This window comes from Leuconostoc kimchii IMSNU 11154 (genome assembly GCF_000092505.1).
GTDB classification, from domain to species: domain Bacteria; phylum Bacillota; class Bacilli; order Lactobacillales; family Lactobacillaceae; genus Leuconostoc; species Leuconostoc kimchii.
The window spans coordinates 1,377,843-1,435,513 of record NC_014136.1; the positions used below are offsets into that span (position 1 = coordinate 1,377,843).

A 57,671-nucleotide genomic window follows, 5' to 3' on the forward strand; every position below is an offset into this window, starting at 1 on the left:
CGATGGCTATTATGTTAAAACCCGCAACATTCGATGTTGTGATTATACCAAACCTGTTTGGAGACATTTTAAGTGATGAAGCAGCTCAAATTACAGGTTCAATCGGGCAAATACCTTCAATGTCTGTTGGTGAAAGTGGTCCCAATTTGTATGAACCAATTCATGGTTCAGCACCTGATATAGCTGGGAAAGGCATAGCTAATCCCATCTCTATGGTGAATACGGTCGCCATGATGTTGACGGAAAGCTTTGATGAAAAAAGAATTGCAGATAAAATTTCTAAAGCAGTAGATTATATTATTGAAAATCATTTTGTGACACCAGACATGGGTGGCACAATGACAACGATTGAAGTGACAGAAAAAATAATTGAATGCATTGAGAATTATGACTTGGAGGCTGTAAAGTGACTCAAACATTATTTGATAAAATCTGGGAAAAACATGTGATTACAGGGAAAATTGGCGAAGCGCAGTTAATTTACGTAGATTTGCACCTCATTCATGAGGTGACTTCGCCACAACCTTTTGACGGATTAAGAAGTACAAATCGACGTGTTAGACGACCAGATTTAACTTTTGCAACTATGGATCATAATGTGCCAACGAAAGATATATTTAATGTGCAAGATCAAATGTCTCGATTGCAGATGGATACACTCGTTAAAAATACAAAAGAATTTGATGTGCCATTGGCATCAATTGGTGATGATAAGCAAGGAATCGTTCATGTCGTGGGACCAGAACGAGGGTTAACACAACCGGCTAAAGTGATTGTCTGTGGTGATTCCCATACAGCAACTCATGGTGCGTTTGGTGCAATCGCCTTTGGCATTGGGACTTCCGAAGTCGAGCACGTACTAGCGACCCAAACAATTTGGCAAGTTAAACCAAAAACGATGGGGATAAAAGTTACTGGAATGCTGCCTAAAAACACATACGCGAAAGACATTATTATGGGCATTATTGCGCAATATGGTGTGTCATTTGGCGTTGGTTACGCCATTGAATTTTACGGTGAAACGATTAAGCAACTCTCAATGGAAGCTCGTATGACCATATGCAATATGTCCATTGAAGCTGGTTCCAAAACAGGTATGGTAAAGCCAGATCAAACAACATTTGATTACATTGAGGGACGTGAGCAAGCACCCAAAGACTTTGCAGCAGCCAAAAAATATTGGTCACAATTCTACACAGATGATGAAAATGACTTTGATGAGACATTGACTTTTGATGTATCAAATTTGAAACCGATGGTGACATGGGGAACAAATCCTGGTATGGCGACACCGGTCGACCAATCTTTACCAGAAATCAAAGATGATAATGATGCAAACGCTTATGAATATATTGGCTTACATCCTAATATGAAGCCGGTTGACATTAAGTTGGATTATATTTTCATCGGGTCATGTACGAATAGCCGTTATGAGGATCTTGAAATTGCCGCAAATATGATGAAAGGACGTCATTTAGCGCCCAACGTCACTGCGTGGATCGTGCCAGGTAGTCGGGCCATTCGAAATCGTGCAATCAAATCGGGCATTGCTCAAATATTTGAAGATGCTGGTTGTGAATGGCGTGAGCCAGGATGTTCGGCGTGTTTGGCAATGAATCCTGACAAAATTCCAGCAGGCAAGCATGTTGCGTCAACATCAAATAGAAACTTCATTGGACGCCAAGGTGCAGGATCAAGAACGCATTTGGCTTCTCCAGCTATGGTTGCTGCAGCAGGGATTGCTGGTCACTTCGTTGATATTACGACAGATGAATTTGTATAGGGGAATGATATGGAAGCTTTTGTAAGAGAAACAGGCAGGGCGGTTGTTATTCCAAATGACAACATTAATACGGATATTATCTTGCCCAAACAATTTTTGAAAAACATCTTAAAGACAGGTTTTGGGAAAGATTTATTTTTTGATTGGCGATACAATCCTGACGGTTCACTAAATGAAACATTTGAATTGAACAAGCCAGAGCATCAGGAGGCTTCAATTTTAATTACAGGCAATGATTTTGGATCAGGCTCATCACGAGAACACGCGGTATGGGCGTTAACAGATTATGGATTCAGGGCAGTCATTGGCGGCGGATTTTCAGATATTTTTTACATGAATTCCACCAAAAACGGCTTGTTGCCAATTGTGTTGCCTGAAGAAAATCGGAAAATATTGCGGGGCATTCAAGCAGATGAAGATATTCAAATTGATTTACTCGAACAAACGGTGACTTATAAAAACCATACTTTCCATTTTGATATCAACTCACAATGGAAAGAAAAATTTATCAATGGTGAAGATGATATTGATAACACGATGAAATATAAAAAATTGATTTCAGCATTTGAAAAGCAACGACCAAATTTTGGATAAACGCGTAACGCATTTATAATCAGAAATAAAAAATAATATATTAAAAGGATGGTATTTTACCATGACAGAAGCAACAACAGCAAAGGTTCATTGGAACGGTGGTATTCAAGAAGAAGCCATTAATATCTTGAAAGAAGATGGGGGAATGATTGTTAGCCCAACAAAAGTGGGTTACATTATCATGACTTCAGACGATAAAGGGTTGGAACGCAAATTTGCTGCTAAGAATCGCAAGCGTAATAAACCAGGTGTCGTACTATGTGGTTCAGTAGAACAGGTTAAACAATTAGCACAAATGACACCTGAAATCGAACAAATGTATCAAACACATTGGGATGAGGACATTTTGTTGGGTTGTATCTTGCCATGGCAAGCAGAAGCTATCAGTAAGATACCAAATGATGGCACAAAAGATTTGATGATGGATCAACGTGAAACGAGTTGCTTTGTTATCAAGTTTGGGACACCAAGTGAAAATATCGCCAAAGAAATGTGGGAAAAGTATGGTAAGTTTTCATTTGCCAGTTCAGCTAATCCATCTGGTAAGGGAAATCGTGGTTTGGTAACTGGTATTGGTGACCAAATTGAAAATGCTGCTGACCTCATTATTGAAGCAGATGATTATGTGGCCTCAATTCAACCCGACAAGACGCTAGATACACGCTACGAACAAGGAGTGATGGTATCTATGGTTGATGAGACCGGTCAGCTCATTCCGGAACAAAATGGTGTTGTGGGTATGCAACCAGCGCCAATTGTTATTCGAAAAGGACTAGATGTGGATAAAATCATGAAAATTATGAGCGACATTTTCGCATCATGGGATTATCGTCACGGCTACTATTACTGAACAGACACCTAAGTGTGTCACTGATACAAGGAGAAAAGATATGTTAAATCCACCGAAAAGTACGATGTTAAGAACTGATGTGATACGATATGGCAGTTTTATTGTTTTAATTTTGATCGCTGGCATATTACTCTTAATGTCAGGCGTAACACAATATCCTGAAATTATTGGTATGGCATACCTATCGTTTACTTTTGGCTTACGTCATGCTTTTGATGTGGATCATATTGCAGCCATTGATAATATGACGCGTAAAATGTTAAATGATGGTAAAAATACGCGTGGTGTTGGTTTTAGTTTCTCTTTTGGACATTCAATGGTCGTTGTATTAATGGCACTCGTCACTGTGTTATTTGTTGAATGGGCTAAGGAATCGATGCCCGTGTTTGAACAAATTGGTGGTGTTTTAGGCACGATGATTGCAGCGATCATGTTACTCATGTTGACCATTGTCAACACATTTATTTTACGAAGCATTTGGATCAATTTTAAACATATGGGATCTGATGTACAACAATCAGATAAACGACACACTATGGAACAATCAAAAATTTATGTTCTATTTTTGAAATTATTGAAATTAATTAAACATAATTGGCAAGTGGCCATCGTTGGTTTCCTATTTGGTTTGGGATTTGATACGGCAACTCAAATTGCCGTTCTAGCCACCTCTGCTACTGCTGCAAACGCTGGCATAGCTTGGTATACGACGTTAGCCTTTCCATTATTGTTTACGGCGGGCATGTGTTTAATGGATACCATTGATGGTTTTTTTATGAGTACGACCTACACTTGGATTGTCTCGTCATCTTATCGTAAAGTTTATTATAATTTAATTTTAACAGGTATTTCAATCATGGCAGCAGGATTCATTAGTTTTGTTGACTTTGTCCAGTCAATGCGTGTGATATTTCATTGGCATAATGGTTTGTCAAACTGGGCAATCGGGTTAGATTTTAACCAACTGGGATTGATACTAGTTGCCATTTTCGCAGTGACTTGGATTATTGCATTGACAATGTGGCGTGTTTTGAACTTATCTGAAAGAGAGCCAACAAGTTGATGCTGACTTATTAAGTCATTTTGTGAACGCATAGTAAATGGCAGCGTCGATTTATTATGCGTTCTTTTGTGTTATTTATCAGAGAGATTTAATCTCCTATTAATCATAAAGTATTACACTTAGATCAATAAAACGTTACAATGGAGATATGAAAATGGCTAAAGCAATTAAAATTTTGTTAATTGAAGATGATGTGAACCTTGCAGATAATATTGTGGGTTTTTTACAAGATTTTGCAGATGTTAACGTTGTAGATAACGGCCTAGATGGTGAGTTTGAAGGTCAGGAGTCGCCATATGATCTCATTATTTCCGATTTAATGTTGCCTGGTGAAAATGGGTTTGAAGTCATTAAGTATTTGCGTAAAAATGATATTGAAACACCTGTGCTCATATTAACAGCTAAAAGCTCACTTGATGATAAAATTGAGGGCTTTAACGTTGGGGCAGATGATTATTTAACGAAGCCTTTTTATCGTGAAGAATTATTGGTACGCGTCAAGGCGTTACTGAGACGTGCAGGTGTTTATTCTGAAGATAATATGATTGCCGTAGGGGATGTGATGATTAATCTAGAAAACCGTGGTGTGCAAGTGCATGGGCAACAAGTAAAGCTGGTGGGGAAAGAGTTTGATATTTTGACGTACCTGGCTCAAAACAAAAACATCATTGTGACACGTGATCAGATTTTTGATCGTGTTTGGGGTATCGACTCTGACACAACGATTAATGTTGTGAATATTTACTTGAATAATTTACGACGAAAATTAGAGGCAGTTGGGCAAAACGATTTGATTAAAACATTACGGAATATTGGGTTCATTTTAGAGGTTAATGATGCCTAAAGTGATTAACAAACAACAGCAAATCCGAGGGTTCCTTTTGCTGATTGCGAGTTTTTTTGTGATATTTACTGTTCTTGGTGGTGTCATCTACTGGTCATATACGCGTACAATTTTTCGAAATTCGGATACGGCGTTAACACAGCAAATTAAACAGTTTGACTTGGCCGGTGCACTACAAAATTCCTCAGATTCTAATCGCAAGGCGCCCCTTTTGTTGCAGTCAAATATGTTGGCTGATGTTTGGGTTTACGATAAGGACAAAAAGTTAGTGCTTGACGACCGTATACCAGAATCAATGCAATCGCTTTACAAGAAACAATTTAAATATACCCAACAATTTGTTTCATATAGGCCAAAAACAATTGCAATTGGTGATAATTATTATCGTGGCATGCGTGTTGCCTTTGTGGACGGTACGCGGAATAATGATGGTAAGCCAGTTAAATACGGCATTATTACAGTTAATGTAACAGATACGATGTTTAACTTAAATCAGTTTAAAAAAGTGTTATTATGGTCATTTGGTACGTTTGGTTTGCTTGCTTTGATGGTTTCTTATTGGATTAGTTTGAAAAACATGAAACCCATCATTAGGGCATGGCAACAACAGCAAGATTTTGTCAACAATGCAGCGCATGAATTACGGACACCAATGGCTGTTATCCAAGGAAAATTAGAAAACATGCTAACGCGTCCAGAGTCAACAGTCCGTGAGCAATCAGACGCAATTATCTTGTCATTATCTGAAGTGCGTCGGTTAACTTCTCTAACTGACAATATGTTGACTTTGGCAAAATCTGGTTCTAATATGACTCGAGTCGAAAAAGAACCAACAAATATTGCTGATTTTCTAGCAACGATTGTGGCACCATACCAAGAAATGGCTGAATTCGAAGGGAAAAAGGTGTTGTTATCAACACGAGTAACACAACCGGTAATGATTGATCAAAAAAGAATTCATCAATTACTGGTCTTGTTAGTCGATAACGCAATGAAATATTCCGATGCGGGTGCTACTGTATCTATCTCGGCGACAATAGAAAAGCGTAAATTTATATTAAGTGTTGCGGATACTGGTCGTGGGATTAGTGATGCCGCCAAAAAACATGTGTTTGATCGCTTTTATCGTGAAGATAAAACGGGTAGTCGTGAGACTGGAGGCACTGGCTTGGGATTGTCTATTGCTGAGTGGATCGTACAAGCACATGGTGGCAAAATTGTTATTTTAGACAATCATCCCCAAGGGACCATTTTTAAAACAACGTTACCACTTTAAATTGAAATTGTTTTGCATAGGAGGGTTAGAGTCATATGAAATATTCTTTGTTAACTGTTGCTGTTGTTGCTGCAATTGTCGGTGGTGGCGTCGTCTATTCTGGGACACAGCCAAATTCGTGGTTTCAGCAACAACCTGTTTCTAAAAAAGTAGCGAATATCACGGGCCGAGCAAATGTTGCAGATGTTGCTTATGTTAGTAATGATCAGGCAACGACAGCTTACAATAAAGTAAAAAATACTGTTGTAACTGTTCAAAATTTACAAAAAGATCATAGTCAAGCAAGTGGTGATTTTTCAGCTTTGTTTGGTCGTTCATCCCAAGAAGAAGGAGAAACAACCACCGAACAAACAGCATCTGAGGGTTCAGGTGTTATTTATAAAGTTCAAAATGGTGATATTTACATGATTACTAATAATCATGTTGTTGCGGACTCTGACGCCTTACAAATTATAACTGCCTCCGGTGATAAAGTTAAGGCGACAATCGTTGGGACAGATGCCGAGAAGGACATTGCGGTAATTAAAGCAAAAACAAATACGATAAAGACAGCGGCAACTTTTGGGAAAGTGTCTGATTTACAATCTGGTCAACAGGTATTAGCAATTGGATCGCCATTGGGATCCGATTACGCGACATCTGTGACGAGTGGCATTATTTCTGCACCACGCCGTCATTTGTCATTGCAAGAAAATGGGAGCACTGCGACTGTTATTCAAACTGACGCTGCGATTAATCCAGGGAACTCAGGCGGTCCCTTAATTAATTTGTCAGGACAGATTATTGGTATTAATTCATCAAAAATTGCTTCATCAGATGATGGCACAAATGTTGAAGGCATGGGATTTGCTATCCCTTCAGATGTTGTTCAAGACTTTATTCATACGACTGAAAAATAGTGTTATTCATCATAAAACAGCGTATACTCAAACGAGTATACGCTGTTTTATGATGAACTGATATTAGATTGTTGTTTCATACCAATCAAGTACTTGGTTTGGTGTCAAACGTTCACCATGACCTATACGAGATAGTTCCTCACCATCTTGAAATAAAACAAACGAAGGAATGCCACGTAGATTATGATTGGTGGCTACTGCAATGTTTTCGTCACGGTCGGCATCAATCCAACTAGATGTTTTGGTGATGGTGTCTTTAATGTTTTGAACAAAGGGTTTAATAGCACGGCAATCACCACACCAATCAGCTGACAAAAATAAGATATGACGGCCTTTTGATTTTATATGCGTTTCGATAGTCACATCGGTATTATGATTTGGTTGATACATGATTATACCTCTTTAAAATTAATGATTGAATTATAGCACAATATTTTATCGCTTGCTGTCTTTATGCTCAATTATAATAAATATGAGAATAGTGACAAAAAAATTTGAGAATGTTGTTGACAACGAATTGATAAACAGTTATAGTAAATACAACATAAACATTGAAGAGATAAGTACAACTAGCGTCTTAGCAAGAGAGCTCGTGATTGGTGAAATCGAGTAAGATATTAAGTTGGAAAATGGTCTTGGAGTTTCATAGATACGAGCAAGCGAGTACTCATATGTATAGCGCAGTAAGTTGAAGTCGGTAGTGCTCGTTAACGCACAACGTATAACCTTGAGGCTTTCACAGATGTTCTCGACGATTTCTGATGGGCGTACGTTAAGGTGTGGGCGCGAGAGCCCTGCATGAACACCGGGTGGTAACACGTTATTGGAACGTCCCGTAGTCTATATTAAAGACTACGGGACGTTTTTTGTTTTCATAAAATATTGAACAATAAGATTAGGGAGGATAAAGGGAAAATGAGCGTTATATTACAAAACGGTCTATTAAAACGTGAACGGTTGACACTAGGTGATTTTAAATTATTACAACCCACTTTAAATGTTTTAGTGGTTAATCTCATGCCAAATCGTTTACAAACAGAAAGGCAATTTGCACAATTACTTACAAAATTGTCGGTCAATGTACGTGTAACGTTTGTTATTCCGGCGACTCACCATATCAAAAATAATGCCGAAGTCGTGAGGAAAAATTACGCGACGTTCGATGATATCTGGCAAAAATCTTATGATGGGCTCATTGTTACAGGGGCCCCAGTCGATCGTGTAAAGTTTGAAAATATTGACTATTGGCAAGAGTTCCAGCAACTACTCACATGGCGAAAGACGCACGTGAAAGAAAATTTGTTTACTTGTTGGGCCGCTTATGGTGCGGGATACGCTGAACGTAACTTTCCTGTGAGACGTAGTGTTAAAAAAATATATGGTGTTTACCATGTCGATCATATTTTAAATCAAAGAAGTCAATTAACAGCTGACTTAACACAGATTACCATGCCACATTCACGATATTTTACAATTCCAAACGCAGGTGTTGCACGGCGTTTAAAAGTAGCAGGTAATGATTCAGTTGGTGCCTTTATTTTACGCGATGAACGCATACATTCGACTTATATTACGGGACATTTGGAATATGATACAAATACTTTAGAAGATGAGTATCAACGTGATATTAAAAAAGATGCGCAAACACAAAAACCAGAAAATTATTATGTTCAGGATCAACCGAATAATAATTGGCAATTGAGTGCTGAAAAAATTTTTTCTAATTGGGGAAAATTATTAATAGCAGAGACACAACGTACTGAAATTGTGGACGTATTGCCGGCAATAAACCATGAGTACAAAGGGGAAAAAATAGTATGACTAACAAAATAGATACGATTCTAGCGCAAGGCGGTAATGGAACAGATGATGCAAAGACGGGAGCAATCGTTAGTCCACTATACTTTTCAACAGCATACCGCCACCCGGGGTTGGGGGAATCGACAGGATTTGATTATGCACGTTTGAGTACGCCGACTAGGCATATTTTAGAAGAACAATTAGCTGTATTGGAACATGGCGTACAGTCATTTGCAACGAGTTCAGGCATGTCAGCGATTGATTTAGTGTTTTCAACAGTGCTTAAGACAGGTGATCATTTTCTAACCAGTAATGATCTTTATGGTGGCACTTACCGCTACTTTGATAAGCTTGTGACACAATGGGGTGTGAACTACGATGCCTGTAGTAGTTTAGATGATTTTTTAACAAAAATACAAACTACAACGAAATTAATTTGGATAGAAACACCTTCAAATCCGATGATGAAATTATTTGATATTAAACGCATCAGCCAAACCATTAAAGCAAAGTATCCTGATATTTTAATTGCAGTTGATAATACCTTTTTAACACCTATTTTTCAACAGCCCTTGACACTAGGCGCAGATATTGTCGTACATTCGGCGACTAAGTATCTTGGTGGACATAATGACATCTTGGCAGGGGCTGTGATTGCGGGAAGCGACGAATTAGCTGAGCAATTAGAGAAGGCTTTGGTAACAAGTGGTCAAGTCTTAGATTCTTTTAGTTCTTGGCTATTGCTTCGTAGTTTGAAGACGTTACATTTACGTATGACACGGCACAATGAAAACGGTCATTATTTAGCAGACAAATTAAGGCAAGTTGATGGTGTATCACATCTTAATTATGCGGGTGTTGGTGGCATGATTAGTTTTTATTTAAAAGATGATTATGATGTTGACGCCTTCTTGAAAGGCTTACATATTGCATCATTTGCGGAAAGCTTGGGTGGACCAGAAACACTCATTACTATTCCAGCAGTACAAACACATCACGATATGACGCAAGAGCAACGTCTTAACTTGGGTATTACAGATCAATTGGTTCGAGTGAGTGCCGGTTTGGAAGATAAAGATGACTTGTTAGATGATTTAACACAGGCCATAAAAGGAGCAAAGCAATGAGCGATTGGACAGATGTTATTCAAGCTGCAACAACGCATGATCCATTATCTGGTGCTGTGAATACACCAATACAATTAAGTTCAACTTTTAATCAACCTGATTTTGATCATTTTGGTCGATTTGACTATGCCCGATCTGGCAATCCAACACGAGAATCGGGAGAGCAGGCTGTTGCAAAATTAGAGCATGGCAAATATGGGTATCTGTTTAGCACAGGGATGGCTGCAATCAGCAGTGTTTTGTTCACATTATCTGCTGGTGATCATATTGTTGTTAGCAAGCATGTCTACGGTGGTACTTTTCGAGTATTATCTGATGTGTTACCTCGATGGGGTATCACGCATGATTTTGTAGATTTCACTGATTTAGATGCTATTGAGTCAGCTATTCGACCAGAAACAAAGGCATTATATATTGAAACGCCGTCCAATCCGGTACTTAATATTACTGATATTCGATCCGTAGTAGCACTTGCAAAGTCGCATGGTTTAATCACAATTGCAGATAATACATTTTTGTCGCCATTCTTACAAAAGCCATTAGATTTAGGCGTGGATATCGTGGTACATTCAGCAACCAAGTTTTTATCAGGACACTCTGATATCTTAGCTGGTGTGGTCGTGACGAATAGTCGTGATTTAGCTGAAAAAATTTATTTTATGCAAAACGCAGTTGGGGCGACACTAGGTGTGTTTGATACATGGCTATTGCTACGAGGCATTAAAACATTAGGCGTGCGCATGACACAGTCCAGCCAATCAGCACAAAAGATAGCCAATTATCTGTCAACACATGATAAAGTAGAACGTGTGTTATATCCAGGATTGGCTAGTCACCCAGGGCACATCATTCATGCCAACCAGTCAAAGTCAGGTGGTGCAGTTTTGAGCTTTGATGTTGGATCAGAAGCTCATGCTAAAACAGTGGTCGAAGCATTAAAAATACCCGTTTTCTCAGTGAGTTTAGGGGCGGTGGAAACCATCATCAGTTATCCACCAAAGATGAGTCATGCAGAATTAAATGCAGATGAATTGCGTGATACTGGTATTACACCAGGGTTACTAAGATTCTCCGTTGGTTTGGAAGATGCGGATGATCTGATTGCTGATTTAACACAAGCGTTAGCTTTAATTTAAGAATATACTATAAAGGAAAGGAGAAACGTATGTTTGGTCGTGTGATCAAGCATGCAAAATAATCATGGTAGAAATAGCTCAAACAAAGTTACATTATCATTTTGACCACGTCGGCTCATATTTGCGTCCGGAACGTTTAAAATTGGCTCGGGAGGCGTTTGCAAAGGGAAATATAGATCATGACGCTTTGCTAGAAGTGCAACATAGCGAGATAAAAAAGGTTGTTGACGAACAAGTCAAAGTGGGACTGCTTGCGGTAACAGATGGTGAATTCAACCGATCATGGTGGCATTTAGATTTTTTAGGTCAACTTGGTGGTTTTGAATTTTATGAACAAGAGGATTCGTATCATTTTCAAGGTGCTAAGACACGAACGACAAATGTGCGTTTAAATGGTAAGGTACATGCCAATTTGAAACATCCGTTCTTTGATGACTTTACGTACCTGAAATCAATTGTACCCGACGGTGTCGAAGTTAAACAAACCATACCATCACCGTCTTTGATCATTAATCGTGATCATCGTTCTGATTTGTGGTCAAAGTATTACGAACAATGGTCTGATTTTTTAGATGATTTAGCACAAGCCTATCATGAGACGTTGCAGCATTTTTATGATTTAGGTGCACGGTATATTCAACTAGACGACACGACTTGGGCGTACTTAATTGCACAATTAAATAAAAACAAAGATAATCTAGTGGCGTATGCTGAATATGAAAAGACGGCCGCAGATGATGTTTATGTGATTAATAAAGCATTGGCTGGTTTACCAGATGATTTAAAAATTTCAACTCATATTTGCCGTGGTAATTTTAAATCAACGTATTTGTTTGAAGGCAGTTATGAACCAATTGCTAAATATTTGGGGCAATTGAACTATGACGGTTTTTTCCTAGAGTATGATGATGCGCGTTCTGGTGATTTTAAACCGTTGGCAGCTATTTGGAACAACCGTCAAAATGTCGAAATTGTGCTTGGCTTACTGACGTCAAAATCGGCTGATTTAGAAGATGAAGCGGATGTCGCTAACCGTATACATGATGCAGAGCAATATGTGCCAGCCCAAAATTTGGCACTCTCAACGCAGTGTGGCTTTTCTTCAACAGAAGAGGGTAATGTATTGACGATACCAGACCAGTGGCAAAAGCTAAGATTAGTTAAAAAAATTGCTGATAAGTATTTGGCTTAAAGCATAGTAGAACCAAAGATTGATAAAAATTTAGTGATTAACGAGGAGAAAAATCATGACAGAAACAGTTGTTGAAAGTTTTACATTGGACCATACAAAAGTTAAGGCACCTTATGTGCGTGTGATTGAGTCACAAAACGGTCCTCAGGGTGGCAGTATTACCAATTACGATCTACGTTTGACACAACCCAATGAAACAGCAATTGAAACAGGTGGTTTGCACACTTTGGAACATCTATTTGCAGGCTTAGTTCGTGATGAAATTGACGGTATTATTGATATTTCGCCATTTGGATGTCGTACAGGTTTCCATGTCATTTCATGGGTGAATTACGATGCCGAAACATTGGCCAAGGTATTTAAAAAAGTACTAGAAAAGATCGTGAGTGATGAGGTAACCGAAGTACCTGCTGCTGAAATTGAAAGTTGTGGTAACTTTAAAGATCACAGTCTACATTCTGCCAAAGAGTGGGCTAAAATTATTCTGGCCCAAGGTATTTCAAGTGATGCATTTGAAAGAAAAATTGTATAAAAAATAATGAATCGATGATACGACTAGCGCACAAGTAATGGTGTGCTGTACATAATTTTAAAAAAGGAGAACGTCGCAATGCAAAAAATAACCCCACAGCGTTTTTTTGACATTACACGCGCACTCAGTACACTTTTAGGTACAGGGTTGATCTGGTACCGAATGTGTCTGTATACTGTTTTGCCGTCTCATTAAGGAAGTATAAAAAGAATAGAAAATAGGTTAAATTATGACAAAATTAAATAAAGAGTACGCTTTTGAAACACGCCAACTACATGCAGGGCAGGAAGAACCAGATTCTGCTACTGGTGCTCGCGTCACGCCCATCTATCAAACAGCTGCTTATGTTTTTTCAGATACAAAGCAAGCAGCAGGACGTTTTGCATTAACAGATGCCGGTAACATATACGGTCGCTTGACCAATCCAACCAATACTGTTTTTGAAACACGTATTGCTGCATTAGAGGGTGGCGCAGCAGCTATTTCTTTAGCTTCTGGCGCTGCCGCCGTGACTGCTGCCATTTTAAATGTTGCTGGTAGTGGTGACCATATCGTTGCTGCTTCAACTTTGTATGGTGGGACGGTAGAACTCTTTTCAGAAACATTGAAGAAATTGGGTATTGAAACCACATTTGTTGACCCAGATGAACCAAAAAACTTTGAAGAAGCCATTCAAGAAAATACAAAAGTGATTTTCTTTGAAAGTTTAGGTAATCCCAAAATCAATATTATTGATTTTGAAGCTGTGGCTGCGATTGCTAAAAAGCATGGTATCATTTCGATTGTTGATTCAACTTTTGCGACACCATTTTTGACACAACCTTTGGCACATGGTATTGATGTCGTTGTACATTCTGCAACGAAATTTATTGGTGGCCATGGTACAACATTAGGTGGTGTTGTGATTGAAAAAGGCGATTTTGACTACGTTGCGTCTGGGCGATATCCTGATTTTGTTAATCCCACGGCATCGTATAATGGTCTAGTTTGGGCCGATCTTGGTGCTGGTGCGTTTGTAACAAAAATACGAGCAGAGTACTTACGAGACACTGGTGCAACACTATCACCACAGTCAGCCTTCTATCTTCTGCAAGGATTAGAAACGTTATCATTACGTATTGAGAGACACGTTGAAAATGCCCGTAAAATTGTAGACTTTCTCAATAATCATGAGAAGGTGGCCTGGGTCAGTTATCCAGAATTATCAGATTCACCTTACAAAGCATTGGCTGATAAGTATTTTGAAAAAGGGGTCGGCTCCATTTTTACATTCGGTTTGAAACAAGGCGAAGAGGGCGCTAAGACGTTAATTAACAATTTGGACATCTTTTCGCTATTGGCCAATGTTGGTGATGCTAAATCATTGATTATTCATCCAAAATCAACAACCCATGCACAATTGAGTGATGAACAATTGGCTGCTGCTGGTATTTCACCAGACTTGATTCGTGTTTCAATTGGTATTGAAAATGTTAATGATTTGATTGCTGCGTTATCATCAGCACTTGAGACAGTATAAACAATGACTAGTTTTGTGTTATTTTGACACGGTGAGAGGAAAATCAATGATTGTTAATTGTCAAAATATTTATTATTTGCATACTAATAAAATCGTGACAGCTGTCTTTTTAAAGGGTAGTGGTGCGGTTGATGAGGTCGGTTGAATTAATTTCGGCACTTTAATAGCTAAAATGGTTATTGTAATTAATATTGTATTGAAAAATAGGAGAACACACATGACAACAACACTTAAAAAAATAGGATTCCAACACGTTGGTTCATTCTTGCGTCCAGCTGAATTAAAGCAAGCACGTGCAGATTTTGAATCAGGAAAAATAACACATGATGCACTAGAAGAAGTTGAGAATCAAACAATTTCACGACTTGTGGATCAGCAAGTTGCTGCTGGATTAGATGTTGTGACTGATGGTGAATTCCGCCGTTCATATTGGCATTTGGATAACTTCTGGGGATTTGATGGCGTAGAACAATTTAACTATGGCGAAGGCTATCAATTCGCTCATGAAGAAACGCGTGATGATTCTGCACGTCTCAGTGGTCGTTTAGGCTTTAATGTAGAAACGCACCCATTTATCAAACATTTTAAGTTTTTGAAGGCGGTAGCTGATGAAAAAGGTGTCGAAGCCAAAATTACGATTCCGTCACCTTCACAGTTTTATGCTGAATTATTCCGAGGCGTGAATGCTGAAGGTATTTCTCGTTTTTATGATTCAGTAGATGATTTGTATCAGGACATCAAGCGCGTTTATCACGAAGAAATTTTGGCGTTATACGAAGCTGGTGCACGTATTGTGCAATTGGATGATTGTACTTGGGGCATGTTAGTAGATCCTAATTTCTGGGAAACAATGGCAGGTGCTGGTTTTGATGTTAATGAACTTAAAAAAATATATGTTGATTTAAATAATGGTGCAATAGAAAATTTGCCAGAAGACTTGACTATCAATACGCATGTTTGCCGTGGCAATTACCATTCCGACTGGGCTGCTGCTGGTGGTTATGAGAAAGTTGCTGACGAATTATTTGGACAAGAAAATGTATCAACGTATTTCTTGGAATATGATTCAGAACGCGCCGGTGGTTTTGAACCATTAGCCAAAGTGTCTGGGGACAAACGTGTCGTACTTGGACTCATCACAACAAAATCAGGTGTATTGGAAGATAAACAAGTTATTATTGATCGTATTCATGAAGCAGCCAAATATTTGCCACTTGATCGTTTGTGGTTGTCAACGCAATGTGGATTCGCTTCAACAGAAGAAGGCAATGTGATCACGGAAGCACAACAATGGGAGAAGTTAGCATTAGTTCGTGATATTCAGAATACAGTTTGGGGACAATAACAGTTGTTTGGGTGCTGTTCTGTCATATGATCGCATCATTTTTGATACGTGATAAAGGTTTTAAGATTATAAGTGTGTGTTGTTAATTTGATCTTTGTTTTAGTGATTGGATCGCTGATTTAATTTGAATTGATTACGCAATATCATCTATTTTAATGATGTGGTAAGCTTTTATAATCATACGAAGGCGCGAACAGCGTGAGCGAAAGGTTCAATAATAAAATGAATAAAAAATTAACTATCGGGGTAATTTTAGCAGCAGTTGTGCTGGTTGGTGGCTATAGTTTTTTAAACAATCAGCCAAAAAATACAACGGGTAAAACACTTAATGTGACAGTTCAAAATACAATTACGACGTTAGATCCTAATTTTGCTGATGATGTTGGTTCAAATTGGGCTGAGACTCAAACTTTGCAAGGGCTTTATACGATGGATGCAAAAGGTAGTATTGTAGCTGGTGTTGCAGATAAAGTCGTGAAACCAACTAAAAATAATACTGTCTACCGTATCAAGTTAAAATCAAATCAAAAATGGTCTGATGGCAGTCAGGTTACTGCCAATGACTTTGTAGCTTCTGCTAAACGACAGGTTGATCCGGCTTCTAAATCAACACGTTCGAATCATTTTAAAGATTTGGCGGGTTATGATGCCATTCGAAAGCAAGGTGCTAATATTAATACTTTAGGTATTAAAGCGCCGGATGCTAAAACAGTTGAAATCACGTTGTCACATCCAGTGCCATACTTCAATTTCATTTTGGCTAATCAGTTATATCCGATTAACACCGATAAAGTCAAAGAATATGGTAAAAAGTATGGACAGACGGCAGCAACAACGGTTTCTAATGGTGCTTATCAAATTAAAAAGTGGAATCAATCTGCCACGACTTGGCAGTTCGAGAAGAATCCGCATTATGCTGATGCGAAAGATGTACACTATCAAACGATCAAAACAACCGTTGTCACTGATGCGACATTAGCAAGTAAACAATATTTATCTGGTAAAGTTGATGAAGCTGAAATATCTGGTAGCGTTCTAACTGATTTGAAAAAGACGAATGCAGCTGATATCCAATCTAAACAAAAGGGGCGCGTTGTCTTTATTGTTTGGAATTCTACGGACAAAATAGCTAGTAATACTAACTTTAAGCGCGCTATTAGCTATGCTATTGATCGTGATGTGTTAGCAAAGCAAACACTGGCTGATGGTTCAACAGCTGCTAAATCTATTATTCCAAGTGGCGAGGTTAGCGTAGCAGGTCAAGATCTGAATCATGGACTGGATCTACCGTTTGATAAGAAAAAGGCGCAAGATTATTTGAAACAAGCACAAAGTGAGATCGGTGAAAAGAAACTGAAATTAACTTTGAATATGGCGGATACAGATGCGTATAAATCACTTGGTGTGTATTTGAAACAACGTATTGAGACTGTATTACCAGATGTGACAATTGAATTAAATAGAATGCCTTTAAATGCTGAAATATCTGCATTTAATAATCGTAATTTCCAAGCAGGAACATTGAGTTGGTCAACGGATTATAATGATCCTATCGACTTTTTAGATACGGCCTATTCAGGTGGCGCAATTAACTTTACAAAGTGGCATAATAAGGCGTATGATAATCTAATTGATCAAATTAACGCGCAAGGTGAAGCAAACGATAAGCGTTATAATTTAGAGAAAAAAGCAGCTGCGTTAAATAACGATCTTAATGGTGTCACACCGCTATATCAAGTTTCAAATGTTCACTTGTTAAATAAAAAAGTTCGTCATCTTAACTATCCGGTTGTTGGATACCAAAATTATAAATACGCCGAATAAAGCATAAGAGTCAAGGAGTTTACGATGAAAACAATAGGTGTCGCTGGTAATCATGCTGTGCATGCTAATCCTAAGTTTGGTACGAATTATGTCAATTATATTCAAAAAAACTATATGACTGGTATTACGGAAGCAGGCGCCTTACCTATTATTTTGCCAATCAGTCAACCAGAATTAGCAGTAGACTATGTAGCGACCGTTGATGCGTTAGTATTAGCAGGCGGGCAAGATGTCTCACCTGATTATTATGGTGAAGAACCAATACCAGCAATTGGTGAAATTGATCGGCATCGCGATGCGTTTGAACTGGCTTTAGTGAAAGAAGCGATTCGTGTGGGTAAGCCAATTTTTGGTATCTGCCGTGGTGCACAAGTGATCAATGTCGCATTAGGTGGGACCTTGTATCAAGATTTAGCTAGCCAGTATGAACCCTTAGCGGTTAAGCATAATCAGTATCCAACAAAATGGTCAACGCCAACGCATCAGTTGCAATGGCAACGTCCCAACTGGCTGAGTGATGTCATATCACCAAAGTCACTCGTGAACACTTTCCATCATCAAGCTATCAAGGATTTTGGCACTGGATTGGTTTTAGATGCAACAAGTTCAGATGGTGTGGTTGAGGCTTTTTCAGATGATAAACGTCAAATTTATGGTGTCCAGTGGCACCCGGAAATGCTATTAATGGCGGAACCAGAATCACAAAAGATATTTGATCGGTTTGTTGCATTAGTTTAGACATGATATTTGTCACAAAGTCGTTATATTGACGGCTTTTTTTACTGGTTAAAGTAGCGTACAATGTGATGAGTAATATAGAATATGTTTTTAGAAATGTGTGCGAGTGAACTTAAAATGGCATGACGTGTCAGGCAATTTTAAAAATTCAGATCTTAATCACTTTGGAGAATGAGATGTTTCAATATATTAAAAAAATATTGATTGGTAAACCACTTAAAACATTAGATGAGGGTGGTCAATCACTGACTAAGACAAAAGCCTTGGCGTTGCTATCTTCAGATGCATTATCATCTGTTGCGTATGGAACAGAATCAATTACAACGGCGCTGTTAGCTGCTGGTGCCGTAGCCTTATGGCTACAGCTGCCAATTGCAATTCTGGTTTTGGTTTTATTAGCTGCTATCGTTTTGAGTTATCGACAAATTATTCATGCTTATCCATCAGGTGGTGGTGCGTATGCTGTAGCCAGCGAAAATTGGGGTGCTAAGGCGGGCCTTGTAGCTGGTGGTTCGTTATTAGTTGACTATATGTTAACGGTTGCAGTATCGGCCTCAGCGGCATCTGACGCGATTACAGCTGCTGCACCGATGTTACAACGATTTGTTGTGCCACTATCCATTATCATTGTCATTTTGTTAACTGGCATGAACTTACGTGGGTTGCGTGAAAGTGCTAATTTTTTGATGTTTCCGGTCTACTTTTTTGTTGTTGTGCTAGCAGTTATGATTTTATGGGGTGTTTTCCAAGCATTAACCGGACAATTGCCTTATCATGCTGCTGCTAGAGTCGGCACAAGCTTTTCCGGTCTGTCATTTGTTTTATTCATGCGTGCTTTCTCAAGTGGTTCATCATCATTGACTGGTGTTGAAGCAATTTCTAATGCAGTGCCAAATTTCAAGGTCCCTAAAGAAAAACATGCTGCTGCAACCTTGTCAACAATGGCTATTATTTTGGCGACATTTTTTGGTGGTATTACTTTCTTGAGCTATTGGTATGGTATCACGCCAAATAGCCACTCAACAGTTTTATCACAAATTGCAGCCATTACTTTTGGCGGCCACGGTATTGGCTTTTATACGATTCAACTGGCGACCGCACTTATTTTGGCGGTCGCTGCCAACACTGGCTTCTCGGCTTTCCCAATGTTAGCGTTGAATTTAGCACGTGATAAATATTTACCGCATTTGTATATGGATAAAGGAGATCGTTTAGGGTACTCTAATGGTATTTTATCATTGGCTTTTGGGGCAATTGTATTATTGTTAATTTTTCATGGCTCAACAGATGCCCTCATCCCTTTGTATGCAGTAGGTGTTTTTGTGCCCTTCACATTATCACAGTCAGGGATGATTATTCACTGGTGGCGTAAGAAGCCTAAGCGATGGTTTATCAAGGCAGTCATTAATTTTGTGGGTGCTTTTATTTCGGCAGTGTTAGTGATAACATTATTTGCTACAAGAATTGAACACGTATGGCCCTATTTATTGATTATGCCAGTCGTGATGTACATGTTCCTCAAAATTAAGGGGCACTATACAAGTATTGCTAGACAGTTACGTTTAGCATATGCTAAGAATGATCACACAGTACGGCATCACTATGATGGATCAACGGTTATTGTATTGGTGTCCAATGTGACAAGGGTGACCACAGAAGCGGTTGACTATGCATTATCGATAGGTGATTATGTGGTCGCAATGCATGTCAGTTTCGATGTTAATCCTAAAAAAGAGTTGGAAACATCAACCCAATTTAAAATTGATTTTCCAGATGTTAGATATGTTGATATTCATTCATCCTATCGTTCCATTGTAAAACCTGCTTTGAGTTTTGTTGATGCTGTTGTTAAACAAGCTGAGAAACGTAATCATTCAGTTACAGTACTTGTGCCCCAGTTCGTACCGAAAAAGCCATGGCAAAATATTTTGCATAACCAAAATTCATTGCGCTTAAGGACAGCTTTTGCGGCACGTAAAGATATATCGGTTTCGACATATTATTATCACTTATCAGAATAAAATCTGTGAGGAGAGTACGATAATTTGGATATTTAATGTAAAGGAGAAGGCGTTGTGCATGATCAAATCGCACATACGTGTTAAAAATGATGTCACAAGATACAAAATTAATGTTATTTTTCATTTGGGTCGTGATTGCCATGCTGATTTCAACAATTGGTCTAGTTGCTATTATCCGTTGGTATCATCGCGAAGTAAATAAAGTTAAACAGAATCAGCGGAATGAACAATTAGAAAATAAAAAAAACAAGTAAGTGTTTTGCAGCGCTTGGTTTCGTTACCGATTACGCAAATAGAGGAAACAACTGTTGGGAAAAAAAGGAAAATAAATAGTGTAGTGCTAGAATTTGTCTTGCTGATTCACATGAGTTGACAGACTGAGGGATCGTATATATAATATAATGATATTTAATTCACACTTTGGAGGATAATTGTGGAAAATATTAAAAATTTAGTTTATATTGCTGTAAGATCTTTGTTTTCATTAATTTTGATTGTATCAGGTAGCACGATGTTGTATTTAGGAGGAAAGTCGCCAGTTTCATATACTGTCAAGGCAGCCCAAAATTTTAGTGATGCTTTTGAGAATACAGGATACTTCTTCTATTTTATTGGAATAGTAATGGTTATTATAGGATTATTAGTTATTCTGAACAAATATGTGGCGTTGGCACTGGTGATATTTATGCCGGTTTCAATAAATATGGTATTATTTCATCTGTTTTTAATGCCACAATCAGGAATACCAGCATATTTCGTCCTATTAATGAATGCTTATTTAATGTTTAAGAATCTAGATAAGTATCGTCCTTTATTGGCAGTTAATTGATGTGCTGTTTATGTTAAAATTTTTATTAAAAAGAAACCCAAAAAGTCAAAGTACTTTTTGGGTTTCTTTTTGTGTATACAATTATATTCAGGCGGAAATTTGATTGATTTATTAGTTAGATAGTCGTGTTGCGACGCTTTCACCTTTTTTTGTACGAATCTGAGTATAAGAGCTAGTAATGTTTGTTTGTTGAATTAATTGTTCAGTACCCTTAATACCCATTTCATAAAAGGATTGTTGAATACTTGTCAACTGGGGATAGATAATGTCACATAGGGCAGTGCCATCAATGCCGATAACTGATAATTCGGAGGGAATACGACGCTGCAATTGTCGTGCACGATTGATTACCCCAGCAGCAACTAGATCACTTCCAGCTACGACGGCAGTTAAATGAGGTAGTTTTTCGAGCATATTCATTGCCTGAATACCATCGTCATAAAGCCAATTACCAGGTATGACATAGTCGGCACGGTAGGCAATATGGTGATCTTTTAAAGCTTGCCGATAGCCATCAAGTCTTAATTGGCCGACACATGATGGGATATCTGCACCAACAAATGCAATTTCTCTATGACCGTGCATAATTAGATAATTCGTTGCCTGATAGCCAATATCAAAATCGTTTGATGCAATGAAATGTAAATCTGGTTCAGGTTGAGCAACAGATAAAAAAATATAGGGAATGTCTGTGGAACGCAAAAAGTGAGCATTCGTCGAACTGAGTGTGATACCTAATAAAAGTATACCTCGAACACTTCTTTCAGATATTGTTTTGAGTGCTTGCATTTGTAAAATTTCGCTATCTTCACCAGCATAGGCGATAATAATATCTATGTCATGTAAGGAAGCAACTTTTTGAATGCCAGCAATAATTTCTTGTGCGAAATTAGTTGGGCTGGCAGGTAAGATAATACCTAATACTTGGCTTGTTTTGGTAACCAATTCAATTGCTGAACGATTTTTTCGATAATTGAGATCTTTAGCAATTTGATTAATTTTAGAAATTGTTTCAGGAGCATATCCACTATATAGCGATGGTTTATCGGATAAAATACGTGAAACTGTCGATGGAGAAACGCCTGCAATGCGGGCAATATCTTTTATTGTCGTAGCCATAAATTTACCTAGATTATTTTAGATTCGTTACTTTAACTATAGAGTAAATCCACAAAATAGTAAAATAAAAATATTTTAAGCATTGCAAACGTTTGCATAAAAATGTTATAGTATTTTATGTAAACGTTTACACGATTTTGATATTCGAATATGTTTGTTGTTTAGGTAACAGTAAATATTGATTTACTGGATTAAATGTTGAGAAAGGCAAAAATCATGAAAAAAGCATTACCCGCAACGCATACAAGCATGATGCGTTATGCGGTATTGTCAATATCTCTAATTATTACGACTGGGCCGGCAGTGTCATCAGCTTTACCATTAATGGCAAAGAATTTTCCCAATATTTCATTGGCAATGATTGATATGATTGCCACTGTTCAACAATTTACAATTATGATATTTTTGTTGATCTCGGGTAGCATTGCTAAGAAAATCGGTATTAAACCGACTATTTCTATTGGTTTAATCATTACAGGTGTTGCAGGTATATTTCCTGTATTTAGTCAAAGTTTCGTAGCAATATTCATATCTCGATTGTTGTTAGGTGTTGGTATTGGATTATTTAATTCATTAGCAATTACTGTGATTGATTTATTGTTTACCGGCAACGATAAGGCACAAATGTTGGGGAATCGTTCTGCAATGGAGCAACTTGGTGTATGTATTTTGAATTTAGTGGTTGGTTTATTGTTATTAATTAACTGGCATATGGCATTTTTGATTTATGCTTTGGCGTTTCCAATTATGATATTTTTTTGGCGATATGTACCAGAACCTCGCGTTAATAAAGAAAGCAAAGAAACGCACCAAAAAATTAATATGCCAGTTGTTTGGCTGGCCTTGCTATTATTTTTCTTGGTTATGTGTTCAACAGCAATTATTGTGCAAATACCAAATATCATTGTGCGGGGGTCTTTAGGATCAGCAACAACGGCTAGCCTGATTATTTCTTTGAATACGTTAGCCGGGATGGCAATGGGATTTTTATTTGGACGTATATACAAAGTGGTTAGTGATATGACTTTACCTATTGGCACATTTCTAATGGCGATGGGTGCAATACTCATTGGTATGGGTGGAAATTTATATATTGTATCGCTAGGGACAATATTATGTGGCTTTTCTTATCCATTAGCCGGAACCTATGCATTCAACTTATTGTCTAAAATTGCACCCCAAGGTTCGGAAACACTAGGTAATTCTGTTTTACTGATTGGCTGTAATTTAGGATCGTTTATTAGTCCAATCGGGGTTCGTATACTAGCTAAAATCAGTGGTAATGCTTTTATCGGTATGTTTATTGTGTTATTGGTTGTGACTGGCGGCATTTTAGTTTTTCAATGGGCTAGTAAGCATGTTTCCAAAATGAAGAAAGTGTAGGCATTAAATAATGACAAAGAAAAATTGGTGGCAAGAAGCGGTTGTTTATCAAGTATATCCAATGAGTTTTCAGGATAGTGACGGTGATGGTATTGGTGATATTGGGGGTCTAACACAACGATTACCTTATATTAAACAATTGGGCGCAGATGTGATTTGGCTCAATCCAATTTATTGCTCACCTAACAAAGACAATGGTTATGATATAAGTGATTATCAAAATATCCAACCAACTTATGGCACCATGGCACAATATGATGAGATGCTAGCGATGGCGCACAAGTTGGGGTTGAAAATCATGATGGATCTTGTTGTTAACCATACATCTGATCAGCATCAATGGTTCATTGAAAGTAAAAAATCAAAAGACAATCCATATCGCGATTATTATATTTGGCATGATCCTGTTGATGGACATGAACCTAATAATTGGGGATCCTTCTTTAGTGGTTCAGCTTGGAAATTTGACGAAGCTACTGGACAATACTATTTGCATCTTTTTGCCGATGTTCAACCAGATTTAAATTGGGAAAATCCGGTTGTTCGTAATGACGTATGGCATTTAATGACGTTTTGGCTAGACAAAGGCATTGATGGATTCCGAATGGATGTGATCAATTTGATATCCAAGACAGCTGGATTGCCGGATATACCAAAACCAGATAATGCTATTTATTCAGATGCGACAGCGATTGCTAATGGTCCACGCTTGAATGAATTTTTGCAAGAAATGAACAGCAAGGTTTTATCTCATTATGATGTGATGACTGTGGGCGAAATGCCAGGTGTGACACCTGAAAAGGCACAAGAGTATACTAATTTGAAGGGTAATGAACTGAATATGGTTTTCCAGTTTGAACACATTGCCTTAACGCCCAATCCAGATGAAAGATTAACGAAGTGGAATGATGAAAAGGTTAAATTGACTGATCTGAAAGCATCACTATCTAAATGGCAAATTGGTCTAGATGGTAAAGGATGGAATAGCTTGTACTGGAATAACCATGATCAGCCACGTGCTGTGTCACGATTTGCAACAGATGATCCTAAATATCGTGTCAAAGCAGCTAAAATGTTAGCGACGACTTTACATATGTTGCAAGGTACACCATATATTTATCAAGGCGAAGAAATTGGTATGACGAATGTTAAACTTGATGATATTTCTCAATATGAAGATATTGAAACGCTAAATGCCTATCAACAATTTGTTGTAGAAGAAAAAATTGTCGATAAAGAGACGATGATGCGTTATTTTGCTACCATGTCGCGCGATCATGCACGCACACCGATGCAATGGTCAAGTGCAGAAAACGCTGGTTTTACAACTGGAAAACCTTGGTTTAATCTCAATTCAAATTATACCAATATCAATGTCGAGGCGGCTTTGGCAGATGACGATTCTGTCTTTTATTATTATCAAAAGCTCATTCAACTACGTCATGCGTCTGAATTGATTATTTATGGTAGTTATGAGGCCATTGATCCAGAAGACAATGAGGTATTTGCTTACCGTCGCCATTATAATGGTCAAACATTGCTAGTATTGAGTAATTTTACTAATCAAACTGTTATGCGTGATTATGGACAAAATGCTGCTGATCAAATATTGATTAGTAATTATACCGACAATAAAAACAATGTGCTCAGACCATACGAAACACAAGTATATTTATTCGAATAATCGTTTCAAAAGTCAATAAAGTGACATTATCCAAAGTGTCATATCGGTTAATGTACCGATATTGTCGTATTTAGGGTATCTTTTTGCTATAAAACACCCCTTAAGTTGGTCAACTTAAGGGGTGTTTTATGTATCGTCGTGTCGATTTTATATTGATAAACTGAGTATAAAAAAGTAGACCATATATTATTTTATATTAGAATGTTTCTGTGTCGATGCTTTCTAACCTATTATGCCAATCAACATCAGGATATTTACGAGATAATGATGTTGCTAATACACGCTTTGCTAAGTTGCCATTACGTGTGAATATTGGCCCATGAAAGTAAGAACCATAAACATTGCGATAAATAACGCCTTCAGTATTGTCCATGCCATTGTTGCCGTTGCCGGAAATGACAGTTCCTAGCGCACGTTCTCCTTGACCTAAAAATGTACGACCTTGATGATTTTCAAAACCATGGTAGGTTTCGCCAGTGTCGTTATTTTTGATGACAATATTACCAGTTAAACGTTTCCCTGGTAACACTGTGAGATTATCTTGATACATATTCGTGGTGTAATGGTCCATCACGCCAATGCCGTTAACTTTTGTACCATCAGCCATAATCATGTAATGTCCGAGTAATTGGAAGCCACCACAAATGGCAAGCAAAGGACCGCCAGTTTCAATATATTGTCGTAAATTTTCAGTTTTTGTGACTAAGTCCTGTGCAACAATTGTTTCTTCATAATCTTGTCCACCACCAAGTAAAGCGAAGTCAAATGCGGTATCATCAAAGTGATCGCCAAGTGATACGAGATGATAATTAACACGGACATTAATTTGCTTGGCATAGTAAGTCAGGGCAATGATATTACCATAATCACCATAAGTATTCATGAGGTCACCATAAAGATGGGCTACAGAAATGTTATAATCTGCCATTAGAATCCTCCTTTAATGTAGCCAGCTGAGCCTAATTGCTCGCGAAGTTGTAACATTGCTGTATAGGTAGCTGCAATATAGACTTTATCAGTTGGAAAAGATGTAATGGACTTGATAACTTGTGTTAAGTCTTCGTAAATGGCCTGATCTGAGAAGCCGGCCATTTTTAAGCGTACACGTAGATCTTGATAACGCTCACCACCAGTAGCAATCGCCTTGATATTTGTATCATGTAATTTTTCAAACTCAGCGTCCCAAATCCAACTGGTATCAATACCATCAGCGTAGTTAGCATTTAATAACGTTAGTAAGGAAAAATCATTTTCTTCAGTTAGCATCATATCAATGACAGAATTCGTACCAACAGGATTTTTAATCAGAACGATTGTGACATCTTTGCCGTCAACGTTGATTGTTTCCTGACGACCAAAAATTTGTGCATTAGATTCAAAAGCTTTTTTAATTTGTTCAGGCGAAACATTAAACTCACGTCCGACAGCAAAAGCAGTGAGCGCATTGTATATGTTATATAGTCCGCCAATTTCAATTCTAAAAGGGGTGTTGTCAATACTAAATATTGAGTATTTTGGTGTTAATTTATCGACACTGGTCACTTGATAACGTAGTGCCGGACGAGCAAATTTGTCAGTGGTGCTAAAATATTTACCCAAATTACCATAAGTCATGAAATCATAGTGAAGGACTGAATGGTCGGTTGGCGATAGAATGCCATCAGTGTTGATTGGTGCGGCACTAGGTTGATAGTCTGCAGGTAAAATGTGATTAAAACCGAAAAATTGTCGCTCATTGGGGAAGTCACCCCGCATGAAAATAGGTGAGTCACCATTGGCTAAGACAACCGCGTGAGGGGCATGTTTAATGCCTGCGATGATTTTATCATACGTTGTATAGATTTCACCATAACGGTCAAGTTGATCACGAAAAATATTGGTCAATACAAACATTTTAGGCGCAATGGCAGCTGTAATTTTTTCAACATTTGCCTCATCAACTTCCAGTACCGCAATTGGCTTTTTGCCGTTAGGAGATGGCTTGACTTTTGTAGTAACGAGCGTACCGGTAATACCTTGAATCATATTTGAACCGGACGGATTTGTGATGACAGTGTAGCCACCAGATGTTAAGACGCGTGTAATCAGTGCCGTTGTTAATGTTTTGCCATTAGTGCCAGTGACAATGATCAGGTCAAAATTTTTCTGAATACTTTGCAAAATATTTGGATCGATTGCAACTGCTATTTTTCCAGGCAGACTTGTGCCACCACGATGTAACACATCATGCAAAAGCCAATAGGTGCTTTTAGCTGCGATGTGTGCAAATGAACTTTTAAGTGTCATAATGTCCCCACTTTCATGTTTATAATTTTACCACGAGAGCACCGTTGTTGGTTAATTTTGATTAAATATTAAATTGATTCAATAACATAAGCACAGGTTTTAAAAGGGTGGCGTACCATAAAAAGGTCATGTTAAAAAGCAATAAAATTAATATTGGTACAAACTGGTTGTGTTAAGCTTAAGATAATCTTTTTGTCTGGAGAAAAAACAATGTTATCACGTCAAAGAAAACATCGCGCACGGAAAAAACATGTTAAAAATTATCAGCGTAAGAGTCTAGCAATTCTAATTATTGGCGGTGTCGCAGGTGTGTTAATTGTGACTAATCCACACCAATTATCGTATGTTATCGAACCCATACAAGCAATGACAATTAATACATCACAAACACTCACGACAACCACGGGTGAGAAAGTAACCTTTAAACGTGGGTTGACGAAGCGTTATTTAATCGTCAATGCAACACAAAAAAAGTTGATCGGCCTACAAACCATTGGCACAAAGACGTATTATTTTTCACCTAAAACTGGTGAAATGGTGTATGGTTTGCAGAAAATTAATGGCAGTAGCTATTATTTTGATCAAAATGGTGTGAGTGATACAAAGGTAGCGTATGAAAAAACAGCTTCATCAGTGGCCAGTCATAACAAAGTGATTGAAAAAGCAATTACAGGTGGCATGAAACTTGTTGGTAAAAGCCCATACGTATATGGTGGGGGAAGAACCCCGCAGTCTATTGCTCATAATGAATTTGATTGTTCATCATTTATTGCTTATTTTTACCGTCAAGCAGGACAACCATTGGTCGTCCAGTCAGCAGCTTCAACGACATTATTGAATCAAATTGGGACAGTAGTAGCATGGGGTGACATGAAACGTGGCGATATATTAGTGACGCCAGATACCTATACAGAAGAGCGACTGCATGCTGCTATTTATTTAGGAAATGGGTTTATCTTACACGATTCTGCGCCAACTCATGGTGTAGCCATTAGCCGGTTAACTGATTTGGTGAATGCTAAAACGTCAAAAACGTTAACGTGGTCGGATTTATTTAAACCTGGAACGGTTCGACAAGTTGTTGATGATTAACACAATGACTAACACGGTAATGTTAAAACATGTTGTTTTTTGTTGTGTTAAAAATTGTTATAATAGTAAGTAGCTGTTTCATTTTTATCGTTAAAGTAAGGGAGGGCAAGTGTTTTCGAAAATAACGGCGTCAGTAGGTTTTCAGCCATGACGTCACTATTTAACGTGGACACGTTAAACATATGGCACAATTATTTTTTGAGTATGGGGCAATGAGTTCCGGAAAATCAATTGAAATTTTAAAAGTAGCTCACAATTACGAATCGCAAGGTAGACAAGTCCTATTAATGACACCCATGATTGATACACGTGCTGGCGTCGGGGTCGTGTCCAGTCGAATTGGCTTGTCGCGCGAGGCTTTAGCTGTTAAACCGGAAGATGATCTGTTTGAATTGATTGCAGGCATGAAATCAGACAACTTAGCAGTTGTTTTAGTAGATGAAGCACAATTTTTGTCACCAAGCCAAGTGGATGAATTAGCTTATGTTGTTGATCACTTGCATATTCCAGTAATGGCGTTTGGTTTGAAACAAGATGCTTTTAATCATTTATTTGAAGGGTCACAGCGTTTAATTGAGTTAGCAGACAAGTTAGAAGAGATGAAAACCATTTGTTCATTTTGTGGCAAAAAAGCGACTACGCAGCTAAGAATTGTTGATGGGAAGCCACAACGTGCTGGTGAGCAAGTCTTTATCGGAGGCGACGAGGCTTATATTCCCACATGTCGGCGACACTGGTATCATCCTGATGCAGAAAAAATTGCTGCAATGTTTCCAATCAAAAAATAGGGTGATCGTTTGAAATTAATATAGAAAGCATACAATCAATGATATGATGCTTTTCGTACATAACAAGAATAAACATGTGAATGACTAGAGAATATGTTTATTGACATACTTTGGAGAATAAAAAATGGACCCAATATTTAAATCTTTACAAACAGTGGTTGATCGATATGATGAACTTAATGAACAATTAGCTGATCCAGAAGTAGCTGGTGATGGTCAAAAGTATATGGCTTTGTTAAAAGAAGCAGGTGAAATGCGCGACACGGTTGCTGCTTATACACGCTATAAGCAGGTTATACAAGAGATTCAAGATGCGGAAGATATGCTTGATGATGACGAATTAGCACCACTTGCAAAAGAGGATCTTAATACATTAAGACCAGAAAAATCAGACTTAGAGGCACAACTTAAAATTTTAATGTTACCAAAGGATCCAAATGATGATAAAAATATCATTATGGAAATTCGTGGTGCAGCGGGTGGAGATGAATCTTCCTTATTTGCTGCAGATTTACTGGATATGTATCGTCGTTATGCAGAAAAGCAACGTTGGGCATTGAGTATTATTGATGAAACAACAACAGAAGTTGGTGGCTACAAAGAAGTTGCGATCATGATTTCAGGTGACAATGTTTACTCCAAATTGAAATTCGAGTCCGGTGCGCACCGTGTACAACGCGTACCCTCAACAGAAACACAAGGTCGTGTGCATACGTCAACAGCGACCGTTGGTGTGATGCCAGAATTTGAAGAAATTGATTTTGAATTAGCTGAGTCTGATTTAGAAGAAGAATTTTTCCGTTCAGGTGGCGCGGGTGGTCAAAACGTTAACAAAGTTTCGACGGCAGTGCGTTTGGTGCATAAGCCAACGGGTATGATGGTTAAAATGCAAGAAGAACGTACGCAAATTAAAAACCGTGATAAAGCGCGTAAATTACTTGCCAGTCGCGTGTATGATTTTTATGCACAACAAAACGAAGCCGAATACGCAGAAAAACGTAAATCTGCTGTGGGTACGGGTGACCGTTCGGAACGTATTCGAACATATAATTATCCACAAAATCGTGTGACAGACCATCGTATTGGGTTGACATTAAATAAATTAGATCGCATCATGAATGGTGACTTGGGTGAAATTATTGATGCGTTTGTAATTGCCGATCAAACGGCTAAATTAGCTGAATTGAACAAAGCTTAAAGATGACAGAAAAACACTTTGAAACACCAAAACAATTTAAATCTGTCCAATCGGCACGCCACGTGACGTCTGATAAGTTGACGGCAACCAAGTGGTATGATTGGGATGACATTAGAAAACCAATCAAACCGGGAAATGTTAAAATATCCTTACTTGAAGGTCGAAAATGGGCGATTGAGGAGCTGACTGCTGTCGGGATGCCCAAAACAGATGCGCAAGATAATGTTGACTTTTTATTAAGTGGGGCATTAAATATTAATTATGCTTATTTACGTGCCAATATCACACGCACTATGCCTGCAGATTTGGCGACAGTGTGGCCCAAATGGATTGCCAAACTACTGGCTAATCAGCCAGTACAGTACATTTTAGGGCATGCGCCTTTTTATGGTCGTGAGTTTATAGTTGATGAACGTGTGTTAATTCCACGGCCTGAAACAGAGCAGCTCGTTGAATGGATTTTAAAAGATGTTAGTTCACAAATTGCGCAACCAATTTCAGTGTTAGATATTGGTACAGGTTCAGGTGCTATTATCGAAACATTAATGTTAGAAAATTCTGATATACGTGGATTTGCGGCTGACATTTCATCTGATGCGTTGGCAGTTGCTGAACTGAATGCACAACGTCTTGGCTTACACTATTTGCATGTGATTGAAAGTGATGTGTATAGTGCTGTAGCAGGACTTAAATTTGATGTTATTGTGAGTAACCCACCTTATATTGCGTCAACGGATGAAGACGAAATGGATATCAGTGTGTTGAATTTCGAGCCACGCACAGCCTTATTTGCAGAACACGATGGGTTAGCTATTTACGAGTTGTTAGCCGAAAAATTGGATGCTCACTTGACTGAACACGGTCGTGCTTATTTTGAGATTGGTTATAAACAAGGGCAACAAGTTGTTGATATCATGCAACAGGCGTTACCACAAGCAAAAATAACATTACGGCAAGACTTTGCAGGTCTGGATCGTATGATTCGAGTAGAAAAATGAAAACAACAATATTTACAACAGATCAACAAGCTTTGGCGAAAGCTAGCGCCTTATTAAAAGCAGGCGAAGTCGTTGCTTTTCCAACGGAAACAGTGTACGGACTTGGTGCTGATGCGACAAATGATTTGGCCGTTAAAAAAGTTTTTACTGCTAAAGGGCGTCCTGCAGATAATCCGTTGATTATGACGGTGGCAGATGTGTCACAATTAGAGGCTTATGTCACAATATCAGAAGCTGCTCAAAAATTGATGACACAATTTTGGCCGGGATCGTTGACTATTATATTACCTATCATTACTGGTCAGGTGTCAATGTTGGTGACAGGTGGTTTGCAAACTGTTGCTTTTCGTTTACCGGCCAATGACGTGACGCGCGAATTGATACGTATGACAGGTGTACCATTAGTTGGACCAAGTGCCAACTTGTCAGGAAAACCATCGCCAACAACAGCTCAGCATGTTTGGCACGATATGCAAGGTAAAATTTCAGGCATTGTTGATGATGGGCCAACTATGGTTGGTGTTGAGTCAACTGTGGTTGATATGTCTGCTGCTGTGCCGACAATTTTACGCCCAGGGGCTGTCACGCAAAATCAATTGCAAGAGGCACTTGGTGTAGCTGTGATTGATGCAACAAGCACGACATCAGTTGCAAGTGATGTGACACCTAAAGCACCAGGAATGAAGTATCGACATTATGCGCCAGATAAAAAAGTCGTCATGTTTGACCGACTAGATGCGTTAGACCTTAAATTAACATTGCAAAAAAATGATGTTGTGATGGCACAAGATGCAACAATTGCAGGGATGCAATTGCCTTTGTCACAAACTTGGTCACTCGGTGAAACGCTTGAAAATGCGACTGAACAGTTATTTGCTGGTTTGCGTTTTTATGACGATGACGATGAAGTTGCAATAATTTATGTTGAAAAAATGCCACCTGTAGGCATTGGTAAGGCGTTTAATAACCGATTGGCAAAAGCGGCAGGGAATCAAGAATTTAATGGGTAGCCTATGCGGTCAGTGATGACCGTTTTCATTTGCAGAAAACAACCTGTATTTTATATGTAAACGTTTACATTTGAAATGCCGTCAGATAGGCGTTTCTAGCGTTATTGCTTGATATAGCAAGGATTTGTGTAATGTTTTACTTGATATTTTGTAAGCGCTTTGATAAACTATATTCAGAAGCTGATTAACAGCTAAAAAGGAGAAATTAATTATGGCACAGTCAAAAGAATTTCATATCATAGCAGAAACAGGTATTCATGCGCGCCCAGCAACATTGTTGGTACAAGCTGCATCAAAGTTTACTTCAGATGTTACTTTGTCATACCAAGGTAAGGATGTTAACTTGAAGTCAATCATGGGTGTGATGTCACTTGGCGTTGGTCAAGGTGCTGATGTTACAATCAAGGCAGAAGGCGAAGATGAAACAGCAGCTATTGCAGCTATTGTTGAAGCCATGGAAACAGAAGGACTTGCAGAATAAAAATGTCTAATAACTTCAAAGGAATCGCGGCAAGTAATGGTATAGCAATTGCTAAAGCCTACTTGTTAGTCGATCCAGATTTGTCTTTTAGTAAGACAACAATTAAAGATGTGGCGGCTGAACAAGCACGTGTCGACGATGCTTTGAAGGCTGCTAGTGCTGATGTGGAAATCATTAAGGCGCGAGCAGAAAAAAACTTAGGTGCGGATGAAGCACAAGTTTTTGAAGCGCACTTAATGGTTTTGTCAGACCCAGAAATGTCGGGTGCCTTCAAACAGAAGATTGCTGATGACCAAGTGAACGCAGAACAGGCAGTCAAAGAAGTGACAGACATGTATATTGGCATGTTTGAAGCTATGACTGACAACGCTTATATGCAAGAGCGTGCGGCAGATATTCGCGACGTTACGAAGCGGATTTTGTCTCACCTCTTGAACGTGGCATTACCTAATCCAGCTTTGATTGATGAAGAAGTTGTCTTAGTATCAAAAGATTTAACACCTTCTGATACGTCACAACTTGATCGTCAATTTGTTAAGGGTATCTTAACTGATTTGGGTGGTCGTACAGCACATGCTTCAATTATGGCACGTACACTCGAAATTCCTGCAGTAGTGGGTTCTGAAGTGGCAACACAAGAAGTTGCTGCAGGTGTAACAGTCATTGTGGACGGCTTAACTGGTGACGTTATTGTAGATCCAGATGCTGACACATTAGCAGTTTATCAACAAAAAGCAGCGGACTATCTGGCACAACGTGCAGAGTGGGCTTTGTTAAAAGATCAACAATCTGTGAGTGCAGACGGTAAAAATTTTGTGTTAGGTGCTAATATTGGGTCACCTAAAGATATGGATGCTGTCCTAGAGAATGGTTCAGAAGGTGTTGGATTATATCGTACTGAATTCTTATACATGGAATCGGATCATTTACCAACAGAAGATGAGCAATTTGAAGCGTATAAAGCTGTTGTTGAAAAAATGGCTGGTAAGCCGGTAACTGTTCGTACAATGGATATTGGTGGCGATAAGAATTTGAGCTACTGGAAATTACCTGAAGAAGAAAACCCATTCTTGGGTTATCGTGCGATTCGTATTTCTTTGGATCAAACCGAAATTTTCAGAACACAATTACGTGCGTTGCTACGTGCATCTGCTTATGGCAATTTGTGGATTATGTTTCCAATGATCGCAACGTTGGCTGAATTCCGTAGTGCTAAAAAGGTTTACTCAGAAGAGCGTGCTAAGCTTGAAGAAGCTGGTGTAGCAATGGGTGACATTAAATTAGGTATTATGATTGAAATTCCAGCAGCAGCAGTCTTAGCAGATAAGTTTGCTAAGGAAGTTGATTTCTTCTCAATTGGCACTAACGATTTGATTGGTTATACGATGGCTGCAGACCGTGGCAATGACAAGGTTGCTTATTTGTACCAACCATACAATCCGTCAATTTTACGTTTGATTAATAACGTTATCGCTTCAGCACACAACGAAGGTAAGTTCGTTGCCATGTGTGGCGAAATGGCTGGTGATCCAATTGCTGTACCAATTTTAATGGGTATGGGATTAGATGAGTTTTCAATGAGCGCACCATCTGTTCTACAGACGCGATCATTGATGAAAAAGCTAAATACAGCTGACATGAAATTGTTAGCTGAAAAAGCTTTGGATGCCGAAACCAACGATGAAGTTGTTGCCTTGGTGGAATCAGCTACAAAGTAGCGCTTGATTATTTCAAAAATAAATTAATATTAATGAGCAAACTGTAAACATGACTGAAGTAATTCGGTCATGTTTGCAGTTTTTTATCGTCTTTTGTAACCAATCACTATCTTGTTCGTTATATCTATGAAAGGAGGGGTATATGGAAATTAATCGCTATGAAAAAATATTAGTCGATATTGCAAATGAAATTGTTGGTTTTTTAATTAATCAGGGTGTGGAAAAAAGTGATGCACAAGATATTATGCAGGATGTTTTTGTAAAATTACTTCAAACAGATATTATATTGACGCCAGATAAATTGCGGCCATGGTTGTATCGTGTTGCACTATCACGATTTTACGATATTTATCGTCGCCAAAAGCGTTACCGTGACATTCTACTAGAACAATATGGACAATATTCCGAAGTTGAACCAATATTGGCGGATTATAGTAGTTTGCAACGTGCATTGGGACAATTAAATGATTATCAACGGGCGTTGATCATTTTGCATTATGATGATCGAAAACGAATTAACGCTATTGCTGCGATTTATAACGTTAGTGAATCCAAAATAAAAGTAGATTTGTATCGAACAAGAAAGCAGTTAAAACACATGATGATGGGGTATGAAAATGAGTGACAATATTAATTTTGAAAAAATTGTTAAGATAGAAAAACGTAAAAAGATGTGGAAAACCATAGCAATTGCCTGTGCTGCGACGTTGGTAGTAGGTGGTGGTGGCGCATATGCTACTCATCAATTTGTAGGACATAAAATGCAAAAGGAAGCTGAAAAACAACAACGTCAGTTTAATATTGAGGATCTGATATATTCACCTAATATGATATCGACATCACAATATTTTTCAGTAACTAGAGCCACGCAAAGTACATTGAAAAGTGACCGTGAAAAAAACATTGATGGGTATCGTGTGTCTTACCCAGAAAAAAGTATCTCATTTAATATGAATGGCATTGAAAGTGCTTCTTCACAAACACCAAATGTTGTTTCTAAAAATGGTTCATCTAAAGAAGTGATTGCCACTAATCGGCAGTCTCAACAAAAAGAACCCTTATTTTTCAATGTGAAGTATGCCCATGCATATCAATCTGCCAAAGATCAAAAATCAATGTTAGCACCAAGCAAGCCAACACACGAGGCCAAAACTTTAGATCATTTATCAAATTCCTTAAGTGAAGTGGCAATCACATTCGATAAACGTTACAGCTATGATGACATTCGTCAAATGATGCCTGATAATGTCATGATCAATTATTATTGGCTGGGCATTAAGAGTGATAAACTAGATGCAACGCATGCCCCTTATATTGGTCTGAATGCTAGTGAAGATGGTACAGGAAAATTGACAGAAGGAACTGGAATTAAAGCAGGTCAAAATGAATTTTTCGGTTATCAAGGACTCAAACAAGCATTAAAAGATCAGTCTGGGCGACAGGTTATCGATAATATAGACATTGCAAAGGATGGTCAAAAACTGATTGCAAAAAATCTCAAATCAGCAACATTCGCTGGCGTAATTGTTACTGGGCGAACACAAAATTTAGCTAAACTAGATAGTCAGCATTATACGTTTGCGACAAATGTGGGTGTCACAACACCGATTATGCCGTATCAAGAGCCAATCAAATAACTTCTATCTCAACCACCGTTTGGTGGTTGTTTTTGTGTTAAAATATAAATTATGAAGATTCTAGCATTTGATACAAGTAACCAGCCACTGACAGTGAGTTTGGCGGAAGATAATAACGTTCTACGGGTTTTCTCGACTAACGAGGCACGTAATCATTCTATTCAATTGTTGCCAGCCATTCAAGCCACGTTGGCAGCACAACAATGGACATTATCCGATATTGATCGTATCGTCGTAGCGCAAGGGCCAGGCTCATTTACTGGGTTAAGAATCGGCGTGACGGTGGCTAAAATGCTAGCTGATACATTAAATATAGCCTTGGTTGGCGTTTCTAGTTTGGCCATTTTAGCGCAAAATGTGTCGAATGAAGGATTAGTTGTGCCGTTATTTAATGCGCGTAATGATAATGTTTTTTCAGGTGTTTATCAGAACGGTGAAAATGTTTTTCCTGATGCGCATCAACCCCTCATTAATTTGTTTGCTTGGCTAGCCGAACGTGACGAAACAGTGACGTTTTTGGGTGATACCGATATTTTTGCAGAAAAAATTGCAGAAAAATTTGGCACACAGGCTCATGTATTAACACCAAGTGAGAGTTTACCTGACGGGCAGGGTATTGTTTCTTTAGGCATAAAAGCCACGCCAATTGCAAGCATTGCTGACTTTAATCCACAATATTTGCGAAAGACACAAGCAGAGTTGAACTGGATTGCAGCACATCCGGGTGAGGATAACCCTGAAAATTATGTTTTTGAAGTTTAATCGGCATCATAAATTACCCGCGGCATTACCAAAATTTGAACAAAAATTAGTTGACACTAGAGGGTATTCGTTTATATTGAGACGAGCAACTGTTGAAGATATTGATAGTTTAGTACATATTGAGGAAGCTGTGTATGCTGGTAAGGCACCATGGTTATTGCGTGATTTCTTGAGTGAACTATCTAGACCGCGTTTACGCCTGTATTTAGTAATTCAACGAAACGATCAAGTGATTGGTTTTGCAGGCGCAGCTTATAATCGTGAGAAGCAGGATATACATATAACGAACATTGCGATTGTGCCTATTTGGCAAAAAAATGGGCTGGGGACGTTGATGATTGAGGAATTAGCGGCTTTTTCAAGGGCCGTTGGTGTGACAACAATGAGTTTAGAAGCACGTGCTTCTAATCATGGTGCCATGGCTTTATATCAGCGATTAGGTTTTTTGAAAACGGATGTAAAGAAGGGTTACTACTTTGGTGATCATGAAGATGCAATTACAATGGTAAATCATTTTGAACATAAAATTAGCGACAATTGAAGATAGTCAGCAGATATTTGAAATTGCCGAAGCTGCCTTTTCACCGTCTCCTTGGCCAAAATCACTATTTGAACATGAGTTAACAAGCCCTAGAAGCCACTATTTTATTGCCGATGGTGGTTTTGTAGGCGTGACGCAAATACTCGATGAAGTTGAAGTTGGTAGTATTGCTGTACACCCAAATAGCCAACGTCAGGGATTGGCCTTTCAACTCTTGACTCGGGTTTTTACGTTATCTCATGCACAACGTTTTTTGTTGGAAGTAGATGAATCGAATGAGGCAGCGATTCATTTGTACGAAAAATTGGGATTTAGTGCGTATTATCGTCGAGAAAAGTACTATAAAAATGGACATGCGGCCATAATGATGGAAAGGAAAGTGTGAATACTGAGGGCATGCCTCTGTTCACGTTGTGATATCATGACTAAAATTATATCATTTGAATCAAGTGCAGACGAAACAAGTGTGGCTATTGTTGAAGATGGCCATATTATTTTAAGTAACGCTGTGGCGACACAAATTAATTCACACCAAAGATTTGGCGGTATTGTACCAGAGGTTGCTAGCCGACATCATATTGAATGGATCACACGTGTATTAGATGATGCTTTACAAACAGCCAATGTGAAGCCAACAGATTTAGATGCCGTAGCTGTGACATATGGTCCAGGGCTGGTTGGCTCATTGCTTGTCGGATTAATGGGTGCTAAAGCCTTTGCTTTGGCACATAATCTACCAATTATACCGGTTAATCATTTGGCTGGGCACATTGCTGCCGCTAATTTTAATCAACCGATCGTCTATCCTGCGCTGGCGTTAATGGTGTCTGGTGGGCATACAGAATTGGTTTTAATGCATGAGGAAAATAGCTTTGCGGTACTTGGTGAAACACGTGATGATGCTGCAGGCGAAAGTTTTGATAAAGTTGGGCGATTACTGAAATTACCGTATCCAGCGGGTAAAACAATTGATGAAATGGCACATCGCGGGCAAGCAACAATTAAGTTCCCAACTGCCATGGCACATGAAGATAACTATGATTTTAGTTTTTCTGGCTTAAAAAGTGCCGTGATTAATTATGTCCATCATGCAGAGCAAAAGGGCGAAACCATTGATCATGATGATTTAGCCACAAGTTTTCAAAATGCAGTTGTTGCTGCACTCATAGGTCGCACACGACGCGCATTAAATGATTTCCCAGTAAAAAGTTTTATCTTAGCAGGTGGCGTGGCAGCTAACACCCAACTACGTCAAGAACTGTCGACGTTATTGGGAACAATACCAGAGACACAATTTATACCAGTACCACACCAATATACAGGTGATAATGCTGCCATGATTGGTGCAGCGGGATATTGGAATTATAAACAAAACAAGTTTGCAGGGCTGGATCTTAATACAGATCCAGGATTAGACTTTGACTTATTAAAGGGATGATTAGATTGTGAATGTATCACTATCTTTTGCGGATGAGCTTATGTTTATGGTATAATAGTTATGCAAAAGTTCACAAACTGAACAGAAAAATAGATTAATATATGTATAATGCCGTCAACCTGTGTTGATAGGTTTTATCATCACAAACTGGAGAAACTTATGACACAACAACCAAAAATTCCACGCGCGACAGCAAAGCGCTTACCTATTTACTATCGTTACCTCACATTTTTGAATGATGCGGGGACAGATCGTATTTCATCTGCAGAATTAAGTGATGCGATTAAATTTGATGCGGCTACAATTAGACGAGACTTTTCTTATTTTGGTGCTTTGGGTAAGCGTGGCTATGGTTACGATGTGAAAGCATTGCTTGATTTCTTTGCAAATGTTTTGGACCAAGGGAGCCTCATCAACGTGGCCCTAATCGGTGCGGGTAATTTGGGACAAGCTTTGATGAACTTTAACTTTCATCAATCTTCCAACATGCGTATTTCAGCGGCATTTGATGTAGATGAAACACGTGCTGGTACAATCATGGCTGGTGTACCCATTTACGCAATGACAGAGTTAAAAGAACAAATGACAGCACAACGTATCAACATTGCTATCTTAACAGTGCCTCAAAACGTGGCGCAAGATATCACGGATCAGTTGGTTGATGCTGGCGTGAAGGGTATTTTGAATTTCACGCCATTACGTGTCACAGTACCAAGTGGTGTGCGTGTACAGAACGTTGATTTAACAAATGAACTACAGACATTAGTTTATTTCATTGATAACTATGGTTCAATTACGACAGGATTATAAAAAGTATGGCCATTTTAGATTTAAATGATTCAAAAAAAGTTGCTGCCTATCAAAAATTTGTGCGTGAAGACCCACGAGGTCAGGTGACACAAGATCCTTTGTGGGGTGAGTTAAAAGCTAATTGGGGTCATGTCTATGTTTATCATGAAACAGATGGTAAAATTGACACTGTTTTAACTGTATTAACGGTTGAGGCTGTTCCGGGTAAGTTATTAGGCTATGCTGGACGTGGCCCAATCGGTGATGTGACAAATATACAGCTTATTCGATCCATGATTGATGAGGCATTAGAAGCATTACCTGATAATGTCTTCCTCATTCGCTTAGATCCCGAAGTATCCTACAGTGATGCCTTAAATACCGCATATCAAGAGGCAGGATTTACGACACGCAATCGTGCAGTTAAAAATATGCATGGCAATATTCAGCCACGAAAAAATGTGGTTCTATATTATGATGGTCGCGGTGAGGGTGCAAGCCCGATTACGAATGAAGTTGAGCTGATGACACACTTTAAACGGGACTATCGTAACCAAATCCGCCGTGCTGCTAAGGATGGTGTAACGGTCACGAGTGGAGATACGCAATCAGATATTGAAGCATTTTTTGATACTTATGTTATGATGGCTGCGGCACAAGGTATTACCCACCGGCCTATAAGTTATTTTCTAAAAATGCAAGAATTGTGGCAAGGAACTGGTTTATTTAAAGTATTTCTGGCGCATTATGAAGGTCAAGTGATTGCTAGTGGTATTGGTTTCAGTTATGGGGATGAAATTTGGTATATGTATGCTGGATCAAATCGCCAATATGCTAAGCACTATGGACCATATGCTGTGCAATGGGAAATGTTAAAATGGGGCTTATCTCTAGGTAAAATTGAATACGATTTTGGTGGTGTTGGTGACTTTGTCCCCGAAGATGGGCTATACAAGTTTAAACATGGATTTGCCTATCATGATCCACATGCTGAATATATTGGGGAATTAGATTGGGTTGTAGATGAATCTGGTTATCAACAATATATTGCACAATTCAATTAAGTATGTCGTCTGATGGCGGCATTTTTTAGTGCATTATGATATAATTAATAGATTATATTGGAGTGATTATGTTGAAGTTTAAAAATTTAGTCACCAAATATCAAGCCATCTTGTTGTATGTGATATTTGGTGTGTTAACGACAATTGTTAATATTATTGTCTTCTTTTTATTTTATAACCAATTACATATGGGCCATAATATTGCCTACGTCGTGGCGTGGCTTTGGGCGGTACTGTTTGCCTATTTAACTAATCGTGTTTGGGTGTTCCATTCAAAAAATACGACGCTTAAAAGTATCATCAAAGAAATTTGGCAATTTTATTTAGCACGTATTTTAACTGGTATTATCGGTTATTTTATTTTAAGTGTTGGCGTGGATATTCTAAAGCAAGATGCTAATATTTGGAATATTGTGCAAAATATATTTGTGATTGCTTCGAATTTTGTACTCAGTAAATTGATTATTTTTAAGAAGAGGGCAGAACAATGACAATTAAGATGATTGCATCCGACATGGATGGGACATTTCTAACAGCTAATGATATTTATAGTCAGGGCAGATTTGAACGTATTTTGGATCAACTAGCAGCACGTGATATGCATTTTATTGCCGCTTCTGGACGTCAGGTTAAAAATTTGCAAGAACTTTTTGAACCAACAATTTCAAAGGGTTATGAAATTGATTTTGTAGGTTCAAATGGTGCGATGGTGGCAACATCTCAAGAACAATTATATTCTGTTCATTTATCTGCTGAACAACTACATAAGGTGATTGATTGGAATGCGAGAAATCCTGAGTCAGCTGAAAATATTATCATTATGACGGGAGATCGTGCAACGTACGTTTCCAACCATGCAACTGGTCCTGTAGCGCAGATGGTGTTTCAGTTTTATCCAAATGTTAAACAAGTTGAGAAGTTAATGGCTGTTGATGATCATATCTTAGAGATCACTTTTGTTTGGCCAAATAATGAGGTACAGCAGCACGTAGCTGAATTACGAGAAATATTTGGGGATGAGTTACATGCAACAGGGTCAGGATTTGGTTCAGTTGACGTGTTAGGCAAAGGCGTGGATAAAGCTGCTGGATTGCAAGTTTTACAAGATTACTATGACGTTTTGGATAGTGAAGTCATGACCTTTGGTGATAATGGGAATGATTTAGAAATGTTACAAAAATATGAACATGGCTATGTGATGCCAAATGCTGACAGCTTTATGCTGGAGGCCATACAAAAACGAGCATTGAACACAAATGTTAATGATGGTGTGTTACAGACAATTGAAAATTATTTAGGCATATAAAAAAGATCGCAAGCAGCGATCTTTTTTATATGCCTAATTTTTAGGGTCTGGTGAGGCAAAACGATTAACACCGATTGCCACAATGACGCCAATAAAGGTATCTATAATACGGTCAATGACATATAATACCGTCGCACCAGCAGGTATATTCAAAGAAATCATTAGAAGTGCAGCTAGTGCACCAATAACACCGCTATTGAAATTAAAGCCATCCAAAAAAACAATGGCAATAATAACGAGAAATGGCAAAAAAATCATAGAAACCCATGTTGCGTTATGAGTATGAGCATGCACTAAAAAGTAGATTAAAGCCAATATACCACCGACTAGGTTTGACATGAGACGTATTTTTGCAAAGCTAAGTGTTTTATCCCAACTTTCACGTAAGGCAAAGACTGATGCAAGAGCCGCAACGAATGGGGGCCTGTTAAAAAAATAAAAAATAATAATGATAAGCATAACGGCCATCGCCGTTTTCATAGTACGTAACCCAATACGGAACCGACCAAACTGCATAACGACCTCCAGTAATATTCTTATTATTTTATCATAAAAATATGGTAAAATCTATGTAACAATAAAAGGAGATGTGACGTAGAGAAAATAATATACTAAAAAATCATCTGCGCAAATAATAGTCATGTCAAATACAACAATAGAATTACTCAATAACCATAAATCAATTCGTGCTTTTACAAATCAAAAAGTATCAGATGAGATTGTTGCTACTATTTTGACTGCTGCGAATGCTGGTCCTAATATTAATAATTTTCAGCCGGTCACATTTATTGAAATTACAGATCAAAAGTTTAAGGCCGAGATTACCAAACAAGTTGGCATGGCGTATATCGAAACCGCAGCCCGATATTTCGTCGTAACAGTTGATTTTAATAAGGACTTAATCGGTCTGACACCAGAACAACAGCAAGTTGCTGAAAAAAAGTTATCAACTTATAGTATGCTTGAGGGAGGAATCATTTCAGCTGGTGTGGCACTAGGTCGAGCTCAAGTTGCTGCTGAATCACTTGGATTGGGAAGTGTCACCATGGCGGGCGCATTACGTTCATTTGAATTATATGAAGAACGGTTAAATTTGCCTAAATTGGTCAAGGCGGTTATGGGCTTTTCAATTGGATATCCGGCACAAGAACCAGGAATTAAACCTAAATTACCTTTGTCAGGCATTTTGATGACTGATCGCTATAGTCAAGTACAAATGACACAGGCTGTCACTGCTTATGATCGTACGATGGTGGATTATTATGCAAAGCGGCATATGGACAATTCTTGGATAAAGAATAATATGACTTTAGTTGCGCGTCGTTTTGATACGACACAGTTAGATGAATACCCTAAGACAAAAGGGTTTAGATTATCATAGAATGATTGTGGTAATTATAAAGCAAAAACAGCATTATTCGTTGATATTGAATCATTGCCTAGATGACATAATATGATCTAGATTGGCATTCTGTATCAGCGTTTATGCTGTTTTTATGTTGCATTTAAAACTGTTTCGACCAAATGCGTTAAACGACCCAAACCAAAAGTTTCTATAAATTGGAAGCGCCGATCCCAACGTGCACGTTGGGATTGATCTTCAGAGAAATAGTAATCCGCTAAAAGTTTAATGCCATATAAATTTGCTTGACGTTCGGCAGATCCTCTGGAAAGTTGACTGTGATTATAGGTCACTTTTGGTGCATCAGATAGCAGATGAGCTAATTCATGTGCCATGCGAAAATGATAACTAAAGCTTGTGTGATAATTAAGATTCATAATGATCACTTTTTTCTTGGGGCTGACAACATCTGGCCCATACTGGTCACCAGTTATATGGATGAGTGTAATATGATTGTTCTTAATAATATTTTCTAAATAAGCATCAATGTCAGAATGTATCAACATGAGTCGTGATCCGTTAAGGCTCTTTCTTAGCATCTGGCAAAGTCTTTAAAATTGATAAAATGGCATGACGGTATTCGGGGGAAAGTTCTTTTCCTTCAAATGATAGCAGTAAATCATCGTCTTCGAGTTGTTGACCTAAATCGATTGGTCGGCTTTTTTGATCAGCTTTTAATGGTGCAATACCGGACATGTTTAGAATATCGCTTTTTGTGATACGTAATCCCTTAGCTATACGATATAATGTCTCAACCTTAGGAATGTTTTTATTGCCATTTTCTATTTGAGATAGATATGCAGGAGATAGGCCACCTTGTAGAGCTGTCTGCCGAACAGTAAAATGTTTATCCTCACGAACCTTTTTAATTGCTACACCAAATTGCTCTTTAGTTACCATATATACGTCATCTCCAATAATTGAAATATTTACTACATACAAATATAAAACAAATATATGACAAATGTAAAACAAATACACGAAAATGTGTTTGACGATGTGATACATAAAAGGTATAATAACATTATAATAATATAAAAAGGAAATTAACTATGGCATTAACATTAAAATTTCGTAATCCTGATAAAGTAAAGGAAAATATTGCCATGCATGGGGAAAGCATTGCAGGTTTTTCACGACGTATTGAGGTGAATTATTCGTTGATGATTGAGTATCTTAATGGTAAAAAATTTCCATCGCCACCAACGGCCAAAAAAATAGCAGACGGACTTGATGTCGAGATAGTGGATATTTTTTTTGCATGAGTGTTTGCTAAAGTGATACTAAAACAGCGCATTCGGTTATTAGATTCGTGAATAATTCGTGTTATTTAAAGTTACTAGGGAAGCGTATAAGAGGTAAAAATGACTTGCATTCCAATTGTTATTCCATCATTAAATCCAGATGAAAAGTTAATAGCATTAATCAGTCGTTTAATGATACATATGGGTAAAGTAGAACAACCAATTATTCTTGTAAATGATGGTAGTGCAAGAAAATACGATACAATTTTTTCAAAAATTCGAACACAATTTAAAGTGACCGTTTTGCAACATGATGTGAATTTAGGTAAAGGGCGAGCAATCAAAACGGCGATTAATTACATTATGAAACACATGCCTATGGCTATAGGCATGATTACAATTGATTCAGATGGTCAACATACTGTCGATGATATGATGAAATGTACCGATAAGTTTTTAGAAAAACCTAAAAACTTGATCTTAGGGACACGTCTGTTTGATAATAATGTCCCTTTTCGCAGTAAGTTCGGTAACATATTAACAGCAAAATGCACACAGATGACAATAGGCGTCAAAGTAACTGATACTCAGACAGGGTTACGTGTGATTCCAAAACAATACTTTGATATTTTGCTGAACATGATAGGTGAACGATTTGAATTTGAAATGAATATGATTTTGGAGGCCGCAACATATGGTATTGAGATTACAGAAGTACCAATAAAAACGATATATATAGCAGATAATCGGTCATCACATTTTAGGGTGATACATGATTCGATCAGTATTTATGCGCTATTTATTAAATATATTTTTGGTGCAATCGGTTCATTCTTGATAGATATCGTTGTTTTTGCAGTGATGATGGTGTTATTATCAACTGTTTCAACTTGGGCTGTCTTCATTGCCGCAATCATATCTAGATTAACCTCTTCAATTGCGAATTACTATATCAACAAAAGTATTGTTTTTAAAAATAATAATCGCTTGAGTTTTGTCAATTATTATTTACTTGTGGTCACGCAACTGATTGTGTCAACATTACTTGTTATTTTTTTACAGCACTACTTAGCCAAACTTAATGTGGTTATCATTAAGATCGCTGTAGACAGTTTATTATTCATTATTAGTTATCAAATTCAGAAGAATGTTGTCTTTAAAAGAGGGTAACTATGTGGAAACTTAAAAAAATTTACTATGTTGGGGCAATTGTATGTTCAATGATATACATTGTGTGGCGTGGACTGTTTACATTACCTTGGGAACAGTCATTTCTTGAATTGAGCTATGGCTTGTTGTTATGGTTGAGTGAAATTTTGTCAATTTTCACGGCTTTTGTGTTAATTTGGAATAAAAAAACGTGGAAACAACCTCAGCAACCTGATATTGTTTCCATAGGATATATTCCCAGATGTTGATATTTTAATAGCGACACATAATGAAAGTGCATCATTGCTGTACAAAACAATTAATGCGTGTACTTTTCTAGAATATCCAGATAAACATAAAATACATATTTATTTATGTGATGATAAGAATCGCCCTGAAATGAAAGAGCTAGCAGAGCAATTCAAAATTAATTATATTGGGTTACTAGAGAATAGGCATGCTAAAGCGGGTAATTTTAATTATGCGTTAAAGCATAGCCAATCACCTTTAGTTGCGACATTTGATGCTGATATGATACCCTATTCTAATTTTTTGATGGCAACTGTTCCTTACTTTTTTAAACGTTATGCCACGTTGACAAGGAAAAAAGTGGGTTTCGTTCAAACACCTCAGAGTTTTTACAATGAAGATATTTTCCAACATAACTTATACGCTAATCGTGCGATTCCCAATGAGCAAGATTTTTTTTCTAGGGAAGTCAACGTTTTAAACTCATATCATGATAGTGCGATTTATACAGGCTCGAACACATTATTTTTAAGGACGGCTATTGTCGCAGCTGGTGGGTTTCCTACAAACACATTGACAGAAGATTTTCAACTTGGTGCACAAATTAACAGTTGTGGTTATGATAGCATTTCCACTACTGATCCCATGGCGAGTGGCTTAACACCGACAGATGCTAAAAGTATCTTTAAACAACGCACAAGATGGGCGCGTGGCATGATTCAAAGCATTAAGAATTTGCATCTACTATCTAATAAAGGTTTATCTTGGTCGCAAAAAATCATTTATTTGAATGGCTATTTATATTGGTGGTCATTTCTAGGCCGATTACTATTCGTTTTTGCACCGATTTTATTTGCCTTGTTTGATTTTAGAGTGGTTAACACGAATTTTTGGTTATTATTAATATTTTGGATACCAGGATATGGCTTATTAACATTTGTCAAACATGATTTGTCTGGGAACATCACTAATCAGCGTTGGGGAGAAGTACAAGAACTTTTTTTTGCACCATACCTTATTTTGCCAGTGATTTTGGAAACAATTGGTATTAAAAATAATCAATTCAAAGTGACTCAAAAAAATGGTGACGATAGCAAAAAAGATATCTTATATGCTATACCACACATTGTTATTTTATTGTTAACAATCGTGAGTTTGATTAAATTTAATTATGGTAAGTTTGGGTCAGAGATACTTTATGGTAGTGTGATTACATTTTGGTTATTAAATAATCTGATTAATGCTTTTTTTGCTGTGTTACTGTTTGTTGGGAAGCCGAAGCAGGCGGTACAAACTTTTCATGTTTCAGGTATTGTTGAAATGAGTGTTTCAAAGAAATATCAGAAGATAGAACTTTGCTATTTAACTGAATCAACAGTACGTATTAAGTTGTCAGCTGATATGAGTCTGGTACCCGAAAAAAGTTACGAGATGACAATTATAACATCTTGCTATACAGCTCATGTTCATGCATACGTACAAGAACAGTATGGGACTAATGATTTTTTAATGGCTATCGAGTCAATTGATGAAGCAAATGAGCGGCAACTTTTGCAGATGCTGCATGATGGTTTTAATAAACAATTACCGCTAGAAAGAAATCAATGGCTGACAACGTTTGATTTGCTATTTGATAATATAAATCGTCGCTTGCGCATTCTTAATCGAATAGGAAAGGGTCGTGGAAAATAAAAATGGCAGTCATTGGTATAAAATTGACGTTACTCTTTTTTTCTAATTACGGATATGTTTGCTTATTAAGAAATCAATTAAAGGTTAACCGCTATATGGCTTGGATACTACAAGCCACAGCAATTATATTACTGCTATATATTGCTAGTTTGATGAATTTGTTATCTTTCTTTGGTCTCATTTTACCGAGAATAGGCGTCATTTTAGGTGTTTATTTTATAATAGATAATTGGCGAAGAAGACACTTTGTCTTTACAAAAATCAGTTTGGTAACATCATCCTTTCTTGGCTACTTTATCTTATTAGCAGGTACACTATATCATAGTAGATTGTTACATTATGATAACTTTTCACATTGGGCTTTGATTGTAAAGTATCTACTAACACAACAGGCGTTACCAGATATGCACAGTCATATTATTGGTTTCTCGTCGTACCCAATTGGTACATCACTCTGGTGTTATTATTTTGTTAATTTTGTAGGATTTAATGAAGGCGTGATGCTCGTTGCACAATTTTGTTTAATTATGTCCTGTTTATATGCAATGGTCGCGGTAATTAAAGACAAAAGTAATCTATTGACCGTTTCTGTTATGTTTCTTGTCATCGTACTATTCAATTACTTCAACATTGCCATTCGTATGAATAATTTATTAGTTGATTTTGTTTTACCACTGCTTACATTGGCAGCAATTGCTGGTATAGTCAATTATCAGAAAAATATTTACATGATGTCAGCAACAACAATAATCGTTACAAGTGTATTAGGTATTGTTAAAAATAATGGCACTTTTTTCGTGGTCATTGTGTTGTGCTACTATGTGTTTACGGTCATTAAAAATAAGACAGGTCAATTATCATTTGCCAAAAAGAGCGTATTTGTGCTTGGTACAGTTGGGTTGACTATGACACCGTATATTTTGTGGTTATGGCATATTAAGAACACATTTGGTCAACAATTATCAAAACATGAAGTAAACGTTACGGCGTATCAAAACATTTATGAAGCAAAAACACCAGCAGTAATTAATCGTGTGATGCAATCGTTTTTGTCGCATGTTTTCTCTCCTGCAACAGTACCAACGCAGGGTATTATAATGATTAATCTATTGTTCATTATAACAATTATAATTATAAGCATGAGGCTTCACCAAAAAAATCATTTGATCATTGGTTTGATCATGACGAATCTAATTATTGTAGGTTATTACCTAGGTATATTAATGATGTTTATTTTTTCTATGCCTAATTAAGAAGCGTTAGCGTTGGCAGGATTTGATCGCTATGCAGGCAGTATCGTCATATTTGGATTAGGTAGTTATAGTTTCTTTGCTGTAGATGCGATTGATAGTGCTTTTTATGAGCAGCGTTTTCATTTAAGAAACTATCAGTCATTTAAAAGTATACGGACTAAGTATCTATATCAATATTCGAGCATTGCAATGATGTTTGCAAGTACATTGATTATTTTGTCAGAAAATAACGGTATGCAGTATAATTTACGGCAATATCAAAGCAGTGTACCGTACAAAATTGAACATATCGTAGGCAATCAAATGACACTTAATCACCAAAATTATCTGATTATTAGTGCAGATAAAACACAAGTAGATAATTATTTCACACAATATGTTGGGAAATATTATTTATATTCTGATCATGTTGATGCAAGAGAAGACATTAGTCAATTAAGTCGAACCCAATTTATTGATCTAATCGGGAAATATGACGCGGTCGTTGTCATTGATAAGCACTACACGTTTCGGGTGATGGGACATCAGTATTTGAATAAAAATCTTAAGCAAGGTATATATTCGTCAAAATATTTGTTAAATAATGTTGTATCAGAGCATGAGGCAAAATAAAGTGAAACAACAGTTGAAGAAAGTAATTATTAAAGTAGTAGTCACTATAGTTTGTGTTATTATGGTTGTGTACACAATCGTTCAAGCTAAAAATAAGAATTTAAGCGTGGCTGAAGAAGCTAAGAAGACTAATGTTGAAACAAGTCAGAGAAATATAAACGATGATGTTGATCGCAGTATTGGTAATAAAAAATACATCCGACAAGTCTATCGATATTTACATGAAAATTATGGATTATCGGCTATTAGTATCGCAGGTATTTTGGGAAATTGGACGCAAGAATCGGGAATTGATCCAATAGCAGTACAAGGTGATTGGGCTTACCGATCTTTAAAAAATTCAAAAAATAGTACGCATGATCTTCATAAAGATATTGGTTTTGCACAATGGTCTACTCAAAGGCGTCAAGCGTTGATTTCATTTTCTGACCAAAAATATCATGGTGAATGGTGGTTAGCCACCACGCAATTAGAATTTATGACACAATACGATGGCAGTTTTGTGACAATTTTAAAGAATTATGCGTTAAATGATCACGGTAATGTTGTTGAAAATGCGATTAACTTTAATGATAATTGGGAAGTTTCACCTGATGAAAAAGGTATTGTTGAAAAAACAAGAGGCGCAAATGCCAAACGTGTCTATGAATATATGAAAAACAATAATATGACAGGTGGCGCGGATATATCAAAAATACAACAATTAAGATACCTTGGTGACTCATTACCCTATTAATGAAAACTATCAGTAGCAAAACAAACTGCTATCGATAGTTTTTTTAAACAAGTGATTTTGCGAGTATTGGTATATATGTTGTGGGGGTATACTTGACAAATATGGCAGCCACAATTTTGCTAGTTCGACCATGTCTTTTTGTTTCTAATGTGTTAAAATGAAAGCGCATACAAATCATTTCAGTAAAACGTTTTAACCACCTGCACAGAATACGAATTTAATAATAGGATTGTATGTAAGGAGAATCAGAAAATGACAGTTTTAGTTTTACAACCAGAACTCCATGACAAAATATGGGGTGGCACGCGTCTTAGTCAATTTAATTATGATTTGACTTCGGATCATGTTGGTGAGGCTTGGGTTGTTGCAGCGCATAAAAACGGTGTGTCGACAATTACAAATGGGCAATATCAAGGTCAAACGTTAACACAGTTGTGGCATGATCATCCGGAATTATTCGGTGGACATGATGAAGAACAATCGTTCCCATTATTAGTCAAAATACTTGATGCTCACGAAAACCTATCGATTCAAGTACATCCAAATGATAAACAGTCATCTGAAAACTTCGGTAAGACTGAGAGTTGGTATATTTTGGAAGCAACCCCAGATGCTAAATTATACTATGGGCACCATGCGCAGACCAAAGCAGAATTAGTGAACCAAGTTGAAAAAAAGGCTTGGGATGATTTATTACGAACCATTCCTGTCAAAAAAGGTGATTTTTTCTATGTACCCGCGGGGACATTTCATGCACTTGGTGCTGGTGTGTTAGCTTTAGAAATTCAACAAAGTTCGGATACAACTTACCGTTTCTATGATTTTGATCGACGTGATGCGAAAACACATAAAAAACGACCATTACAAATTGACGAAGCTCTTTCAGTAACAAAAGTACCACATGTTGACCCTATTTTAAATCAACGGACACGCATCCAAGGATCGACAATCATTACACGATTGCTAACCTCACCAAAGTTTACGATTGATAAATTATCTGTACGTGGGGAAAGTCGATTCAATCAGCATCACCCTTATGAATTATTTAATGTTATTTCCGGCAATATGACATTGACAGATGATATGTCAGTTTATAGCCTGAAAAAAGGTGACAGCTTAATTATGCTAAAAGATGAGGGCAATTATACATTAAAGGGTCAGGGAGAGGTAATGGTGAGTTTTGTGACCCCTGCAAGTTATAGTCATCAAGAGCTCGCTTATCTCGATAATTAAAAGAGATGTAAGTTTTCAGAAAGGATATTGTATTTTTTTTGACAGTGTTGTGAAAATAAAAATGAAAGCGTTTACTTAGTTATATAATTGGCGTATACTATTAAATGAAGACGATGATAAGTGATATTATCGTGAAAGCGTTTACATATCGAAGATAGTTCGCTATAATCAGTAAGTAAACAATTTATCTAAAAGGAGATTATCAATGGTTAATCTTATTGTTGCAAGTCATGGCGACTTTGCAAAAGGCATTTTAATGTCAGGTTCGATGATTTTTGGAGAGCAGGAAAATGTTGAAGTTGTTACTTTTCAACCGACTGAAGGTCCAGATGACTTAGACAAACATTATCAAGAAGCATTAGCTAAGTTTGATAATGATGATGACACCTTGTTCTTGGTTGATTTGTGGGGTGGCTCACCGTTTAATCGTGCGAGTTTACTACAAAAGCAAAACCCTGAACATATGGCCATTGTTGCAGGATTGAACTTACCAATGCTAATTGAAGCATATGGTGGTCGATTAGGTAAGGATAAGGCAGCTGACTTGGCTAAGTACTTAGTACCGGTAGCCAAAGATGGTGTGAAATCTGTGCCAGAAACGGAAGAAGTAGTTCCTGCTCAGGCAGAAAATAAGAAAGCACCTGCTAGCTTTAAAGCTGGGCATATCAATATTAAATTGGTGCGCCTAGATACGCGTTTATTGCATGGGCAAGTGGCAACAGCTTGGACGCCGGACTCGAAAGCAAATCGTATTATTGTCGTTTCTGATGCAGTTGCGGGGGATGAATTACGAAAGAGTCTAATCAAACAAGCAGCACCTAGTAATGTTCGTGCCAACGTTGTACCTATTAGCAAAATGGTAGAGGTTGCTAATGATGATCGTTTTGGTGGTGTTGATGCTTTTCTGTTGTTTGAGACAGTTGAAGATGTCTTGCGCGCTGTAGAAGGCGGTGTACCAATTAAGTCTTTGAATGTTGGATCTATGGCACATTCAGAGGGTAAGACAATGGTCAACAAGGTTTTGTCAATGGATAAAACAGATGTTGCTGCATTTGAGAAGCTACGTGATTTGGGCGTTACTTTTGATGTTCGAAAAGTCCCAAGTGATGGTAGTGCTAATTTGTTTGATTTAATTAAAAAAGCTAACGTTAAATAACTTGAAAAACGTTTATTAGGAAAGGTGTTAAACTATGTCTATTATATCAATAGTTTTAGTCGTAATCATTGCCTTCTTTGCAGGTATGGAAGGGATTTTGGATGAATTCCAAATTCATCAACCACTTGTGTCGGCAACGTTAATTGGACTAGTGACTGGCCATCTTACAGCAGGAATCATGTTGGGTGGTTCATTACAGATGATCGCGCTAGGATGGGCCAACATTGGTGCTGCTGTAGCACCAGATATTGCGCTGGCATCAGTTGCCTCATCAATTATCATGGTCAAGGGGAACAACTTTACGCCCGCTGGTATTTCAGTAGCCGTGGCGTCAGCGATCCCTTTGGCGGTTGCTGGTTTGTTCTTGACAATGATCGTTCGTACTGTTGCCGTTGGATTAACTCACGGCGCTGATGCGGCCGCAAAAGAAGGTAATTATCGCGCCGTTGAGCGGTTGCATTTGGTTGGTATCTTACTTCAAGGTTTGCGTATTGCAATTCCAACAGCGTTATTAATCGCAATTCCTGCTGCCGCAGTGCAGAGTGCTTTAGGTGCAATGCCTGATTGGCTAACTGGTGGTATGACCATTGGTGGTGGTATGGTTGTTGCGGTTGGATACGCGATGGTTATCAACATGATGGCAACACGTGAAGTTTGGCCATTCTTTGCTATTGGTTTTGCGTTAGCTGCTGTTAGTCAATTGACATTAATTGCACTTGGTGCCATTGGTGTCGCACTGGCTTTGATTTACCTCAACCTGTCAAAGATGGGTGGTAACGGTGGCGGTGGTTCAAATGGCGGTGGCTCGGGTGACCCAGTCGGCGAAATTTTGGACCAGTACTAGGAAGGAGCAACATGATGGCTGAAAAAATTGAATTAACTCGTAATGATCGTTTATCTGTTGCATGGCGCTCACAATTTTTACAAGGTTCATGGAACTATGAACGTATGCAAAACGTTGGTTGGGCATATGCACTTATCCCAGCAATTAAGAAACTTTATAAGACCAAAGAAGATCGTTCAGCAGCACTGAAACGACACTTGGAATTCTTTAATACACATCCTTATGTTGCTTCACCAATTATTGGTGTAACATTGGCTTTGGAAGAAGAACGTGCCAATGGTGCGCCGATTGATGACACAGCTATTCAAGGTGTTAAAATCGGTATGATGGGTCCTTTGGCTGGTATTGGTGATCCAGTGTTCTGGTTCACGGTACGTCCAATCTTAGGTGCCCTAGGTGCCTCATTGGCAGCTTCTGGTAACATACTTGGTCCTATCTTGTTCTTCGTGTTATGGAACGTTATTCGTATGTCGTTTATCTGGTATACACAAGAATTTGGTTACAAGGCTGGTTCTGCGATTACACAAGATTTGTCAGGTGGCTTGTTGAAAGACATTACAAAGGGTGCTTCAATCCTTGGTATGTTTATACTAGCTGTTCTGGTGGAGCGTTGGGTATCCATTAAGTTTGCAGTTGAATTGCCGGCTAAGCAATTAGCTAAGGGTGCTTATATTAATTTTCCTAATGGTAATGTGACAGGTGGTAAGCTACAACAAATTTTAGGTGATCAAGCATCTGGTTTGTCACTAACAAAAATGGCGCCTAATACTTTGCAAGCTAACTTAGATAGTTTGATTCCAGGATTAATGGGTCTACTCTTAACATTCTTTGCAATGTGGTTACTCAAAAAGAAGGTTTCACCAATTGTTATGATCGTTGGTATCTTTATTTTCGGTATCTTGATGCGCGTCTTGCATATTATGTAATCAATTTATAATCGCATGATTAAAGGTGCTCGCCAAATTTGACGAGCACCTTTGTACATAAAATACTGTATAGTTAATTATAGTAATAAAACTGAAAAAATACGGGGAAAAACAAGCGTATGGTACAATCACTTAATAGCAGCGTGGCCTTGACAACACAAGGCATATCTTTTTTAGGCATTGGCGCGCAGTACGGTAAATTTTTACTGGGCGATAAGGCATTTGAATTTTTTAATGATAATAATGTTGACGACTTTATTCAAATCCCTTGGCAAAGTATGACTGCAGTCTACGCTGACGTGTCTGCAAAAAAAATTGGCCGCCGGTTTCGCATCGAAACAGATAAAGGGAGTTTTAATTTTTCTTCCTCGGAAACTGGACGTCTGTTAAAAGTAACGCGTGAACATATTGGTGATGATAAAGTATTAAAAAATCCAACATTGCTAAAACGTATTAAGGGTGTGTTTAAAAAGAAAGATAAGAAAGGCGCGCGATGAAATTATTAAAGAAATTTCAGATTCTACGTTATTTAACGATTGTAGTTGCCTTAGAAATAGTCGCTATTAGTATTAATTTTTTCTATGCACCTGCTAAAGTTGCTGCTGGCGGTGCCACTGGTTTCGCAATTTTGATGAATGAACTGTTTGGTTTTGACAGAGCGATTATAGTTTTAGTCATCAATTTATTAATGATTATTCTTGCAGCTGTATTTTTAGACCGTGGGACAACTGCTCGCATCACTTTTGGTAGCTTAATATTACCGGTATTGTTAAAGATTACACCTAGCTTTCAGGTTTTATCAGATCGTACTTTTGCAGTCTTGGTCGGTGGGACCATTTTTGCTATTGGCGTCGCCATGTTATACCGCGTTGACGCTTCGAGTGGTGGTACTGCTGTGCCACCGATGATTTTGAAAAAATATTTTCGTATTGCGCCCGCATTATCTTTACTTGTTATTGATACAATCGTGTCAATTGGTAACTTAATGATCGATGGTTTGGAGGCGTTAATATTAGCGCTATTTTCGTTAATGATTACGGCTGCTGTAATGAATTTTATTGAGACAGGGCTTGATCGTCGCAAGATGGTTTACATCACAAGCAATGAACGTATTACAAACATTAAACAATATCTAACCAAAAATAATACCAGTTTCACAGCTATGGATGTGCGTGGCGGGTATACGGGTGATAATCGTGAAATGCTAATGGTTATACTGGACAACCAAGATTATAATCGTTTGATTCGTGGCGTTCATATTGTTGATCCGACAGCCTTTGTCATAGCATATGATATTAGCGAAGCTCATGGTGGTACGTTTATATAAGTTGTCAAGCAAATATTAATTTGAAAAAGTACATGATCATGTACTTTTTTTATTGACAATAGTTGTTAAAGTGATATACTTAAAATTGTAATTAGCACTCATAATAAAAGAGTGCTAAAACGAAAAAATCGGAGGTATTATCTCATGTTGAAGCCATTAGGTGATCGCGTGATTATTGAAGTAACAGAAGCTGCAGAACAAACAGTTGGTGGCATTGTGTTGGCAAATAATGCTAAGGATAAGCCAGTCACTGGAAAAATCGTTGCTGCCGGTGCAGGTTATGTTTTGAATGATGGTAAGATTCGTGATTTGACAGTTAAAGTCGGCGATGAAGTTTTGTTTGATAAGTATGCCGGTCAAGAAGTATCATTTGAGGGTACTGATTATCTTGCACTTCATGAAAAAGATATTGTCGCAGTTGTCGAATAATCATATGATATGACGTTAATTAAATGACGTTGAAATCGATATTAAATTAAAAAATGCTAAAGAGGTATGTTAGACATGGCTAAAGAATTAAAGTTTTCAGAAGATGCACGTGCTAAGATGAAGGCTGGCGTTGATAAGTTAGCTGATACAGTTAAAACAACAATTGGACCAAAGGGACGTAATGTTGTTTTGGAGCAATCATATGGTGCACCAACAATCACAAATGATGGTGTAACCATTGCTAAGGCAATTGAATTAGAAGATCATTTTGAAAATATGGGTGCTAAGTTAGTGGCAGAAGTGGCTTCAAAGACAAATGATATTGCAGGGGATGGGACGACAACAGCAACCGTATTGACGCAAGCTATTGTTGCTGAAGGTTTAAAAAACGTGACAGCTGGTGCTAACCCAGTGGGCATTCGTACTGGAATTGAAAAAGCAACAGCGGCAGCTGTTAAAAAGTTGCATGAAATGTCGCACACTGTCAGCACAAAGGCAGAAATTGCCCAAATTGCTTCAATTTCTGCGGCTAATGAAGAAGTCGGCGAATTAATTGCTGAGGCGATGGATAAAGTTGGTAACGACGGTGTTATCACAATTGAAGAATCAAAGGGTATTGAAACAACTTTAGATGTTGTAGAAGGTATGCAGTTTGATCGTGGTTACATGTCACAATACATGGTAACTGATAATGACAAAATGGAAGCTAACTTGGACAACCCTTATGTTTTGATTACTGACAAGAAAATTGGT

60 protein-coding genes and 1 pseudogene (2 of these 61 cut by a window edge) are annotated in these 57,671 nt (G+C 37.8%); 54 read left to right on the plus strand and 7 right to left on the minus strand.

The features are described 5' to 3' along the window. The 8 genes and pseudogenes from leuB to LKI_RS07560 all read left to right on the plus strand — a co-directional run. Positions 1–410: pseudogene (gene leuB / locus LKI_RS07525) on the plus strand (3-isopropylmalate dehydrogenase); it begins 664 nt to the left of the window's first position. After that, the gene (gene leuC / locus LKI_RS07530) at positions 407–1,783 is read left to right on the plus strand and encodes a 3-isopropylmalate dehydratase large subunit (protein WP_013103540.1); all 1,377 of its coding nucleotides are present in this window, start codon (positions 407–409) and stop codon (positions 1,781–1,783) included. Before leuB ends, leuC begins: the two are co-directional and overlap by 4 nt. Before the next feature lie 9 nt (positions 1,784–1,792). Continuing rightward, a complete protein-coding gene (gene leuD / locus LKI_RS07535; protein ID WP_013103541.1) occupies positions 1,793–2,377 on the plus strand; it encodes a 3-isopropylmalate dehydratase small subunit in 585 nt (194 codons plus the stop codon). 61 nt (positions 2,378–2,438) lie between these two features. After that, entirely contained in the window at positions 2,439–3,227 is a 789-nt protein-coding gene (locus LKI_RS07540) for an L-threonylcarbamoyladenylate synthase (RefSeq protein ID WP_013103542.1), read from the plus strand. Between the two features lie 40 nt (positions 3,228–3,267). Further along, positions 3,268–4,290: a HoxN/HupN/NixA family nickel/cobalt transporter gene (locus LKI_RS07545; protein ID WP_013103543.1), complete on the plus strand. Its 1,023-nt coding sequence runs from the start codon at positions 3,268–3,270 to the stop codon at positions 4,288–4,290. A 154-nt stretch (positions 4,291–4,444) separates the two neighbouring features. Then, entirely contained in the window at positions 4,445–5,134 is a 690-nt protein-coding gene (locus tag LKI_RS07550) for a response regulator transcription factor (protein ID WP_013103544.1), read from the plus strand. Then, complete coding sequence (locus tag LKI_RS07555) at positions 5,127–6,410, plus strand: sensor histidine kinase (RefSeq protein WP_013103545.1); 1,284 nt, start codon at positions 5,127–5,129, stop codon at positions 6,408–6,410. The genes LKI_RS07550 and LKI_RS07555 overlap by 8 nt, the downstream gene beginning before the upstream one ends. 35 nt (positions 6,411–6,445) lie before the next feature. Next, positions 6,446–7,309 carry a S1C family serine protease gene (locus tag LKI_RS07560; RefSeq protein ID WP_013103546.1) on the plus strand — a complete coding sequence of 288 codons (864 nt, stop codon included), beginning with the start codon at positions 6,446–6,448 and terminating at the stop codon, positions 7,307–7,309. Between the two features lie 63 nt (positions 7,310–7,372). Here the strand turns inward: LKI_RS07560 and LKI_RS07565 are convergent, their stop codons facing one another. Further along, on the minus strand, positions 7,373–7,699 hold the full coding sequence (locus LKI_RS07565) for a thioredoxin family protein (protein ID WP_013103547.1): 327 nt from the start codon (positions 7,697–7,699) through the stop codon (positions 7,373–7,375). Positions 7,700–8,224: 525 nt separating this feature from the next. On the opposite strand from LKI_RS07565, the gene LKI_RS07570 reads away from it, so the two are divergent. The 12 genes from LKI_RS07570 (at position 8,225) to LKI_RS07620 (ending at position 21,372) form a co-directional block, all read left to right on the plus strand. Then, positions 8,225–9,130, plus strand: a complete 906-nt coding sequence (locus LKI_RS07570) for a homoserine O-acetyltransferase/O-succinyltransferase family protein (RefSeq protein ID WP_013103548.1) — start codon at positions 8,225–8,227, stop codon at positions 9,128–9,130. After that, on the plus strand, positions 9,127–10,236 hold the full coding sequence (locus tag LKI_RS07575) for a trans-sulfuration enzyme family protein (RefSeq protein WP_013103549.1): 1,110 nt from the start codon (positions 9,127–9,129) through the stop codon (positions 10,234–10,236). Before LKI_RS07570 ends, LKI_RS07575 begins: the two co-directional genes overlap by 4 nt. After that, positions 10,233–11,372: a trans-sulfuration enzyme family protein gene (locus LKI_RS07580; RefSeq protein ID WP_013103550.1), complete on the plus strand. Its 1,140-nt coding sequence runs from the start codon at positions 10,233–10,235 to the stop codon at positions 11,370–11,372. Before LKI_RS07575 ends, LKI_RS07580 begins: the two co-directional genes overlap by 4 nt. A 64-nt stretch (positions 11,373–11,436) precedes the next feature. Beyond that, positions 11,437–12,564, plus strand: a complete 1,128-nt coding sequence (locus LKI_RS07585) for a vitamin B12 independent methionine synthase (RefSeq protein WP_013103551.1) — start codon at positions 11,437–11,439, stop codon at positions 12,562–12,564. 55 nt (positions 12,565–12,619) lie between these two features. Continuing rightward, complete coding sequence (locus tag LKI_RS07590; protein WP_013103552.1) at positions 12,620–13,096, plus strand: S-ribosylhomocysteine lyase; 477 nt, start codon at positions 12,620–12,622, stop codon at positions 13,094–13,096. A gap of 229 nt (positions 13,097–13,325) precedes the next feature. Then, positions 13,326–14,615: an O-acetylhomoserine aminocarboxypropyltransferase/cysteine synthase family protein gene (locus LKI_RS07595; protein WP_013103553.1), complete on the plus strand. Its 1,290-nt coding sequence runs from the start codon at positions 13,326–13,328 to the stop codon at positions 14,613–14,615. A gap of 217 nt (positions 14,616–14,832) precedes the next feature. Next, positions 14,833–15,960, plus strand: a complete 1,128-nt coding sequence (locus LKI_RS07600; protein ID WP_013103555.1) for a 5-methyltetrahydropteroyltriglutamate--homocysteine S-methyltransferase — start codon at positions 14,833–14,835, stop codon at positions 15,958–15,960. Between the two features lie 222 nt (positions 15,961–16,182). Continuing rightward, the gene (locus tag LKI_RS07605; protein WP_013103556.1) at positions 16,183–17,784 is read left to right on the plus strand and encodes a peptide ABC transporter substrate-binding protein; all 1,602 of its coding nucleotides are present in this window, start codon (positions 16,183–16,185) and stop codon (positions 17,782–17,784) included. A 24-nt stretch (positions 17,785–17,808) separates the two neighbouring features. Then, positions 17,809–18,522 (plus strand): gamma-glutamyl-gamma-aminobutyrate hydrolase family protein, encoded by a 714-nt coding sequence (locus LKI_RS07610; protein WP_013103557.1) that lies wholly within the window; start codon positions 17,809–17,811, stop codon positions 18,520–18,522. A gap of 176 nt (positions 18,523–18,698) precedes the next feature. Then, complete coding sequence (locus LKI_RS07615) at positions 18,699–20,543, plus strand: APC family permease (protein WP_013103558.1); 1,845 nt, start codon at positions 18,699–18,701, stop codon at positions 20,541–20,543. An 86-nt stretch (positions 20,544–20,629) separates the two neighbouring features. Continuing rightward, entirely contained in the window at positions 20,630–20,797 is a 168-nt protein-coding gene (locus LKI_RS11005) for a hypothetical protein (protein WP_013103559.1), read from the plus strand. A gap of 179 nt (positions 20,798–20,976) precedes the next feature. Continuing rightward, positions 20,977–21,372 carry a DUF3185 family protein gene (locus LKI_RS07620; RefSeq protein ID WP_013103560.1) on the plus strand — a complete coding sequence of 132 codons (396 nt, stop codon included), beginning with the start codon at positions 20,977–20,979 and terminating at the stop codon, positions 21,370–21,372. A gap of 111 nt (positions 21,373–21,483) precedes the next feature. Here the strand turns inward: LKI_RS07620 and LKI_RS07625 are convergent, their stop codons facing one another. After that, a complete protein-coding gene (locus LKI_RS07625; RefSeq protein ID WP_013103561.1) occupies positions 21,484–22,491 on the minus strand; it encodes a LacI family DNA-binding transcriptional regulator in 1,008 nt (335 codons plus the stop codon). Positions 22,492–22,707: 216 nt separating this feature from the next. Between LKI_RS07625 and LKI_RS07630 the strand changes: the two genes are divergently transcribed. Beyond that, the gene (locus tag LKI_RS07630; protein WP_013103562.1) at positions 22,708–23,874 is read left to right on the plus strand and encodes an MFS transporter; all 1,167 of its coding nucleotides are present in this window, start codon (positions 22,708–22,710) and stop codon (positions 23,872–23,874) included. A gap of 10 nt (positions 23,875–23,884) precedes the next feature. Further along, positions 23,885–25,558 carry a glycoside hydrolase family 13 protein gene (locus LKI_RS07635; protein WP_013103563.1) on the plus strand — a complete coding sequence of 558 codons (1,674 nt, stop codon included), beginning with the start codon at positions 23,885–23,887 and terminating at the stop codon, positions 25,556–25,558. Between the two features lie 196 nt (positions 25,559–25,754). Here LKI_RS07635 and LKI_RS07640 read toward each other — a convergent pair whose 3' ends face one another. Together LKI_RS07640 and LKI_RS07645 are read right to left on the minus strand one after the other, a co-directional pair. Beyond that, entirely contained in the window at positions 25,755–26,486 is a 732-nt protein-coding gene (locus LKI_RS07640) for a type 1 glutamine amidotransferase (RefSeq protein WP_013103564.1), read from the minus strand. Next, a complete protein-coding gene (locus tag LKI_RS07645) occupies positions 26,486–27,844 on the minus strand; it encodes a Mur ligase family protein (protein WP_013103565.1) in 1,359 nt (452 codons plus the stop codon). Before LKI_RS07645 ends, LKI_RS07640 begins: the two co-directional genes overlap by 1 nt. Positions 27,845–28,054: 210 nt before the next feature. On the opposite strand from LKI_RS07645, the gene LKI_RS07650 reads away from it, so the two are divergent. The 17 genes from LKI_RS07650 (at position 28,055) to LKI_RS07730 (ending at position 42,666) form a co-directional block, all read left to right on the plus strand. Then, a complete protein-coding gene (locus tag LKI_RS07650) occupies positions 28,055–28,936 on the plus strand; it encodes a C40 family peptidase (RefSeq protein WP_013103566.1) in 882 nt (293 codons plus the stop codon). 182 nt (positions 28,937–29,118) lie between these two features. Continuing rightward, on the plus strand, positions 29,119–29,724 hold the full coding sequence (locus tag LKI_RS07655) for a thymidine kinase (RefSeq protein ID WP_013103567.1): 606 nt from the start codon (positions 29,119–29,121) through the stop codon (positions 29,722–29,724). Positions 29,725–29,848: 124 nt separating this feature from the next. After that, a complete protein-coding gene (prfA, locus tag LKI_RS07660) occupies positions 29,849–30,922 on the plus strand; it encodes a peptide chain release factor 1 (RefSeq protein WP_013103568.1) in 1,074 nt (357 codons plus the stop codon). A gap of 2 nt (positions 30,923–30,924) precedes the next feature. Then, positions 30,925–31,920 carry a peptide chain release factor N(5)-glutamine methyltransferase gene (prmC, locus tag LKI_RS07665; RefSeq protein WP_013103569.1) on the plus strand — a complete coding sequence of 332 codons (996 nt, stop codon included), beginning with the start codon at positions 30,925–30,927 and terminating at the stop codon, positions 31,918–31,920. Then, positions 31,917–32,930 carry an L-threonylcarbamoyladenylate synthase gene (locus tag LKI_RS07670; protein ID WP_013103570.1) on the plus strand — a complete coding sequence of 338 codons (1,014 nt, stop codon included), beginning with the start codon at positions 31,917–31,919 and terminating at the stop codon, positions 32,928–32,930. The genes prmC and LKI_RS07670 overlap by 4 nt, the downstream gene beginning before the upstream one ends. 211 nt (positions 32,931–33,141) lie before the next feature. Further along, positions 33,142–33,411 carry a phosphocarrier protein HPr gene (locus LKI_RS07675; RefSeq protein ID WP_013103571.1) on the plus strand — a complete coding sequence of 90 codons (270 nt, stop codon included), beginning with the start codon at positions 33,142–33,144 and terminating at the stop codon, positions 33,409–33,411. Between the two features lie 2 nt (positions 33,412–33,413). Further along, positions 33,414–35,129 carry a phosphoenolpyruvate--protein phosphotransferase gene (gene ptsP / locus LKI_RS07680; RefSeq protein ID WP_013103572.1) on the plus strand — a complete coding sequence of 572 codons (1,716 nt, stop codon included), beginning with the start codon at positions 33,414–33,416 and terminating at the stop codon, positions 35,127–35,129. A gap of 142 nt (positions 35,130–35,271) precedes the next feature. Continuing rightward, on the plus strand, positions 35,272–35,754 hold the full coding sequence (locus LKI_RS07685) for an RNA polymerase sigma factor (RefSeq protein ID WP_013103573.1): 483 nt from the start codon (positions 35,272–35,274) through the stop codon (positions 35,752–35,754). After that, positions 35,747–36,766, plus strand: coding sequence for an anti sigma factor C-terminal domain-containing protein (locus LKI_RS07690; RefSeq protein ID WP_013103574.1), 1,020 nt, complete (start codon positions 35,747–35,749; stop codon positions 36,764–36,766). Before LKI_RS07685 ends, LKI_RS07690 begins: the two co-directional genes overlap by 8 nt. Before the next feature lie 51 nt (positions 36,767–36,817). After that, positions 36,818–37,528 (plus strand): tRNA (adenosine(37)-N6)-threonylcarbamoyltransferase complex dimerization subunit type 1 TsaB, encoded by a 711-nt coding sequence (gene tsaB, locus LKI_RS07695; protein WP_013103575.1) that lies wholly within the window; start codon positions 36,818–36,820, stop codon positions 37,526–37,528. After that, entirely contained in the window at positions 37,512–38,069 is a 558-nt protein-coding gene (gene rimI, locus LKI_RS07700) for a ribosomal protein S18-alanine N-acetyltransferase (RefSeq protein WP_013103576.1), read from the plus strand. Before tsaB ends, rimI (LKI_RS07700) begins: the two co-directional genes overlap by 17 nt. Then, positions 38,044–38,454 carry a ribosomal protein S18-alanine N-acetyltransferase gene (gene rimI, locus LKI_RS07705; RefSeq protein ID WP_013103577.1) on the plus strand — a complete coding sequence of 137 codons (411 nt, stop codon included), beginning with the start codon at positions 38,044–38,046 and terminating at the stop codon, positions 38,452–38,454. The genes rimI (LKI_RS07700) and rimI (LKI_RS07705) overlap by 26 nt, the downstream gene beginning before the upstream one ends. Before the next feature lie 36 nt (positions 38,455–38,490). Then, positions 38,491–39,507: a tRNA (adenosine(37)-N6)-threonylcarbamoyltransferase complex transferase subunit TsaD gene (gene tsaD / locus LKI_RS07710; RefSeq protein ID WP_013103578.1), complete on the plus strand. Its 1,017-nt coding sequence runs from the start codon at positions 38,491–38,493 to the stop codon at positions 39,505–39,507. A gap of 159 nt (positions 39,508–39,666) precedes the next feature. Further along, positions 39,667–40,317 carry a redox-sensing transcriptional repressor Rex gene (locus LKI_RS07715; RefSeq protein WP_013103579.1) on the plus strand — a complete coding sequence of 217 codons (651 nt, stop codon included), beginning with the start codon at positions 39,667–39,669 and terminating at the stop codon, positions 40,315–40,317. A 5-nt stretch (positions 40,318–40,322) separates the two neighbouring features. Beyond that, the gene (locus tag LKI_RS07720) at positions 40,323–41,360 is read left to right on the plus strand and encodes a lipid II:glycine glycyltransferase FemX (protein WP_013103580.1); all 1,038 of its coding nucleotides are present in this window, start codon (positions 40,323–40,325) and stop codon (positions 41,358–41,360) included. A gap of 68 nt (positions 41,361–41,428) precedes the next feature. Then, positions 41,429–41,851, plus strand: a complete 423-nt coding sequence (locus LKI_RS07725) for a GtrA family protein (protein ID WP_013103581.1) — start codon at positions 41,429–41,431, stop codon at positions 41,849–41,851. Next, positions 41,848–42,666 (plus strand): HAD-IIB family hydrolase, encoded by an 819-nt coding sequence (locus tag LKI_RS07730; protein WP_013103582.1) that lies wholly within the window; start codon positions 41,848–41,850, stop codon positions 42,664–42,666. The genes LKI_RS07725 and LKI_RS07730 overlap by 4 nt, the downstream gene beginning before the upstream one ends. Before the next feature lie 33 nt (positions 42,667–42,699). Here LKI_RS07730 and LKI_RS07735 read toward each other — a convergent pair whose 3' ends face one another. Further along, complete coding sequence (locus LKI_RS07735) at positions 42,700–43,182, minus strand: FUSC family protein (protein WP_013103583.1); 483 nt, start codon at positions 43,180–43,182, stop codon at positions 42,700–42,702. A 124-nt stretch (positions 43,183–43,306) separates the two neighbouring features. On the opposite strand from LKI_RS07735, the gene LKI_RS07740 reads away from it, so the two are divergent. Then, positions 43,307–44,047, plus strand: a complete 741-nt coding sequence (locus LKI_RS07740) for a nitroreductase family protein (protein WP_013103584.1) — start codon at positions 43,307–43,309, stop codon at positions 44,045–44,047. Positions 44,048–44,160: 113 nt separating this feature from the next. On the opposite strand, the gene LKI_RS07745 is transcribed toward LKI_RS07740, so the two are convergent. Then, the gene (locus tag LKI_RS07745; protein ID WP_242651957.1) at positions 44,161–44,607 is read right to left on the minus strand and encodes an ImmA/IrrE family metallo-endopeptidase; all 447 of its coding nucleotides are present in this window, start codon (positions 44,605–44,607) and stop codon (positions 44,161–44,163) included. After that, on the minus strand, positions 44,588–44,968 hold the full coding sequence (locus tag LKI_RS07750) for a helix-turn-helix domain-containing protein (protein WP_013103586.1): 381 nt from the start codon (positions 44,966–44,968) through the stop codon (positions 44,588–44,590). Before LKI_RS07750 ends, LKI_RS07745 begins: the two co-directional genes overlap by 20 nt. Positions 44,969–45,120: 152 nt before the next feature. On the opposite strand from LKI_RS07750, the gene LKI_RS07755 reads away from it, so the two are divergent. The 14 genes from LKI_RS07755 to groL all read left to right on the plus strand — a co-directional run. Continuing rightward, positions 45,121–45,333, plus strand: coding sequence for a helix-turn-helix transcriptional regulator (locus tag LKI_RS07755; protein WP_013103587.1), 213 nt, complete (start codon positions 45,121–45,123; stop codon positions 45,331–45,333). Between the two features lie 99 nt (positions 45,334–45,432). Continuing rightward, positions 45,433–46,482 carry a bifunctional glycosyltransferase family 2/GtrA family protein gene (locus tag LKI_RS07760; protein WP_013103588.1) on the plus strand — a complete coding sequence of 350 codons (1,050 nt, stop codon included), beginning with the start codon at positions 45,433–45,435 and terminating at the stop codon, positions 46,480–46,482. 282 nt (positions 46,483–46,764) lie between these two features. Continuing rightward, on the plus strand, positions 46,765–48,402 hold the full coding sequence (locus tag LKI_RS07765; RefSeq protein WP_242651958.1) for a glycosyltransferase family 2 protein: 1,638 nt from the start codon (positions 46,765–46,767) through the stop codon (positions 48,400–48,402). Between the two features lie 95 nt (positions 48,403–48,497). Beyond that, on the plus strand, positions 48,498–49,655 hold the full coding sequence (locus LKI_RS11130) for a hypothetical protein (RefSeq protein WP_242651959.1): 1,158 nt from the start codon (positions 48,498–48,500) through the stop codon (positions 49,653–49,655). A gap of 12 nt (positions 49,656–49,667) precedes the next feature. Next, positions 49,668–50,267 (plus strand): hypothetical protein, encoded by a 600-nt coding sequence (locus LKI_RS11135; RefSeq protein ID WP_013103592.1) that lies wholly within the window; start codon positions 49,668–49,670, stop codon positions 50,265–50,267. Beyond that, on the plus strand, positions 50,254–51,003 hold the full coding sequence (locus LKI_RS07775) for a phage tail tip lysozyme (protein WP_242651960.1): 750 nt from the start codon (positions 50,254–50,256) through the stop codon (positions 51,001–51,003). The genes LKI_RS11135 and LKI_RS07775 overlap by 14 nt, the downstream gene beginning before the upstream one ends. Before the next feature lie 252 nt (positions 51,004–51,255). Then, positions 51,256–52,236, plus strand: coding sequence for a type I phosphomannose isomerase catalytic subunit (locus LKI_RS07780; protein ID WP_013103594.1), 981 nt, complete (start codon positions 51,256–51,258; stop codon positions 52,234–52,236). A gap of 205 nt (positions 52,237–52,441) precedes the next feature. Continuing rightward, the gene (locus tag LKI_RS07785; RefSeq protein ID WP_013103595.1) at positions 52,442–53,392 is read left to right on the plus strand and encodes a mannose/fructose/sorbose PTS transporter subunit IIA; all 951 of its coding nucleotides are present in this window, start codon (positions 52,442–52,444) and stop codon (positions 53,390–53,392) included. Between the two features lie 34 nt (positions 53,393–53,426). Further along, entirely contained in the window at positions 53,427–54,236 is an 810-nt protein-coding gene (locus LKI_RS07790; protein WP_013103596.1) for a PTS mannose/fructose/sorbose transporter subunit IIC, read from the plus strand. A gap of 14 nt (positions 54,237–54,250) precedes the next feature. Beyond that, a complete protein-coding gene (locus LKI_RS07795; protein ID WP_013975168.1) occupies positions 54,251–55,162 on the plus strand; it encodes a PTS system mannose/fructose/sorbose family transporter subunit IID in 912 nt (303 codons plus the stop codon). 119 nt (positions 55,163–55,281) lie between these two features. Then, positions 55,282–55,659 carry a DUF956 family protein gene (locus LKI_RS07800; protein WP_013103598.1) on the plus strand — a complete coding sequence of 126 codons (378 nt, stop codon included), beginning with the start codon at positions 55,282–55,284 and terminating at the stop codon, positions 55,657–55,659. After that, positions 55,656–56,489, plus strand: a complete 834-nt coding sequence (locus LKI_RS07805) for a YitT family protein (protein ID WP_013103599.1) — start codon at positions 55,656–55,658, stop codon at positions 56,487–56,489. Before LKI_RS07800 ends, LKI_RS07805 begins: the two co-directional genes overlap by 4 nt. A 144-nt stretch (positions 56,490–56,633) precedes the next feature. Beyond that, positions 56,634–56,918 (plus strand): co-chaperone GroES, encoded by a 285-nt coding sequence (gene groES / locus LKI_RS07810; protein WP_013103600.1) that lies wholly within the window; start codon positions 56,634–56,636, stop codon positions 56,916–56,918. 75 nt (positions 56,919–56,993) lie between these two features. After that, a protein-coding gene (gene groL, locus LKI_RS07815) for a chaperonin GroEL (protein WP_013103601.1) crosses the window boundary here: on the plus strand, positions 56,994–57,671 show its 5' portion. Its footprint extends 942 nt past the window's final position; only the first 678 of its 1,620 coding nucleotides appear in the window; the start codon lies at positions 56,994–56,996; its stop codon lies beyond the right edge, outside the window.

Bases quoted from the DNA above. Each gene is read 5' to 3' on its own strand.
- leuD (WP_013103541.1), top strand. From the start codon at position 1,793: ATGGAAGCTTTTGTAAGAGAAACAGGCAGGGCGGTTGTTATTCCAAAT.
- LKI_RS07540 (WP_013103542.1), top strand. From the start codon at position 2,439: ATGACAGAAGCAACAACAGCAAAGGTTCATTGGAACGGTGGTATTCAA.
- LKI_RS07545 (WP_013103543.1), top strand. From the start codon at position 3,268: ATGTTAAATCCACCGAAAAGTACGATGTTAAGAACTGATGTGATACGA.
- LKI_RS07550 (WP_013103544.1), top strand. From the start codon at position 4,445: ATGGCTAAAGCAATTAAAATTTTGTTAATTGAAGATGATGTGAACCTT.
- LKI_RS07555 (WP_013103545.1), top strand. From the start codon at position 5,127: ATGCCTAAAGTGATTAACAAACAACAGCAAATCCGAGGGTTCCTTTTG.
- LKI_RS07560 (WP_013103546.1), top strand. From the start codon at position 6,446: ATGAAATATTCTTTGTTAACTGTTGCTGTTGTTGCTGCAATTGTCGGT.
- LKI_RS07565 (WP_013103547.1), bottom strand. From the start codon at position 7,699: ATGTATCAACCAAATCATAATACCGATGTGACTATCGAAACGCATATA.
- LKI_RS07570 (WP_013103548.1), top strand. From the start codon at position 8,225: ATGAGCGTTATATTACAAAACGGTCTATTAAAACGTGAACGGTTGACA.
- LKI_RS07575 (WP_013103549.1), top strand. From the start codon at position 9,127: ATGACTAACAAAATAGATACGATTCTAGCGCAAGGCGGTAATGGAACA.
- LKI_RS07580 (WP_013103550.1), top strand. From the start codon at position 10,233: ATGAGCGATTGGACAGATGTTATTCAAGCTGCAACAACGCATGATCCA.
- LKI_RS07585 (WP_013103551.1), top strand. From the start codon at position 11,437: ATGGTAGAAATAGCTCAAACAAAGTTACATTATCATTTTGACCACGTC.
- LKI_RS07590 (WP_013103552.1), top strand. From the start codon at position 12,620: ATGACAGAAACAGTTGTTGAAAGTTTTACATTGGACCATACAAAAGTT.
- LKI_RS07595 (WP_013103553.1), top strand. From the start codon at position 13,326: ATGACAAAATTAAATAAAGAGTACGCTTTTGAAACACGCCAACTACAT.
- LKI_RS07600 (WP_013103555.1), top strand. From the start codon at position 14,833: ATGACAACAACACTTAAAAAAATAGGATTCCAACACGTTGGTTCATTC.
- LKI_RS07605 (WP_013103556.1), top strand. From the start codon at position 16,183: ATGAATAAAAAATTAACTATCGGGGTAATTTTAGCAGCAGTTGTGCTG.
- LKI_RS07610 (WP_013103557.1), top strand. From the start codon at position 17,809: ATGAAAACAATAGGTGTCGCTGGTAATCATGCTGTGCATGCTAATCCT.
- LKI_RS07615 (WP_013103558.1), top strand. From the start codon at position 18,699: ATGTTTCAATATATTAAAAAAATATTGATTGGTAAACCACTTAAAACA.
- LKI_RS11005 (WP_013103559.1), top strand. From the start codon at position 20,630: ATGATGTCACAAGATACAAAATTAATGTTATTTTTCATTTGGGTCGTG.
- LKI_RS07625 (WP_013103561.1), bottom strand. From the start codon at position 22,491: ATGGCTACGACAATAAAAGATATTGCCCGCATTGCAGGCGTTTCTCCA.
- LKI_RS07630 (WP_013103562.1), top strand. From the start codon at position 22,708: ATGAAAAAAGCATTACCCGCAACGCATACAAGCATGATGCGTTATGCG.
- LKI_RS07635 (WP_013103563.1), top strand. From the start codon at position 23,885: ATGACAAAGAAAAATTGGTGGCAAGAAGCGGTTGTTTATCAAGTATAT.
- LKI_RS07640 (WP_013103564.1), bottom strand. From the start codon at position 26,486: ATGGCAGATTATAACATTTCTGTAGCCCATCTTTATGGTGACCTCATG.
- LKI_RS07645 (WP_013103565.1), bottom strand. From the start codon at position 27,844: ATGACACTTAAAAGTTCATTTGCACACATCGCAGCTAAAAGCACCTAT.
- LKI_RS07650 (WP_013103566.1), top strand. From the start codon at position 28,055: ATGTTATCACGTCAAAGAAAACATCGCGCACGGAAAAAACATGTTAAA.
- LKI_RS07655 (WP_013103567.1), top strand. From the start codon at position 29,119: ATGGCACAATTATTTTTTGAGTATGGGGCAATGAGTTCCGGAAAATCA.
- prfA (WP_013103568.1), top strand. From the start codon at position 29,849: ATGGACCCAATATTTAAATCTTTACAAACAGTGGTTGATCGATATGAT.
- prmC (WP_013103569.1), top strand. From the start codon at position 30,925: ATGACAGAAAAACACTTTGAAACACCAAAACAATTTAAATCTGTCCAA.
- LKI_RS07670 (WP_013103570.1), top strand. From the start codon at position 31,917: ATGAAAACAACAATATTTACAACAGATCAACAAGCTTTGGCGAAAGCT.
- LKI_RS07675 (WP_013103571.1), top strand. From the start codon at position 33,142: ATGGCACAGTCAAAAGAATTTCATATCATAGCAGAAACAGGTATTCAT.
- ptsP (WP_013103572.1), top strand. From the start codon at position 33,414: ATGTCTAATAACTTCAAAGGAATCGCGGCAAGTAATGGTATAGCAATT.
- LKI_RS07685 (WP_013103573.1), top strand. From the start codon at position 35,272: ATGGAAATTAATCGCTATGAAAAAATATTAGTCGATATTGCAAATGAA.
- LKI_RS07690 (WP_013103574.1), top strand. From the start codon at position 35,747: ATGAGTGACAATATTAATTTTGAAAAAATTGTTAAGATAGAAAAACGT.
- tsaB (WP_013103575.1), top strand. From the start codon at position 36,818: ATGAAGATTCTAGCATTTGATACAAGTAACCAGCCACTGACAGTGAGT.
- rimI (WP_013103576.1), top strand. From the start codon at position 37,512: ATGTTTTTGAAGTTTAATCGGCATCATAAATTACCCGCGGCATTACCA.
- tsaD (WP_013103578.1), top strand. From the start codon at position 38,491: ATGACTAAAATTATATCATTTGAATCAAGTGCAGACGAAACAAGTGTG.
- LKI_RS07715 (WP_013103579.1), top strand. From the start codon at position 39,667: ATGACACAACAACCAAAAATTCCACGCGCGACAGCAAAGCGCTTACCT.
- LKI_RS07720 (WP_013103580.1), top strand. From the start codon at position 40,323: ATGGCCATTTTAGATTTAAATGATTCAAAAAAAGTTGCTGCCTATCAA.
- LKI_RS07725 (WP_013103581.1), top strand. From the start codon at position 41,429: ATGTTGAAGTTTAAAAATTTAGTCACCAAATATCAAGCCATCTTGTTG.
- LKI_RS07730 (WP_013103582.1), top strand. From the start codon at position 41,848: ATGACAATTAAGATGATTGCATCCGACATGGATGGGACATTTCTAACA.
- LKI_RS07735 (WP_013103583.1), bottom strand. From the start codon at position 43,182: ATGCAGTTTGGTCGGTTCCGTATTGGGTTACGTACTATGAAAACGGCG.
- LKI_RS07740 (WP_013103584.1), top strand. From the start codon at position 43,307: ATGTCAAATACAACAATAGAATTACTCAATAACCATAAATCAATTCGT.
- LKI_RS07745 (WP_242651957.1), bottom strand. From the start codon at position 44,607: ATGCTAAGAAAGAGCCTTAACGGATCACGACTCATGTTGATACATTCT.
- LKI_RS07750 (WP_013103586.1), bottom strand. From the start codon at position 44,968: ATGGTAACTAAAGAGCAATTTGGTGTAGCAATTAAAAAGGTTCGTGAG.
- LKI_RS07755 (WP_013103587.1), top strand. From the start codon at position 45,121: ATGGCATTAACATTAAAATTTCGTAATCCTGATAAAGTAAAGGAAAAT.
- LKI_RS07760 (WP_013103588.1), top strand. From the start codon at position 45,433: ATGACTTGCATTCCAATTGTTATTCCATCATTAAATCCAGATGAAAAG.
- LKI_RS11130 (WP_242651959.1), top strand. From the start codon at position 48,498: ATGGCTTGGATACTACAAGCCACAGCAATTATATTACTGCTATATATT.
- LKI_RS07775 (WP_242651960.1), top strand. From the start codon at position 50,254: ATGAGGCAAAATAAAGTGAAACAACAGTTGAAGAAAGTAATTATTAAA.
- LKI_RS07780 (WP_013103594.1), top strand. From the start codon at position 51,256: ATGACAGTTTTAGTTTTACAACCAGAACTCCATGACAAAATATGGGGT.
- LKI_RS07785 (WP_013103595.1), top strand. From the start codon at position 52,442: ATGGTTAATCTTATTGTTGCAAGTCATGGCGACTTTGCAAAAGGCATT.
- LKI_RS07790 (WP_013103596.1), top strand. From the start codon at position 53,427: ATGTCTATTATATCAATAGTTTTAGTCGTAATCATTGCCTTCTTTGCA.
- LKI_RS07795 (WP_013975168.1), top strand. From the start codon at position 54,251: ATGGCTGAAAAAATTGAATTAACTCGTAATGATCGTTTATCTGTTGCA.
- LKI_RS07800 (WP_013103598.1), top strand. From the start codon at position 55,282: ATGGTACAATCACTTAATAGCAGCGTGGCCTTGACAACACAAGGCATA.
- LKI_RS07805 (WP_013103599.1), top strand. From the start codon at position 55,656: ATGAAATTATTAAAGAAATTTCAGATTCTACGTTATTTAACGATTGTA.
- groES (WP_013103600.1), top strand. From the start codon at position 56,634: ATGTTGAAGCCATTAGGTGATCGCGTGATTATTGAAGTAACAGAAGCT.